This window comes from Streptomyces saintjeani, assembly GCF_055409605.1.
On record NZ_CP189624.1, the window covers coordinates 9,309,513 to 9,366,985 of the forward strand.

Consider the following 57,473-nt stretch of genomic DNA (forward strand, 5'->3'; position numbering starts at 1 on the left):
GGGGCGACGCAGTTGGTGGTGCAGGACGCGGCCGACACGATCCGGTCGTGCTCACGGTCGTAGGCGCCGTCGTTGACGCCCATCACGATCGTCGCGTCCACGCCCTTGCCCGGTGCGGACAGCAGCACACCGCGGGCGCCCGCCTTCAGGTGCAGGGCGGCGCTGTCGCGGTCACGGAAGCGGCCGGTGGACTCGACGACGAGCTCCACGCCCAGCTCCGCCCAGCGCAGCGCGGCCGGGTCGCGTTCGGCGGTGACGGCGATCCGGCGGCCGTCCACGGTGATCGACCGCTCGTCGTGGCCGACCTCCCGGCCGAGGCGCCCGAACGTCGAGTCGTACTCCAGCAGATGGGCGAGGGTGGCGGCGGGGGCGATGTCGTTGACGGCGATCACCTCGACGTCCTCGCCGCGCTCCAGCGCCGCGCGCAGGTAGGTGCGGCCGATCCGGCCGAAGCCGTTGATGCCGACGCGTACGGTCATGACGGTGAACTCCTTGTCGTGTCAGGGGTGTTCAGGCGGTCCAGGTCCAGTCCGCGATCTCCGGCAGGTCCGTGCCGTGCTCGCGGATCCACGCCCCATGGCGGGTGCGGGCGTCGGCCATCGTCTGGCGGAGCGCCGCCGCGCGGACCGCGAGGCCGGGGACGCGGTCGATGACGTCCATGACCAGGCGGTAGCGGTCGAGATCGTTGCGGACCACCATGTCGAAGGGGGTGGTCGTGGTGCCGGACTCCTTGTAGCCGCGCACATGGAGGTGGGCGTGGCCGGTGCGGCGGTAGGCGAGACGGTGGATGAGCCACGGGTAGCCGTGGTAGGCGAAGATCACCGGCTTGTCGGCGGTGAACAGGCCGTCGTACTCGAAGTCGCTCATCCCGTGCGGGTGTTCCTCGCGGGGGAGCAGCCGGGTCATGTCGACGACGTTGACGACGCGCACCGCGAGGGAGGGCAGGTGGCGGCGGAGCAACTGGGCGGCGGCCAGCACCTCCTGGGTCGGTACGTCGCCCGCGCAGGCGAGGACGACGTCCGGTTCGCCGCCGTTCTCCGTGCCCGCCCACTCCCAGATCCCGGCGCCGCGCGCGCAGTGGGCGCGGGCCTGGTCCAGGGAGAGCCAGTCGAAGCAGGGCTGCTTGCCGGCCACGATCACGTTGACGTAGTCGCGGCTGCGCAGGACGTGATCGGCCACGGAGAGCAGGGTGTTGGCGTCCGGCGGCAGGTAGACCCGCACGACCTCGGGGCTCTTGTTCAGGACGTGGTCGACGAAACCGGGGTCCTGGTGGGAGAAGCCGTTGTGGTCCTGGCGCCACACGTGCGACGTCAGCAGGTAGTTGAGGGAGGCGATGGGCGCCCGCCAGGGCAGCTCCCGTGACGTGCGCAGCCACTTGATGTGCTGGTTGACCATCGAGTCGACGATGTGCACGAACGCCTCGTAGCAGGAGAACAGCCCGTGCCGCCCGGTCAGCAGATACCCCTCCAGCCAGCCCTGGCAGAGGTGTTCGGAGAGGATCTCCAGCACCCGCCCGTGCCGGTCGAGGTGCTCGTCGACCGGCAGGTGCTCGGCCTGCCACGCCTTGCCGCTCGCGCCGAAGACGGCCTGGAGCCGGTTGGAGGCGGTCTCGTCGGGCCCCACGATCCTGAAGTCCCGCCGCAGCCGCGTGTCGTGCATGATCCGTGCGAGGAAGTCGCCCAGCACACGGGTGGGTTCGTGCAGGGACGTGCCCGGCTTGTCGACGGGCACGGCGAACTCGTCCAGATCGCCCAGGGGGAGTTCCCGTACGAGGAGACCGCCGTTGGCGTACGGGGTGGCACCGAGGCGCTTCGTGCCCTCGGGGACGCAGGCGAGGACGTCGGCGCTCGGGCGCCCGTCGGGGCCGAACAGTTCCTGGGGCCGGTAGGAGCGCAACCACGCCTCCAACTGCCGCAGGTGCTCCGGGTTTTCCCGCACCCCGGAGAGCGGGACCTGGTGCGCGCGCCAAGTGCCCTCGACGGGTTCTCCGTCCACCTCGGCCGGTCCCGTCCAGCCCTTCGGCGTGCGCAGCACGATCATCGGCCAGTGGACGCGCTCGGCGACCCCGTCCTCGCGGGCGGTGCTCTGCATGATGCCGATCAGGTCGAGGGCCCGGTCCATGGCCTCGGCGAGCGCGCGGTGCACCTGCGCCGGGTCGTCGCCCGACACGTACAGCGGCTCGTGGCCGTACCCGCGCAGCAGCTCGTCGAGTTCGGACTCCGGGATCCGGGACAGCACCGTCGGATTGGCGATCTTGTAGCCGTTGAGGTGCAGGACCGGCAGGACCGCGCCGTCGTGCACCGGGTCGAGGAACTTGTTCGCGTGCCAGGACGCGGCCAGCGGACCCGTCTCCGCCTCGCCGTCGCCGATCACGCAGGCGACCAGCAGACCGGGGTTGTCGAAGGCGGCGCCGTACGCGTGCGCGAGGGAGTAGCCCAGCTCGCCGCCCTCGTGGATCGACCCCGGGGTCTCCGGCGCGACGTGGCTCGGGACCCCGCCGGGGAAGGAGAACTGCCGGAACAGCCGCTCCATCCCGGCCGCGTCACGCGACACGTCCGGATAGGTCTCGGTGTAGCTGCCCTCCAGCCAGGACCCCGCCAGCACCGCCGGACCGCCGTGCCCCGGACCCCACACGCACAGCGCGTCCAGGCCGCGCGCCTTGATGACGCGGTTGAGGTGCGTGTACACGAGGGTGAGACCGGGCGAGGTACCCCAGTGGCCCAGCAGCCGGGGCTTGATGTGCTCGGGCTGGAGCGGCTCGGTGAGCAGGGGGTTGGCCATGAGGTAGATCTGGCCCACCGCCAGGTAGTTGGCGGCCCGCCAGTGGGCGTCCAGGGCGCGCAGTTCGTCGTCGTGCAGCATGGGAAGTCTCCTCACAGGGTCAACGGCACAGGGGGTCAACGGCGCCGCTCGGGTATGACGGCGACCGGGCATGCGGCGTCGTGCAGGACCCGGTGGGTCACCAGGCCGAGACGCCCGGCGCGGGACCGGGTACCCACGACCAGCAGGTCAGCCGCGAAAGACGCGGACACCAGGAGCCGGCGGGCATGCCCTTCGGCGGTGTGGCGCCGTATCCGCAGCCGCTCGGGGGCGTGCCGCAGCGCCCGCTCCAGCGCGGCCGAGGCCCGCTGCTCGTGGTTCTCGCCCGCCGGGGCCCGCCAGGTCCGTACGGCCTCCAGCTCCGCGTCCCGCACCACGGCCTCACGCACCGCGAACCGCACGGCGGCGGGCCCGCCGACACCGACCACGACCCTGCCGTGCGCCGCGCCGTCGTGATGACCGCGTACGACGACGACGGGGCACTCGGCACGGGCGGCCACGGTCAGACTCACCGAGCCGCGCAGCAGCTCGGTCAGTCCGGCGCGGCCCCGGCTGCCGAGCACCAGGGCGCCGGCGCCCCGCGCGGCACGCAGCAGCGCGGGTCCGGGGTCCTCGGCGGCCACCTCGGTGGAGATCTTCACCTCGGGGGCGCGGCGCTGGGCGCGGCGGGCCGCGGACTCCAGGAGCCGGCGGTCGTGGCTCCACCCGTCCTCGGCGTCGTGCCGCCACGTCGAGGCGTGCACCAGGTGCAGGCGTGCGCCCCGCAGGGCCGCCTCGTCGGCCGCCCACTCCATGGCGCGCAGACTCGGTTCGGAGCCGTCGACACCGACGACGACCGGCTCCCGCAGGGTGCTCGTCGCCTCGCACCAGGGCCGTCGGGCCGCTGCCTTCATGGTGTTTCCTCTCTCGGGGTCAGCCGTGGGACACGACGGCGACGGGGGCGGGGGAGTGGTGCAGGACGGCGTGGGTGACGTGACCGATGTGGGTGCCGAACGGACTGCGGCGGCCCCGGCGGCCCACGACGACCAGGGACGCCTCGCGGGCGGCGGCCACCAGGTGCGCGGTGGCGCTGCCGTACCGGGACTCCTCGACGGCCTCGACGTCCGGGAACTTCTGCCGCCAGGGCCGCACCGCGTCGGCCAGCGCCTCCGCGTCGTCCAGCGCGAGAGCCTCGTGCAGCGGCGGGCTGTCGGGGGTGCCGTACGCGATGTACGGCGACGGGTTCCAGGCGTGCACCACGCGCAGCGGCACGGCGCGGCGGGCGGCGGCGTCGAAGGCGAAGTCCATGAGGGTGCTGTCCGGGTGGTCGGTGTCCAGGCCCAGGACGACGGGGCGGTCGGGGTCCTGCCGGTCGGACCTGACGAAGACCACCGGACGTTGGGCGTGGGCCAGCACGGACAGGCCGACGGAGCCGAGCAGGAAGCCGCTGACGCTGCCGAGTCCGCGCGAGCCGAGGACCAGGAGCTCGGCGTCCTTCGAGGCACGGGACAGGACGTCGGCGGGCGAGCCGGAGAGGTGTTCGCCGGTCACCTCGACGCCGGGGTGGCGCTGTCGCAGGCCGGCGGCGGCTTCGCGGGGGATGCGGTCGGTCCAGTGCTGGTGGGTCTCGGGGCCCAGGAGCGGGGCCTGGGCCATGGGGGCGGGGACCGGTTCCCAGACCTGGAGGAGTCTCAGCGGCAGGCCGAGAGACCGGGCTTCGCGGGCGGCCCATTCGGCGGCGGCGAGGCTTTCGGGGGAACCGTCGAGGCCGACGGTGACGGTACGGATCATGACGTTCGCCTCCTTGCGGGCGTGGCGGGCGCGGTGGGCCGAGGGAGCGGGCCCACCGCGTGTCCGGGGTGGTCAGCGCAGCCAGGCGTGGTCGCGGACGACCGGGAGGCGGGCCCACGCGCGTCCGAGGCCGAGGGCGTCACCGGCGGCGAAGGCCGCGAGGGCGATCAGGACGATCGCGTAGACGAGGTGGTAGTCGGCGAACGGGTTCGTCGACATGCTGGCCGTGCCGTCGGAGAGGTGCTTCGCGGGCGGCCACTCGGCGATCCACATGAACGCCATCAGCGCGGTCCCCGCGACAGCGGCGATCCGCAGGGCGACACCGGCGCTCAGCGCGAGGCCGATCCCGAGGAGGGCCAGCATGAACAGCCAGTCCGCCCAGGCGTCCCCGGCCCAGGAGTGGAACGTCGACTCCATCGGGCCCGCCGCGACATGCGACAGGAACCCCTTCGTCGGCGAGCCCCCGTCGATCCAGCCCTTGCCGGACGCGGTGGCGTAACCGAAGCCGAACGTCTTGTCCAGGAACGCCCACAGGAACACGAACCCGGTGACCAGCCGCAACGACGCGAACGCGTACGCCGATGCGCTGTGCGTGGCCTCGCCCACGGACAGGCGGGCCCGGAAAGAGGGCAGACGGTGAGGGTGCTCGTGCACGGCCATGGCGATTCATGTCCCTTCGGATCCGGTCGTTGCCTGACACCCCTCACTCTCGCGAGGCGCGCCGTACACCGCCGGATGCCGAAGGTCGGTCCCCGCAGGGCCGAACGGCCCTCTTCGCGCGGCCGTTCGGGGACGGTGCCGTTCGGTACGGCGGTGGACCGAACGGCCCATGGCCGCGTCGGGAGCGGCGGGCGCACGCTGGCAGCAGACCGTCGTAAGTCCCCGCCCCCGGAGGACCCGTCATGAACACCACACCGACCCCCAGCATGCTGCGCGCCCTCCCGGCGGAACACCGGCAGCGGCTGATGCGCTTCGCCAGCGAGGTGTCCTTCGCGCCGGGCACCCGGCTCTTCGAGGAGGGCGGGAAGGCGGACCGGTTCTGGGTGATCCGCACGGGCCGTATCGAACTCGACATGCATGTGCCGGGCCGCCGCGCGGCCGTCATCGAGAGCCTGGGGCACGACGAACTCGTCGGCTGGTCCTGGCTGTTGGGCCCGCACGCCTGGCACCTCGGCGCGCAGGCGACGACGCCGGTACGCGCGTACGAGTTCGACGGCGCGGCCGTCCGCCTGCTGTGTGCCGACGACCCGGCGCTCGGCAACTCCGTCGCCCTGTGGGTGGGAGGCATCGTGGCCCACCGCCTGCGGTCCGCCCGCACCCGGCTGCTCGACCTGTACGCGCCGTACGGCGCCGGCACCCGTATCTGAGGGGGACTCGATGGACGGCACACCGCACGTCGTCAGCGACGTCATGACGCACACCGTCGTCAGCGTCGGACGCGACGCGCCCTTCAAGGACATCGTGCGGCTGATGCGGGAGTGGCGGGTCAGCGCCCTGCCCGTGGTGGAGGGCGAGGACCGGGTCGTCGGCGTCGTCTCCGAGGCGGACCTGCTGTGCAAGGAGGAGTTCCGGGACGACGACCCCGACCGGTACACACAGCTGCGGCGCCTCAGGGACCTGGAGAAGGCGGGCGGCGTACGGGCGCGGGACCTGATGACCTCTCCGGCGCTCAGCGTCCGTGCCGACACCACGCTCGCCCAGGCAGCCCGCGTCATGGCGCGGGCGAGCGTCAAGCGCCTCCCGGTCGTGGACGCCTTCGGCCGACTGAAGGGCATCGTCAGCCGCGCCGACCTGCTGAAGGTCTTCCTGCGCGAGGACGACAGCATCGCCGAGGAGGTCCGGCGCGAGATCGTCGCCCGCCTCTTCCCGCCGCCGGCCTCCGAGCTGCGGGCCGACGTCCACGACGGTGTGGTGACCCTGGCCGGACGGATCCGCGACACCTCCCTCGTGCCCGTGGCGGCGCGGCTGGTCCGCGCGGTCGAGGGGGTCGTGGACGTGGTGTTCGAGCTCGCGCCCGGGGAGAATAGGGCCGGTCGGCCCTAGTGTGCTGCGGTCCGGCCGGTGACGATCGTCCTGGGCAGCACATTCCCTCAGCGAGAGGTCGCCATGGCGCAGGCGCGTACGTTCACCGAACAGGACCCGATCCGCGTGTTCCTGCTCGACGACCACGAGGTCGTACGCCGCGGTCTGAGCGACCTGCTCGACGCCGAGCCGGACATCACGGTCGTCGGGGACGCGGGGACGGTCGAGCACGCGCTCGCGCGGGGACCGGCGCTGCGGCCCGACGTCGCCGTCCTCGACGTACGCCTCCCCGATGGCGACGGCATCACCGTCTGCCGCGAACTGCGCGACCGGATGCCCACGCTGGCCTGCCTGATGCTGACGTCGTTCGACGACGAGGACGCCCTCCTCGACGCCATCATGGCCGGGGCCTCCGGCTATGTCCTCAAGCAGATCAAGGGCTCCGACCTGGTCTCGGCGGTCCGCACGGTCGCCACCGGCCAGTCCATGCTCGACCCCGCGACCACGGCCCGCCTGATGCGCTCCCTGCGCGCCGATCCCACCGACACCCCGGCCGTCCCCGACGAGCTCGCCGGCCTGTCCCCGCGCGAGCGCGACATCCTCGCCCTCATCGGCGAGGGCCTCACGAACCGGGAGATCGGCAAGAAGCTGTACCTCTCCGAGAAGACCGTCAAGAACCACATCTCGCGCCTGCTGGCCAAGCTCGGGGTCCAACGGCGGGTCCAGGCGGCGGTGATGGCCTCGCACCTGGAGCCGCCGGAGCCGCAGGAGCGCCGCAGCAGGTAGGAGACGCCGGACCGTCCCACGGGCCGACGCCGTCGTGCCACGAGGGGAAGTGACAGCCATGACGGCACACGCATCGCCGGGCGGCCCCGGAGACCTGGGACACCGCCTCGCCTGGCGCCGGACCGAACTCGGCCTCAGCCGCCAGGAGATCGCCGTACGGGCCGGCATGGCGCCCGGCTACCTCGGCTACCTGGAGGAGCAGGCCGGGACCGCCCCCGGGGCCGGCGTGCTGCGCAGGCTCGCCGACGCCCTGGAGACCACCGTCGCGGCCCTCACCGGCGCAGCCGCCGAACGTCCCGCCGGTCTCGGCCGGGCCCGCCGCACCCACCTCGTGGAGCTGACGCCGGCCGAGTGCCGCGTCCTGCTCGCCACGCACGGCGTGGGACGCCTCGCCGTACCCACCGCCGAGGGCCCCCTCGTCGTGCCCGTCAACTACGGCGTCGTCGCCGGCACGGTCGTCTACCGCACCGCCCCCGGCACCGTTCCCGCCCAGGCAGACGGCTGCCGGGTGGCCCTGGAGGCCGACCGGATCGACGAGGCGTTCAGCCGGGGCTGGAGCGTCCTCGTCCGCGGGTACGCGCGACAGGTCACCGACCCCGCCGAAGCACTCCGGCTGGCGGAGGCGGCCTACAGCGAACCGTGGGCGGGTGGCCCGCGCGAGCTGTGGCTGCGCGTCGAACCCCTCGCCCTCACCGGCCGCCGCATCGTGGGCTGACGGGGCCGACCGGCCCGCCACAAGGGGCCGTCCGGCGCGCCGGAGGGTTCCTGAGGCCCCTGCCCCTCGCGCCCGTACGGGACCAGCATCGCTTCGGAGCGGCGGTACCGACCACCGCGGGGAAGGGGAACGGGCCATGACTCGCCAGAACGTCGTCGTCGGCGTGGACGGTTCACCGGGCGCCGTACGCGCGCTGGACCGCGCCGCCGAGGAAGCCGTACGCCGCGGCATCGCGCTGCGCGTCGTGTACGCCGTGCACGACCGGGACGAGGCCGGGCCGATCCTGGCCTCGGCCGCCGCCCGTACCCGCCTGCGGTTGCCGGCGCTGCCGGTCGTCGCCGACGCCGTCGAGGGCGGAGCCGTGGAGGTGCTCGCCCGCGAGAGCGGGAACGCGACCCTCACGGTGGTCGGCACCCGGGGCCTGGGACCCGTCGCCGGTCTCCTCGCCGGGTCCGTGAGCCACGGGCTCGCCGCCCGGACGCGCGGACCGCTGCTCGTCGTACGCGACGACCGTCCCCGCGACCCCGCGTCCGACGGGCGTCCGGTGGTGCTCGGTCTGCGGGGCGACGCCGACGACGAGGCGGCCGTGTACGCCTTCCAGGAGGCCGAGCGCCGCCATGCGCCCCTGCGTGTCCTGCACGCCATGGCCCACCGGCACCTCGCTCCCGAGATGCCCTCACCGATCCCCGCGACCAGCCCCGGCCAGCGGCGCCGGGCACAGGACGAGCGCGCCGAGCGCGCCGTGCCCCGGTTCGGCGTCGCCCGGCTGCGGGAGGGGCACCCCCGTGTAGCGGTCGAGATCCGCGCCGTGGACACCGACCCCACGCACGCTCTCCTGGAGGCCGGTCGGGAGGCATCCGTCGTCGTCATCGGCGCCCACCGCCACTTTGGGCCGGTCCTGCACACCCTGCTGTCACGCTCCCACTGTCCCGTGGTGCTGGTGCCCACCGGCGCGTGAGCGGGGACCTTCATCCCCTGGAGGTGTCGCCGGGCCCGCACGAGGCTGACGTGATCACCACAGGACGCCGCACAGGAGGTGTGCCACTACGACGAGGTGGCCGGTCTGCTCGCCGAAGGATGGGCCGGCGCGGCCTTCGCCCGTTACCCGGGCCCGCTGCTGCCGCGCTCCGAGGCGCCCCTCGTCGTCGCCCACCGGACGTCCCTGGAACAGCAGTTGCGCGGCGCCGTCCTGGCCGGCGGCGCCGTGCCGCTGCGCCGCTGGGTCACCTCCGAACGGGGCACCGACGACGCGTCCGCGTGGACCGCCCTCGCCCGCCTCCTGCCCGGCGGTTCACCAAAGCTCTGACCTGGCCTTATGGCCGGATCGGGGCCCTTTCTCGCGCCGCGGTGCATCCCGCTTCTACCTGCGAGTTCCCGGAAGTTCCCGGAGAAGTGTGCACGCGTTGTGCACTGGGCCGGAGCGGCGTCGGGCCGTGCGCGACGGACGAAGAGCCCGATTCTCTGGTCACTCTGGGGGATGGTTGCGATGGCTGACCCGATCGCCACCCGTCAACGGGCGGGGCTCGCTGTCGATGTGTGGGTGCGGCCCTTGTGCGCCTTGACGGTGGCGGGCGTGGCCGCGTCGTCCACCAGAGGGAGTTCGCGCTTCAAGGGGGAGCGGACAGGGTCAGCGCCTCGTTGTGGCCGCTGTCCGTGGACGGCCTCCTGCTCCTGGCGACCGTCGACCTGCTGAAGCCTTCCGACGGGCACACCCGTCGGGCGCGCGGCGCGATGTGGTCGGCCTTTCTGCCGGGCATTGCGGTGTCCCTCGCGGCGAACATCGCGGCAGCACCGACTCTGACGTGGAAGCCGGTGCTGGTTGCCGGCTGGGCGCCCGTCGCGCTGCTGCTCTCGGTCGAACTCCTGGTGCACCATCACCCGAAGACGACTGAAGAGGCACCGGGCAACAAGTACTACAGCCGGAGATCTTGAGGGTCGCTGATCGGTGGGGTCGGTGGGTGGGTGGCCCAGGCTCGTAGGTGTTGCGGGAGGGGGTCGCCGCGGTGCCGGTAGTGGCTGATGGTGCGCGGGTCTGGTGGAGGCGGCGCCAGAAGTCGCAGGCCAGGACGGTTTCGACGGGATGGTGGGGGTTGAGGCGAGTGGCGGCGAGGCAGTGCCGGATGCTCTGCCGGGAGGGCCGCAGGAGTGGCCCGGGGATCAGTCGGTGCTCTCGCTCTCGCCGTTGACCAGGGCTTTTCCCGGGGCAGCCGGGCTCGCGGCCGAGGGGCTGGTCTCAGGTTCGGGATCGGTGATTGCGGCGTGCTGGACGGTGAGGAACGCGGTGGCGAGCATGCAGGCGGTGATGTGCCGGTGCCACGGGGTCCACTTGCGGACCTGGTACTGGTCGAAGCCCACGAGCTGCTTGCTGATCTCGTTGTCTTCCTCGATCCGCCACCGTCCCCCGGCCCGCGTGACGATCTCTGTCAGGGTGGTGCCGAGCGGGGCGTGGACCAGGAAACAGGCGATCCCCCGGTGGAGTCCGCCGTCCTTGCCACGCCGGTTGGGGTGCGGAGATCTGCGCAGGACCGGCCAGTGTGCGTAGCCACCGGCCGGGGCTTCGCCGGCTACGGCCACGTCGAAGACGGTGAAGTCGTAGAGGCGCTCCCCCTTCGCGCCGTCGCCCAGGGAGCGGCGTTCCCACTGGTCACGGACCTTGGCGTAGTGCAGTAGGTCCTCCGCTCCTTTCACCGCGGGCCGGCGGGGCTTGCCGGGCGGGCCGGCCGGCGGCAGGTCGGCGGCGGGGACGGCCAGGACATAGGGAAGGGACCGGCGGTGGCAGAAGCCGCGCAGGCCAGGATCGCGTCCGTAACCGGCGTCCGCCAGGACCCGGCCGAACGGGATGCCGGCGGCGAGCGCGTCCTTCAGCATCGCCACGGCCAGTTCCGGTTTGGTGGCGAAGGCGACATCGTCGGGGATGCCGGCCTCACGGCACCGCCCGCGATCTGCGGTCCAGTCCTCGGGCAGGTAGAGGCGGCGGTCGATGAAGGCGTGCCCGCGCTCGGCAGCGTAGGTGAGCATGACCATGGTCTGGCAGTTGCGGACGTCACCGGTCAGCCCGCAGTGCCGGAAGGCCACCCCGACGGACTTGATGCCCTTCTTCTGCGCCTGGGTATCGTCGATGACCAGCGACGCCTCCGGTTCACCGAGGTGTTTCACCAGATAGCTGCGGACCTCGTCCCGTAGCCGGCCGGCATCCCAGACCGAGCCGTTCAACAACCACTGCATCCGGTCCGGTGTCACGTGCCCGGCCCGCTCCGCCAGCGCCCACCCGTTCTTCTTCGGCAGCCCCGCCGGCAGCCTCTCGACGTACTGCGTGAACACCACACGCGGCTCGGGCCGATTGAACAAGAACCCCAACGAACCGGTCAGCCCGGACAGTTCCCCGTCCCACCCGGCTATCCGCTCAGCCGTCACACCCGTCATCATGCCCGGTCAACGAGTATGGCGAGACACGGTCACAAGATCTCCGGCTGTAGTACCTGTTGGTTCCGTATCCTGCCGCACTCGACCTGCCCCATGCCTTGGTCGAGTGGGTCACCATGCTCATCGTCACCTGTGAAGGTGACCGGCGGTGCAAACTACCGCCGCACCGCCGTGCGCTGGTCGCACTCGTGTACCTGCGCCGTCACGAGACTCTCGCCCGGATCGCCAGAGCCTTCGGGATATCCGCCGGCACCACCCACACTTATGTGGCCGCGGTCACCGGTCTGCTCGCCGAGCAGGCGCCGGGCCTGTTGAAGGCGCTGTGCGTGCACGACCCGGACTTCGTCCTCTTGGACGGCACCCTCGCAGAGTGCGACCGCGTCCACGGCGGCAGGGCGGACTGCTCCTCGAAACATGAACGGCACGGGGTGAACGTGCAGGTCGTCACCGACCAGGCCGGGGAGATTCTCTGGCCGTCGCCGGCACTGCCGGGCCGGACCCACGACCTGACAGCCGCCCGCACCCACAAGATCCTCCGGATCTGCGAGCGCCAGGGCGCGATCCTCGCCGACATGGCCTACACCGGAGGAGGCGACTGGGTCACCACGGCCAAACGCCGCCCGCCAGGCGGCGAACTCACACCCACCGAACGGACCAGGAACCGGGCCCTGTCCGCGGCCCGGGCACCCGTCGAACGAGCCATGGCACGACTGAAGTCCTGGTAGATCTTCCACAGATCCCGTATCAGCCCCAACCGCATGACCGTCATCACCAAAGCCGTCCTCACCCTGGAGAAGCAACGCTGAAAACGCTCAATAATGCGGGATGAACCCCTTCATCCGGCTTTAATCGAATATTAGAGCCTCCCGCTGGAGAGACTGGCGGGAGGCTCTGTCGAAGATTTGGTGTTTTAGGTCGCGGTCACTCGTGTCAGATTCTTTCCTGCCGCTTCCCCTTGAAGGCGTGTCGAATTCGACAGCACTTTTCTTGACAGCTCTTCGTTCAGAAGCAGTGATTCGATATTTCCTGGAATTTTCGTACCGTCGTACAGGGTGAAGGAATTCCAGTCGTCGGCGTCGGTGACTCCCTGGTAGTCGCACACGAGCGCGAGGGTGGGTGTCGGCACCTCAAGCACGGTCGACATGACGGCAGATTTGAATGTCCGGGCCTCTTCGGCGTTCAAGCCGTCCAGCCAGAATGTCTGGACTTCGCAGCCGAACGGTTCGTACGCGTACGAGTCGACGACATTGACGTCGGCCGAGAGCCACCAGTTGACGCTGACGGAGGGAAGTCTGAGCCCGATGACCAGGTCGAGTGCCTCGAAATCGAGGGGAACGTCATCGCCGTCGACGTTGACCACGCTCATGGCCTTGGTGGCAGGGTGCGCCAGAGTGACACCATGTCGACCGAAAACGGCCACCTGGTCGGAAAGGGCCGACTCGGCGCCCCTCTCTCGGTACCAGCGAATGAATCTGTCTCCCATTTTCACCCCTTCGATGGTCAGGAGCCCCACCAGAAAGACTGGTGGGGCTCCGTCGGTCACATATCGCTTTGGGGCAGCAGTCCCTGGAATCGGCTTCGGGAAAGCCGCTCCACAGCTCGGGTGATCTCGGCACGATTCACGCTGGGGACGACCAGGAGGTTGGCCGTGGCGAAGCAGCCGTCCAATCGGACCTCTTCGGCTATGTCCTGCCCCAGGCGAAAGGGGTCGTAGACGGTCAGCTCGAAGGTGGCATCAGATGAGACCACTTTCACGCCCACCAGGTAGCCTTTGGCTTCCGTTTCGTTCTCGTATCCCGAAAAATGGTCGGGGAACTGAAGCTCGCACGAAAGTCCCTCTTTGTGCTTTTCGGATGTAAGCTCTGTCACGTCACCATCCTCGCTGCCCAGACGGTTTCATTCCGTGCAGCGCCAATCCCAGAGAGAGTCGCGACGGAAGTGCTCCAAAACTTCTTCGTATGTGATCAGCTCGCCGAAATTTGTGTCCAGCAGTCCCGAGGCTCCGAGAAGTATCTCGCCCAGGAGGTCGCGAATGCAGGAAACTCCAGAATATTCGAGTGAAATCCCTTGGAAGTCTCCGATCTTGTGACGGATGTCATTCAATTCCGCTTCGTCGAATTCAGCCAAGACATCGCCGGATGCGTCCACGTCGAAGCTGCACGTTCCTCTGTCGAGTCGATCAAGGAGTGCTCCCTTGCTGTAAGTACCAGCTTGCTGAAGCCGAGCCGCGATCTTTTGGTGATCACCCGGAGGGCTGAGGAGGACGATGGTGGGACGCATGGTTGTTCCTGTCTCGATGGGCGCCTGGTTCCGGATCTGAGCTATGGTGCCAGGATTTTCAGCAGCTCTTCCTTGTCGCGTGTCACTATGATGCCAGCCTGTTCAAGGCTCTTGATCACACTTCCGCGACCCTGCGGAAGGTAGACGATCACCGGGTAGTCCGTCAGCTCCTGAGTTTTCAATGCTTGCTTCAAAGCACCCTTGCCGGAGCCCGACTTGACCTGGACCACCGCATTCTGAGTCACGATATCGAAATCGGTGAGCACTTTACCGTCCGCTCCGACGACATCCACGCCTTGGGCCCGAACGTGCCCGGGGTACCGGGCGTTGATCTCGTCGACCAGTTCAGGAACCAAGGGATCGTCGCCTTTTCCGATGACATGCCCGGGGTCGTCTCCTTCCTGGGCATCGCGCAGGGCTTGACCGAAGCCGTTGCTGAAGCGGTCGATGCCGTCGGCGGTGCCGTAGGCCCCTCCGACTATCAGTGTCGAGCCGGCGGCGATGGCCGGGGCGCCAGCCAGGCAGCCGATTCCGGTGAGGCAGATTGCGCCGCCTGCAAAGTCGGTGGTGGCGCCGCTACCGATGCTGACGACGCCAGCTCCCGTTTCGAACAGTCCCCCCACAACATCCGGGTTGGTGAGAATGGCCTGACCGTAGTCGCTTACTGTGTCGGCGGCGTCCTTGAGCCAATCCGGTATCCAACTGTCGTCATCGTCCTGTTGCGTACGTTTCGCCTTCATGGCCTCGTACCGCTGCCACAGCAACGTCCATGCTTGCTGCCGCTTGACGACCTCCGTCTGGTGCGCCTCTGCGGCATCCTTGGCCGCTGCCCCTGAATCCTTGCCCGCTGCTGTGGCTGAGGCACGGGCGTTTTGGGACGCCGTCCAAGCGGCGTCGGCAGAGCCACGGGCGGCCTCGGCGGAGTACTGAGCGGACGTGGCGGAGGTGACGGCTGATGCTGCCGCGTTCTCGGCGTTCAGCTGGGCGGTGCGGGCAGTGTTGGCCGAGGCGGCGGCGTCCTTGGCGGACTGGTCGGCCTGGGTGGCGTAGCCGGCAGCCTGGGTGGCGTACTTCTGGGCGTCCTTGGCGGATTGGTCGGCTTGCTTCGCGTATCCGGCGGCTTCGGTCGAGGCATGGCCGGCGATGGCTGCGGCGTGGCCCGCCTCGGCCGCGTTCTTCTGCGCGGTCGCGGCTGTGCCTGCCGCCTGGGCGATCAACCGCTGGATCTGGGCCTCGTGAACGGCAGCGAGCTGGTCCTGGCGCTGCGCCTTGTACTGGCCGACGGTGATGAAGACGTGAAGCAGGCCGGAGGGGCCTTCGAGGGCGATGTGTGCCGCGGCCTTCAGCTCCGGGCCGGTGCTCTGGTTGCCGGGGTCCGCGAGCTGGGCGGCGCGGACACGTTCGTCCTGGGTACGGGCCTGCGTGTCACCCGTGGTGAGGAACTGACGCAACGCGTCGGGGGTGGCGGTGTCCAGGGCGGTACGGCCGGCCTGCTGCTCGATCGGACCGGCGTTCGCGACGGTCTGCGCGACGGCGACGCGCATGCCCTGCTTCATGGCCTCGTACTGGCCTGTCGCGAGGAACGCGCTCACTGTCGGATTGTCGCCCTCCAGGGCCTTGGCGGCGGCGGCGCGGATGTCCGCGGAGCCGGCGAGCAGCGAGAGGTGTTCGACGTCCTGGCGGTCGTCCTGGCCGGCGGCGTCCGTGCGGCCGGTGCTGATGTACGTGGTGATGTCGGCGTCGGAGCCGGCCAGGGCCACGAGGGCGGCGGACTGGCTCCACGGGCGGCCGGTCGTGGCGGTCGCCAGGGCCACCTTCCGGGCCTCGGGTGCGATCTTCGCCGGGTCCGCGCCGGGCTGGGCGGCCTGGCCGGCGAGTTTGTCCGCCTGGGCCTGGAGGTCCTTGGCCTGCTGGGCGGCGGCTTGCTGCGCCGCGGTGCGCTGGTCCTCCTGGGCCTTGAGGTCTTCGGCCCGGGCGATGGACTCGTTGGTCCGCGCGGTCAGCTGCTCGGTGTCGATCCGGACGGCGAGGCCGTGGATCTTCTGGGCCTGGGAGACGGCAGCGCTCGCGGCGTCCGCCGCCTTCTTCGCCTCCTTGGCATGAGCTGCGGACTGCTGGGCCGCGGTCGCCGCCTGTCCGGCGTGGGCCGCGGCGTCGTCGGCCGCCTTGGCGGCGTTCTCCGCGTGGGTGGCCGCGCCGTTCGCGGCGTCGCGGGCGTCCGCGGCGTCGGACGCCGCCTCGTTGGCCAAGGAGACGGCCGTGTCCGCCGCACGGGCCGCCTCGCGGGCGTGACGGTGCGCGGCAGCGGCGGCGTTCTGTGCCTGGGCGGAGTGGACTCCGGCCTGGTCGGCGAGGGTGTTCGCCTGGTCGGCCGCGTCGGCTGCGGCGTCGGCGTCGCTGCCTGCGCCGCTCGCGTCCTTCGCGGCGTCGGCGGCCGAAGCCGCGGCGGCGTGAGCCGAGTCGGCGGCCGTGGCGGCGGCACGGGCACCTGCGGCGGCGTCCCGGGCGTCCTGGGCCGCCTTGCGGGCGGTGGCTGCCTGGCCGGCGTTGACGGCCGCGTTCGCGGCGGCGTCCCGGGCGCGGGAGGCGGCCTCGGCGGCGCCGGACGCCGCTGAGGCCGCCGCTGAGGCGGCGTTCGCGGCGACGTGGGCGGCGTCGGTGGCGGCCTGAGCGGCGGTGATGGCCGTCTGTGCCGCGTCGGCGGCCTGCTGGGCCGCTGACGCGGCTCGGGCCGCAGCGGCAGCTGCGTGCTGGGTGTCCTTCTGCGCCGCCCGGGTCTGTGCGGCGGCCGTCTGTGCGGCTGCTTTGGCGAGCTTGGCCGCCTTCACCGCGCGGGCGGAGGCGTCCTTGGCGGCCCGGGTCTGCTGCCCGGCCAGCTTGCCTGCCTTCGCCGCCTGGTCGGCGAGCTGGGCGATCGTGGTGTGTTCCTGGTCATGGGCGCGGGCCACGTACTGGCCGACCTGGAGGAACTCGTGGATGTCGTCCGGTGAGCCGTCCAGCGCGAGCCTGCCCGCCGCCACCACGTTCGCGCCGGCCCCGTTGAGGATCTGTGCGACCTGGACACGCTCGTCCTGCTCACGCCGGTCGAACTGCCCGTCGGAGAGGAAGTCCCGGATCTTGTCGGGTGAGCCGCTGTCGAGCGCGGCCTGGCCCGCCTTCTGGACTTCGGGGCCGCCTGCGTCGATGATCTGCGCGATACGCACCCGCTGGTCCTGGAGCAGCGGAGCCTTCCATCCGTCCTCCAGGAACGCCTTCAGGGTGTCCGGCGAGTTGCTGTCGAGGGCCTTGGCGGCGGCGTCCTGGAGGCTGAGGCCGCCGATGCTCGCGACCTGGGCGGTCGCGACGCGGTCGTCCTGGAACTGGAGATCGGAAGCCTGGGCCAGGAATGTCCTGACGTCGTCGTCGCCTCCGATGAGGGCCACCTCCGCGGCGGCCTTCACGCCCGGACCGCCCGACTCCCACAGGCGTACGACCTTGGCCCGGTCGGTGTCCGGAAGAGGGCTGCTGTCACCGCTGCCCGGTGCGGGGCCGTCGGCTCTGGCGGGGCTGGGGGCGGGTCCCAGCAGACCCAGCACGAGTGCGCCGGGCAGCAGGCCCAGACACAGCGCGCGCAACGCACGCCGATGGCCTGCCGCCACGGCTCCCCGTGAGCGTCGTGGATGTATCACTGCCAACTCTCTTCATGAGGTGGGGGAATGCTTGGAGATGCGCACCGGCCGGGTTCGCGAGCGTGGTCAGCGCTCGCGGACATGGCACGGTGGGATGTTCGAGAGGAGAGGCCGTCGGCAGGGCCGTCTCCTCGAAAGCTGTACGGGTGATGTCAGCCGGTGGTAAGGGGTGTCTCGGTGTGGAGGCCGCTCGCGTCGACACCGGGGAAGAGGCTGAGACGGCCGTCGCTCCAGCGGACGAGAAGATCGTCGGCGCTGGTGTTGGTGGTGAAAGCACCCGCGGTGACGAGAACGGCGTCCTTCCAAGGGGAGTTCGCGGGACGCAGCCGGATCTCGTGAGGAAGACCGCCGGAGGTGAGCCCGGGGTAGAGGGTGGTCTCGCCGTCGCTCCAGCGCACGATCACGTCGTCGGTGGCACTGCCGCTGAAGGAACCCGAGGTGAGCTGGCCGGCATGGGGCCAGACCGCGTTCTTGGGAGTGATCTGGGTCTGCTTGCGCAGGCCGTTCGCGGTGAGGTGGGTGAAGAGGGAGACGTGGCCGTCTTCGAAGGTGACGAGGAGGTCGTCCCGGTCGGTACCGGCAGTGAAGTGCCCCCCGGCCATCAGCCGGGCCTGGTCGCGCCACAGAGCGCTCCCAGGCGCGGCGAGCTGCTTCTCCCCGTGGAAACCCTTGGCATCGACGTTCGTGTAGAGGGTCATCTCGCCGTCGATCCAGCGCACAGCCAGCCCTTCGGCCGTCCCGCCCGTGTCGACCGCGGTCATCGAGACGGCCTTGGCCCAGATGCTCTTGCTCGCCGCGAGCCGGTACTCCGCGGCGAAAGGATGCGCGGGATCGTTGCTGCTCCCGCCCTGGTACAGGGTGACCTCGCCGTCGTCCCACCGCACGATCAGGTCCATGTGACGGGAGCCGCCGGGAGCGCCGCCGGTGAAGTATCCCGCTGTCATGCCCACCGCGTGCTTCCACGGCGCACCCGCGAAAGCGGGGTGGTAGACGATCTGCTGTACCCAGCCGGCAAGGTCGTCCACCCGGGCCGCCACGGCCCCGGTACGGGTCTCGGCCGGATCGGTACCCAGGCAACCTCCTTGCCAGGAGAGGCTGCTGACCGCACTGACCGCCGTGTGGCCGCCCGCACTGCTCACGATCGGGCCGCCGGTGTCACCCTTGCAGATCACGCCGCCGTCCGGTTTGCCCGCCAAGCCCACCGTGGTGGCCGCGACGTTCTCCACGCTGAACGCGGCGGCATGCACCTGGCCGGGCACCCACTCGTCGTGCGTGCGGCCGAATCCCGCGGCCTGGACCTCGTCTCCGGCAACCGGCGCGGTGCCGGTCACCGGGAGGGGGGTGACACCGGTGACCGGTGCGGCGAGCTGGGCCATCACCACGTCACGGTCGGCGCGGGGCACCAGGGTCACCACTTGCTGGGTGCTGCCGCCGATGGTGGCGGTGGTCTTCGCCTTCGGGGCACCGGCGGTGAGTGTGGCGCCGGAGGCGTCGGTGAAACAGCTCGCGGCGGTCAGCAGCCACTGGGGGGCGACAAGGGTGGCGGAGCAGCCGCGCCCGCCGCCGATGTCGAGCCGTGCGGTCGCGACCGACACGGTGTCAGGGGCCGCAGGGCCCGAAACGGCTCCTGCGGGAGTGCAGGCCAGGACGGTGGCCAGGGAGGTGACGGCGAGAAGGCCGCCGGTCCACGCGGCGCGGGGACGAGAGCCGGGCATGAGATTCCTCGGAAAAGATGCGGAAGCGAAGGGGGACACGGGCAGGTGACAGCGGGTCAGCCGGTGACCCGCAGGGTCAGCAGCACGGCGGGTGTACCGCCGGCCACCCCCTCACCCACGCTCTGGAAGCTGTTCTTGGCCACGGCCACGGTCTTGGTCGGCGCCGAGGGATCGTCCTGGGGCTTGAGGTCGGCGCTGATGGGGTGATCAGCGGTCTCCAGCGCGAAGATGCGCGGGAGTTCGAGATCGAGGTAGCCGCTCTTCGCGGTGACCGTGAAGCAGTACGTGCCCTGGGAGTTTCCATCGGAGCCCTGCACGGTCTGGACCCTGATCTGTGAGCTTGCGCTGTCGCAATCGGCGAGGGTGATGTGCCCGTCGCCCCTGATCAACTTGATGCCCTTCTCCCGCTGGATCTGGTCCGCGTTCGGATAGGCGAAGTCCTCCACCGCGGATGGCGGGGTGGCCTCGGTGGTCCCCCCTGTCGGTTGCGGGTCGGCACTCGCAAGCACCGGAACACCGACAAGTGCCACGAGGGCGGCGATCCCCGCGAGCGGAAGCGTCCTGCGCAGTCCAGGAGTCACCCGAGTTCCTTTCGGGCATGGGTGACGGCACATCTACGGCCCCCCATACACAGATGTAAAGCAAAAAGTGGTCGAAGGAGACGCTAGAACATCCTTGCGAGGTGAAGAAACATGACGACAATCACGGTAAGTTCATGGAAAGCACAGATAAATCTCATACTTGAGCCGAGGCGTTGTGGCACAAGGTCCGAAGTGGCGGCGCCCGTACTGCTGACGGTGGTTCACCTCACGCCAATTTACTATTTTCACGGCTTAAGCCGACCAGAATCGAAGGTTGGGTGGATAGCGTCGCGGCGTTTGCCGTCCAGTGTCCTCGTCGAAATGAGAAGACGGTCCCGTTGCGTTTCGGAGATGGCTGCCGGCTCTGGTGCTCGGGCTGAGTGCGGGCACGCTGAGTGCCGGGACGGCGTCCGCCGCCTCCGGACCGAGCCTGCGCGGGGAAGAGCGGTATTGGACGGCGGACCGAATTGTGGACGCCGTTCCCGCCGAGGCGGCGGCATCGCACGCCGTTCCGCACACCCTCGACGGTAGGACCGCCAGCCCGACAGACCCCCGTCTCTGCGGCGCCTTCCGGTTGGAGGTCCACTATTTGCGGCCACGTCGAGAGATCGAAATCCAAGTGACCATTCCTGCCGCGACAGCGGAAGAGCTGAGCCGGATGGCGACCGACGTGACCGCCCTGCTCACTGTCATCGGCACGGACGTTGACCAGCCATGTTTTGGGCGCCCCCGGCAGGACTCGAACCCGTGGCCAAGTGCTTAGCCTCGATCTTTCGCGGGGGTCCGCCGACGGAGGCGGTGGGCTCTTTCGCTTTCCGGAGCTGATGGTGGGCAGGCCGGCGGCCCGGCTGTCGCGTCGGGTGTGCGCCGGGTTCCACTGCCGGGGGCGGGTGATGCTGTCGCAGGGACGGTGGGTTGCTGGTCAGCCGGGGTCGGGCAGGAGCGCGAGCCGTTCAAGGGCTGCGGTGATCTCGCCGGTCCAGGGCCAGTGCCGGGCGAGGCGAAGGATCCTGCGCCGACCGGTGGTGACGAGCTGGCCGGCCGCGGAGAACAGGCGGAACCGCAGGCGACGCGGTTCCCAGAGCCTCGCCCGGCCTGTGAGGGCGAGCATGGGCATCCAGGCCAGCAGGTCGAGCGCGATCTGGACGATCTCCAGCCAGACCCGGTTCTGGGCGGTGTCGTGCAGGGGCAGGTTGCGCAGGCCGGTGGCCCGGGCGCCCCGGATCCGGTCCTCGGCCCGTGCCCGGAGCCGGTGACGGAGTTCGAGCTCGGCGCTCGGCCGGCCGGTGGTGTTGGTCGCGAAGCACGTGATGCGCATGCCGTCCGCGTCCGTGATCCTCAACTGGGCGCCAGGATGGGGCCGTTCCTTTCGGACGATGAGCCGCATGCCCTTGGGCCAGCCGTCCAGGAGCTTGCCGGTGAGCTCGGCGATCCAGGCCCCGTCCCGGGCCTCACCGTCGGCCTCGACGGCCGGGGTCCAGGCTGAGGCGGGGACCTTCAGTACGTGTTCGTGGATCGCTTCGGTGACCGTCATGCCGACCGAGTAGGACAGCCATCGTCCTCGTTTCGCGAGCCAGGACACGAAGTCGTGGGTGCCGCCGGCGGAGTCCGTGCGGATCAGCGTCTGCCGCCCTCGCCGGTAGTGCTTGGGCAGCTGGGCCAGGGCGAGTTGGGCGGCGGTGATGTGGTCGGCGGCGGTGTTGGAGCCCGCGTTCCCCGGTCGCAGGAGCGCAGCGACGGGCTCTCCGGTTCCGCCCGGGCCATGGTCGACGAAGGCCGTCAGGGGGTGATGGCCGTAGGTCTTCTTCCAGGTCGCGGCCGCGTCCTGCCTGTCGGAGTGCGCGATCACGAGGACGCCGTCGAGGTCGACGGTGACCTGTCCATCGGTGTCCGGGGCGTTCTTGCCCGCCAACAACCAGACGCGGCCCCGGACTTCGGCCCGCGCGGACCGCATGGCCTGCAGGGCTTTCTCGCCGGAGGCGGCGAGAGTGTCGATCAGGCGGGAGACGGTCGGGTCGGAGGCGACCGGGCCGAAGACGGCTGGCTCACACCGCAGCATCGCGACGTCCGCGAGGCAGTCCCCGCCCAGTGCAACCGCCATGGCGACGTCCAGGAGGATCTTGCCTGGATCGTGGACGGCCCGCGGCTTCCGCCACGGAGCCAGAGCCTGGGATACGGCCTGGCCAAGGCCCGCTTTGCGGACCGTTTCGACGAGCAGGACCGACCCGGCCTGGGTGACGACCTGGCGGCCGTCGTCCTGGACGTGGACACGGGGGTAGGACCCGATAGGGTGCTTCACCTGGGAAGTGCCTCCGGCGGTGGCAGGAACAAGGACCTAGACAATCCTCATTCTTGCTGGTCAGAGGCACTTTCTGCTTTCCTGACCGCCTGCCGGACAGCACGCTTCATGAAAGCCCGAGGTTAGACCGTGTCCTACGTGGTGAGGCGGACGAACCGTTTGTAGCAGCAGAGGGCGGCGGCGAGACCGAGAAATGCCAGGTAGTTGCGGGGGCAGGGTCATTGCGTGATCGAGATCTGTCTGGGTTCGTCACGTGAGGCCGATGGCTCGTAGGGGCCGGTGGTAGTCGCGGCCGGTGTGACGTAGGGCGGCGGCGATGTTGGTCTGGCCGTCCTGGCGGAAGACGCTGATGGCGAGGTTGCGCAGGGAGGCCATGGCGCGAGGCAGGGTGCCGGTGCGGACCTTGGAGTCGTCCTCGCGGAACGTGCGGTCCCGCACGTGGTGCAGGAGGTTCTCGATACCCCAGTGGCCTCTGATCCAGGTGGCGAGCTCGGTGCAGTTGGCGTCGAAGACGCTCAGGCTGGTGATCAGGTAGACGCGCTCGATGGTCAGCTTCCCGGTGCTCAAGTCGCGTCGCCACCGTACGACTTGGATCGCCTGGCGGGCTCCGGGGTAGTCGAGGTGGCTGAACGCGGCGGCCTTGAGCCGGCGGATTTCGTCGCGGTGGTGGGCGTGGTCGCGAGTGCAGTGCCCGAGCGGGATGTCCCGCCAGGGCAGTGTCCTGATCTGGGAGTACAGGCCCGGATGGTTCTTCTTCACGACGGCCACGTAGTGCGCGCCGCGACTGGTCAGATAGGTCCCGTGGTCGTGCTGGGTGTGCAGAGCGTCGGCGGTCACCACCGTTTTCTCCAGCTCGAGACCGTCCGACAACGGCGCGAAGGAGGGGATCTCGTTGCTCTTGGAAACGACCTGTCGCTGGGCCAGGACCACGCCGTGGTGGTCCATCGCCGCCAGCAGTTGAATCGCCGTGGCCATTGCGGTTCGCGATCCGCGGACCACCTTGCCATCAACCGCGATCACCCGTCGCACCGGCCCTTTCTCTGCCTCCGGCTTGATCGGGGGCGGTGTTCTGGCCTGCAGATACGCGCTGATTGCCGCGTCCAGCTCGTCACCGTCCACACGTTGCAGCAGGCGCCGCACGGTTGCGGCGTGCGGCACCGGCCGCAGGCCGGTGAGTGGATCGACAGCGAAGCCGAGGACGCCCAACACATGCTGCGGGGCATCGGTGATCCACTCGCTGATCGCGATGAGCGAGCGAGCCCCGGTCAGCACCGCCGAGACGGCTGCGCACAGCAGCGCGAGGGCCGGATACCGCAGTCCTCGCGCATCGCGAGGATCGGCGACCAGGATCAGGAAACGCCGCAGGTCAGCAACATCGCTTGAGGTGAGGGGATCGGTTGGGGAACCCGGTTGCCCCAGTGCGGGAGGGATGGGCAATGATGTTCGCGCAGGCACGGTCTCGCTCGGTTCTCATGGGTCTCGACAACCACATGATCACCAGCACCGTGCCTGCTCTGCTCTCCTGGGCCCCTTGCCGCACAACGGACATGACGCCACGTCACTCATGAGACCGGCGAACCGGACCAATCCCAATCACGCAATGCCCCTGGTTGCGGGGGTGACGCTCGTAGCGGGGACTGAGTCTGCGGTAGCCGGACAGCCGCGACATCGTGCGCTCGATCACCCACCTGCGGCGCCCCAACCGTTCGCCGGACTCGATGCCTTTGCGCGCGATCCGGACTCCGATGCGTTTGCCCCGCAGCCATTTCCGCAGGCTGGCGTGGTCGTAGGCTTTGTCTGCGTGGAGGCGCTGGGGTTTGAAGTACCGGCCGCGGTGAGGGTCGTGTTTCGTTCGGTGACCCTCGATCATGGGCTTCAGCCCTTCGCTGTCGTGGGTGTTACCAGCTGAGATGCCGACGAGGAGGGTCAGTCCGTTCGCATCCGACAGGACGTGCATCCTGGAGCCCGGCCTGCCTCGGTCCACGGGGCTGGGACCTGTGTGTTCGCCCCCTTTTTTTAGCCCTGACGTGGGCGGTGTCGAGGACGACGCGGGTGACGTCGATGAGCCCGGCGTCGTCGAGCCGGTGCAGCACGACTTCGTGGAGGCGGCCCCAGACGCCGGCTCTCGACCAGATCAGGAACCGGCGGTGGGCGGTCGACTTCGATATCCCGAAGCAGGGCGGCAGAGTGCGCCAGGCGCAGCCGCTGACCAGCACGTAGGCGATCGCGGCGAACAGCGTCTCATCAGGTGTGTCCTGTGTCCCGCCGCCCTGCGGACGCACCCTCGACGGCGGGATCAGCGGCTTCGCGATCTCCCACAGTCCGTCCGGAACAATCCAACTCCACGTACCCCGCCCCATGAACAGACCAACGTCCGCCTCACCACGTAGGACACGGTCTTAGAAGGTGCCTGGCGAGGACGCGTCTACTATGCCTTTGACCTGCACTTACGTGATTCCCTGACCGGCTGTCAGGGAATTTTTCGGCGGTTTCGGGAAGGTTTCCGCTGGCCTTGAACGGTGTCGGGTGTGCAGGTTCGTGAAGGTTCTCAAGTGGGGTGGGGTCCCCTCGGGTGAGCGGCCACTGCGAAGGTGTTGGCCGCCCGGCGCAGGCGTGAGCCATTGGGTGACCCTCATATTTGCGTAATGGCGCAACAAGGGGCACACTCGTGAGGTCGGGTTCCGCGTGAGCCGAGAGCGCCTGCCGGGGCACAGCCACCTCACGGATCGGAGGCAGCCATGGGTGCCGAACCTCCCAGTCCGCGCTGCCTTCCGGGCACTCGCTGACTTTCGTACCTCCGGGCCCCGGCCCTGATTCCCCGCGCCGGACGTGGCCCGCTCCCGATGAGGAGGCGGTGGCTTCCCAGGCGCACACCCCCCTTCTTCTCTCACCTGTCTTTCCCATGCTGCGTGGGTGAGCCCTGCCCTGCTGTCGGCGCGTCTGCCTCGGCGGGGTGATGCCGGCGTGCCCAGAGTGTGGGCGGAGGTCTTCCGTGATGTCGTTCCGTACGGACACCAAGCCTGCCGAGTCGGCGGTGCGCACGCCCCTGGTCGCGCGACTGCCGGGGCGTCTGTCGCATTTCTCCTGGGTGGACGCGGCGGTCGCCGCTGCCGTGCTCGTCCTGCTCTACGTGGTGCTGCGGGTGGGTCAGGGCGCCACCGTCGCCTTCAGTACCCATCAGAACGTGCACGTCGACACCGATCCGTCCCAGCTGCCGTACGACGCCGCGCGGTCACTGCTGCGGATGTTCGTGGCGCTGGCCCTGTCGGTCGCGTTCACGTTCTGCTACGCCTACTCGGCTGCCAAGAGCCGTCGGCTGGAGCGGATCCTGATCCCCGCGCTGGACATCCTGCAGTCGGTGCCGGTGCTGGGCTTCCTGACCGTGGCGGTGACGGGGTTCATCGCGCTGTTCCCCGGATCGATGCTGGGCCTGGAGTGTGCGTCGATCTTCGCGATCTTCACCTCGCAGGCGTGGAACATGACGTTCGGCTTCTACTACTCCCTCACCTCCCTGCCACGCGAACTCGACGAGCTGTCACGGTCGTTCGGCTTCACCCGGTGGATGCGGTTCTGGAGGGTCGAGGTCCCGGCCGGGACGATCGGCTTGGTCTGGAACGGCATGATGAGCTTCGGCGGCGGCTGGTTCTTCCTGGTCGCGTCCGAGGCGATCAGCGTCAACAACCAGCAGTACGCCCTGCCCGGAGTCGGCTCCTACGCCGGTGCTGCGATCACCGACGGCGACCTCGGCAAGGTCGGCTGGGCCATCCTGACCATGGCCGTGATGGTGATGGGCGTGAACTTTCTGTTCTGGCGGCCCCTGACGGCCTGGGCGGAGAAGTTCAAGAACGAGCAGTCCGAGGCGAGCGAGGTGCAGCGGTCGTACGTCCTGGACTTCCTGCGGCGTTCGCACTGGCCGCGGTTGCTCGGCCGGATGCTGCGCCCGGTCGGGCGGGGGCTGAACCGGGCGGGGCGCGTCCTGGGCCGGGACGACCGGCCGCTGGTGGTGGATCCCGCGCGGCAGCGCACCGGTGACGTCGTCTTCACCGTCGTCGCGGGCGGGCTGATCCTGTGGGGGCTGTTCGACCTCGGCCGCTTTCTCGACGACCGTACCGGCCTCGGCGTCTTCGGTGAGCCGCTGTTGCTGGGCCTGGCCACCCTCGCCCGGGTCCTGGTCCTGGTCGCGCTGGCGACGGTGATCTGGGTGCCGATCGGGGTGAGAATCGGCTTCTCGCCGAGGCTGACCCGTATCGCCCAGCCCGTGGTCCAGGTACTGGCCTCCTTCCCGGCCAACTTCCTTTTCCCGCTGGCGGTGTGGTTCTTCCTGAAGACCGGCCTGTCGATCAATATCGGCGGCACGTTGCTGATGGCGCTCGGCGCCCAGTGGTACATCCTCTTCAACACCATCGCCGGGGCGATGGCCATTCCGACCGACCTGCGCGAGGCCATGGACGACCTCGGAGTCGTCGGTTGGCAGCGGTGGCGGCGACTGATCATCCCGGGCATCTTTCCCTCGTACGTCACCGGAGGTATCACGGCCTCGGGCGGTGCCTGGAACGCCTCGATCGTCTCCGAGGTCGTCACCTTCGGCGGCACGACGCTCACCGCTACGGGCCTGGGCGCGTACATCGCGAAGGCCACCGAGAGCGGCGACTACCCGCACCTCATCGCGGGTGTGGCGGTGATGAGTGTCTACGTCGTCGGGCTGAACCGGCTGCTGTGGCGCCGTCTGTACCGGCTGGCCGAGGCCCGCTACTCCCTCTGAACTTCCCTGTCTTTCAAGCGACTTGGAGCACATCATGGTGCTGAACTCCCTCGGCGGCCTGCGCGCCGACCGCAATATCTCGACCTTCGACAGGACCTGTTCCGCGGACGGCGACATCCTGCTGGAGACCGTCGGCCTGACCAAGTCCTACGCGGGCGCCGACGGCGAGCTGCCCGTCCTGTCCGGTATCGACCTCCAGGTCCACGCCGGTGAAGTCGTCGCCCTGCTGGGCAAGTCGGGCTCGGGCAAGTCGACGCTGCTGCGCTGCCTGGCCGGGCTGGTGCCGGTCAGTTCCGGCACCGTCGCCTACAAGGGCGCCCCCCTGACCGGCGCCAACCCGGGTACGGCCATGGTGTTTCAGACCTTCGCGCTGCTGCCGTGGCTGACCGTGCAGCAGAACGTCGAACTCGGCCTGGAGGCCAAGGGAGTCGGTGCCGTCGAGCGGGCGGACGCGGCCCGGCAGGCCATCGACCTGATCGGTCTGGACGGCTTCGAGTCCGCCTACCCCAAGGAGTTGTCCGGCGGTATGCGCCAGCGCGTCGGCTTCGCACGGGCATTGGTCGTGGAGCCGGACGTCCTGATGATGGACGAGCCGTTCTCCGCCCTCGACGTGCTCACGGCCGAGAACCTGCGCGGCGAACTGATGGAGCTGTGGGAGTCCGGGCAGTTCCCCATCCGGGCGATCGTGCTGGTCACGCACAACATCGAGGAAGCCGTGCTGATGGCCGACCGGATCGTCGTTCTCGGCTCCCGCCCCTACGGCACCGTCCGCGAGGTCTTCGAGGTCGGCCTGGAGCGCCCCCGGGACCGGAATTCGGCCGCCTTCGAGGACCTCATCGACCGCGTGTACCGGACGATGACCGGTCGGCAGAAAGAAGGCCGCACCCCCGGCCGGGCCGAGCCGGTGGACGCCGTGGAGCTGGAGAAGCGCACCCCGGCCAACACCCCGCTGCCCACCGCGAGCGTGGACGGCCTGTCCGGTCTGGCGGAGATGATCGCCCACCGCGACGGACGCGCCGACCTCGCCGACCTGGTCGACGACCTCGGCCTGGAGGTCGACGACGTGCTGCCCCTCGTCGACGCCCTCGACCTGCTCGGCTTCGCCGTCGTGCACGGCGACGACCTGCTGCTCACCGACACCGGAGCCGCTTTCGCCGGCGCCGACGTACAGAAGTCCAAGACCATCTTCGCCCAGGCGGCATCGGGCGCCCCGCTGGTCAGGCTGATCACCAGTAGCCTGCGCCAGAACCCCGACGGAACCCTGCGCTCCGGGTTCTTCCGCGACGTGCTGGCCCACCACTTCACCAGCGAGCAGGTCACCCGCCAGCTGGAGACAGCCACCGACTGGGGCCGCTACGGCGAGCTGTACTCCTATGACGCCGAGCCTCAGGAGTACCGCCTCGACGAAGGCGACACCGACACCGACACCGATGCCGATGCCGACGCAGTACGAGAGGGACAGGTCCGATGAACACGCTGCACTTCGCCACCGGTCTCTGCACGGGGCTGGCCGCGGGCGCGCTGATCGGCATCGAGCGGCAGTGGCGCCAGCGGATGGCCGGGCTGCGCACCAACACCCTGGTGGCCACCGGCTCCGCCCTGTTCGTGCTGCTGTCCAGCTCCTTCGGCACGGGCGATCCCAGCCGGGTCGCCGCCCAGGTGGTCTCCGGCATCGGCTTCCTCGGCGCCGGCGTCATCATGCGCGACGGCCTCAACGTCTCCGGGATCAACACCGCTGCCACCCTGTGGTGTTCGGCCGCCGTGGGTTCCCTCGCCGGAGCCGGCCTGCCCGGGTACGCACTCGTCGGCGCGGCGGCGGTCGTCGCCGTCAACACCGCCGTACGCGGACTCGCCCAGCGCCTGGACCGTCAGCCAGGCTCGGGCGACGAGGTCCCGACCCCGTACTGCGTGGAAGCGGTGGTCGCCGCCCGCGACGAAGCCCACGTCCGCACCCTGCTCGTACAGTCCCTGGCCGGTTCCGCCAGCCGCCTGCACGCGGTCGCCGCCACCGCCGACGGCGAGGACGGGCAGGTGCGGATACGCGCGGAGATCACCTCCGACGGAGCCGACAGCACACCGGTGGAGAGCGCGGTCGCCCGCATCAGCATGGAACCGGCCGTCGTCTCCGCCGCCTGGCGGCGGACGGCCGCATGACGAGCGGAAACTCAGGTCTCCGCAACCGGGCGGTGCCGTGCCCGCGCCGCGGCCGGGTGCTCCTGCGCGACCGTCGCGGGCACCTCCGCCTCCGCCGCGTCCTCCGGGGCCTCGGCGGCGTCGCCGGCCAGTACCGCGCTCTCCAGCAATGCCCGCACCTGATGGCCGGCGGCCCGGTAGTAGATCCGCGTGCCCTCACGGCGGGCGGCGACCAGCCCGGCCGCCCGCAGCTTCGCCAGGTGCTGGGAGGTGGCCGCGACGTGCGCGCCGATCAGCTCCGCCAGCCGGCTGACCGGCAGCTCTCGCTCGCTCAGCGCCCACAGCAGGCGGTAGCGCGACGGATCGGCGACCGCCTTGAGCACCGCCACCGAGCGCTCTGCCCGCTCCTCGTCCCATGACGCTACTTGCGCTTCCATGCAAATATGCTAACCGGTGACCCGGACCACGTCCGCGCACCGCAAGGAGGTGAGCCATGACGGCCCACAACACGCCCCGACCGCAGGTCCCCGTCGTCGACTGCGCCCTGTACGAGTACGGGCGCCGCCGGCCAGGCCAGCTGCCGCTGGACGAGGCCATGCACGCCGCCCGCACCACCCCCGGCGCCTTCACCTGGATCGGACTGCACACCCCCACCGCCGACCAACTCCACTCCGTCGCCCGCGCGTTCGCCCTCCACCCGCTCGCGGTCGAGGACGCTTTGGAAGCCCACCAGCGGCCCAAGCTGGAGCAGTACGACAACACCCTCTTCCTCGTCCTGCGCACCACTGTCTACCTCGAACACGACCAGCCGACCCCCACCGCCGACCTCGTCGGCACCGGCGAGATCATGGCCTTCGTCGGCCGCGACTTCGTCATCGTCGTCCGCCATGATCCCTCCGAGCCGCTCACCGGAGTCCGCAGGCGTCTGGAAGCCGACCCCGAGCGTCTCGCCCACGGCCCGGTCGCCGTCCTGCACGCCATCGTCGACGCGGTCGTCGACCAGTACCTGGACGTCGTCACGGCCCTGGAGGCCGACGCCGACGAGATCGAGAACGACACCTTCTCCCCGGACACCGGCCACGACATCGGCTGCATCTACCAGCTCAAACGGGAACTCGTCGAACTCAAGCGAACCGTTGCACCACTGGCCCGGCCGCTGCGTGACCTTGCCGAACGCCGCGTCCCCGGCGTGGACCGGGAACTCGCCGCCTACTTCCGCGACGCCGCCGACCACCTCGCCCAGGTCGCGGAACGCGTCACCGTCCTGACCGAACTCGTCGACAACGCCCTGACCATGGCCCTCGCCCGGACCAGCCTCCAGCAGAACCACGACATGCGCCGCATCAGCGCCGCCGCCGCCCTGATCGCCATCCCCATCGCCATTGCAGGCGTCTACGGCATGAACTTCGACCACATGCCCGAACTGCGCCAGCTGTTCGGCTACCCGCTGATGCTCGGCGGCACCGCCGTCATTGTCACCGTCGTCTACCTGGTCTTCCGCAAGAGGCGCTGGCTCTGACATCCGTCTTGTCGCCATTTGGCACACTGTCCGGATCCGACGGTCCGGTGAAGGAGAATTCCGTATGTCCATGGTCGGCAACCTGCGCAAAGTCGCGAACCTGGCGCGGCGCACCCGCCATCGCCGTGTGGACCTCAGTCACCCGGCCCGCTCCCCGCTCGGCGCGTCCGTGGTCAACTGCGTCGTCTACCGCGACGGAGTCCGCACACCGTCGACGGGCGGCTCGGTGGCGGAAGCCGTCCGGCACGCCCGCAAGCACCGCGGCGGATTCGTCTGGCTGGGCCTGCACGAACCCGGCGAGGAGGAGTTCGCCGGGGTCGCCGACCTGTTCGGGCTGCACCCGCTCGCCGTCGAGGACGCCGTCCACGCCCACCAGCGCCCCAAGATCGAGCAGTACGGCGAGGTCCTGTTCTCCGTCTTCAAGACCGTCACCTACGTCGAACACACCGAACTGACCGCGACCAGCGAGGTCGTCGACACCGGCGAGATCATGGTTTTCACCGGCCCCGACTTCGTCGTCACCGTCCGCCACGGCCGTCATGGCTCCCTCGGCCCCCTGCGCGAGAACCTCGAAGCCCACCCGGACCTGCTGGCCAAGGGCCCCTCCGCCGTCCTGCACGCCATCGCCGACCACGTCGTCGACGACTACGTCACCGTCACCGACGCCGTCCAGAACGACATCGACCAGGTCGAGACCGACGTCTTCTCCCCCCACAGTCCGCGGAGCGCAGACGCAGGCCGCACCTACCAGCTCAAGCGCGAACTCCTGGAACTGAAGCGGGCCGTGGTCCCGCTCGCCCGCCCCCTCGACCGGATCGCCACCGAGCCCCGCGCCTGCGTCGACAAGGAGATACAGGCGTACTTCCGCGACGTCGCCGACCACCTCACCCGTGTCACCGAGCAGATCAACGCCTTCGACGCCCTGCTCGACTCCATCCTCCAGGCCCACCTCGCGCAGGTGACCGTCGCCCAGAACGAGGACATGCGCAAGATCACCGCTTGGGCCGCGATCATCGCCGTACCCACCATGGTCTGCGGGGTCTACGGCATGAACTTCGACCACATGCCCGAACTGCGCTGGACCTTCGGCTACCCCCTCGTCCTCTCCGTCATCGCCACCGCCTGCTTCCTCCTCCACCGCAACTTCAAGCGCAACGGCTGGCTGTAGCCGCTCACGGTCACCGCAATGTGCCGTTGTCGGGTTGCTGACCGCTGTCTCCAGCATCGATGTGTCGGCCCGGTTCGGTCGCGTGCTCGCCGCCCCGATCCGCTGCCGCGTCCTGCTTGCCCTGCGCGACGCGTCGGCCTACCCCGCCGATGAGGTCGAACAGCTCCTCGTCGTCCTGTTCCTGGTTCGCCAAGGCGCTTTTCTCCATGTGTCGGGTGGTGGACCCCGTCCCTGCCGTGGCCTGTTCTTCTGAGGGCGGAGGAGCCTCTGGCCGATGGAGCGAGGGTGTGCGCCCGCTCGCTCATCGTCAGGGCGGAGGCTCTTCTCGTCTCTCCCCTCGTGCTCCTGCGCGGACCGAGTGCCTCGTTGAAGAGGCGTGTCCAGCAGGGCGATGAGCAGGAACGAATTCGCGCCGACCGTGCAGCAGCACGGAGAGACCGTTCGGGACGAAGCGACGCACCCCTACGAGCGATTGACCTGGTGCATCTGTAGTGTCCGCCTCGATACACACGGCCTGCGGCACCGCGGTCCGCGAGGAGGAGGAACACCATGGCCGATTCTCGGCACGGACCCGCAGCGGACGAAGTGTCCGCGGCGGAGCCGCCGGAGGCTCGTCGTGCGAGCGCGCGGGACACGGTGCGGCTCGCCGTGGTGATCGGTGCTCTCGGCGTGGTCTTCGGTGACATCGGGACCAGTCCGATCTACACCCTCCAGACCGTGTTCGACCCGAGTGACCCGCACCCGGTCCCGGTCAGCACACAGAACGTGTACGGCGTGGTGTCGCTGGTGTTCTGGTCGGTTGTCGTCATCGTCACGGTCACGTACGTGCTGCTGGCGATGCGCGCCGACAACGAGGGCGAGGGCGGCATCATGGCGTTGATCACGCTGCTGCGCCGCTGGAGCTCCCAGCGGGGACGGCGAGCCGCCACCGTACTGGCCGCGCTGGGCATCTTCGGCGCGTCGCTGTTCTTCGGCGACAGCATGATCACCCCGGCGATCTCGGTGCTGTCCGCGGTCGAGGGACTCAAGGTCGTCGAGCCGTCGCTGGACAGCGCGGTGGTGCCGATCACGGCGGTGATCATCGTGTCCCTGTTCCTGGTGCAGCGCCGGGGAACGGCGGCGGTCGGCCGGGTGTTCGGGCCGGTCATGATCGTCTGGTTCGTGGCCATCGGGGCGTGTGGCGTCGCCGGTATCGCCGATCACCCGGACATCCTCAGGGCGCTGTGGCCGAGCTATGCCCTGGGCTTTCTGTTCGGCCACTTCGGCACCGCCTTCTTCGCGCTGGCCGCCGTGGTGCTCGCGGTCACCGGCGCCGAGGCCCTCTACGCGGACATGGGGCACTTCGGCCGCCGGGCCATCACCCGCGCCTGGATGCTCCTCGTCTTCCCCGCCTGCGTCCTGAGCTACCTCGGCCAGGGCGCGCTGATCCTCGACGATACGGACAACATCAGCAGCCCGTTCTTCCTGCTCGTGCCCGAATGGGGGCGGTGGCCGATGGTCCTGCTGGCGACGGCGGCCACGGTGATCGCCTCCCAGGCGGTGATCACCGGGGCGTACTCGGTCGCTTCCCAGGCGGCCCGGCTCGGCTATCTGCCGAGGCTGCGGATCGCGCACACCTCCGAGTCCACCGTCGGCCAGATCTACGTCCCCTGGATCAACTGGCTGCTGATGGTCTCGGTCCTGACCCTGGTCTTCGCCTTCCGCAGCTCCGCGGCGCTGGCCTTCGCGTTCGGCATGGCGGTGACCGGCACCATCACCATCACGACGCTGCTGTTCCTCTACGTCGCGCGCGCGAAATGGGGCACGCCCCGATGGCTGCTCGGCATCGGCGGGGGCGCGCTCCTCTTCGTGGACCTGCTGTTCGTGGGGGCCAACCTGACCAAGCTCGTCCACGGTGCTTGGCTGCCGCTGCTGATCGGTCTCACGGCGTTCACGGTCATGACGACCTGGCAGCGTGGCCGCGACATCGTCACCGCGGAACGTGCCCGCCACGAAGGTTCCCTGGACGAGTTCATCGAGCAACTCCGGAGCGGGGAGATTCCCGGACGACAGGTCCCGGGCACGGCCGTCTTCCTCAACCGGGGCAAGCAGACGGCGCCGCTGGCCATGCGGGCCAACGCGGAACACAACCACGTGCGGCACGAGCACGTCGTGATCCTCTCCATCGAGACCGAGCCCGTGCCCCGCGTCCCGGCCGCCCGGCGGATCATCGTCGACAGCCTCGGCCATGCGGACGACGGGATCATCCATGTCACCGCCCGGTTCGGGTACATGGATACGCCGGATGTGCCCGCCACGCTGGCGCTGCTGGACCCGGCCGAGACCGAGGGACCGTTGCAGCTCGACCAGGCGTCCTACTTCCTGTCGAAGATCGAGCTCCGGCGCGGCAAGGCACCGACGATGGCGCCCTGGCGCAAAAGGCTGTTCATCGCCACGTCCCACATCACGGCTGACGCCGCCGAACACTTCAGCCTGCCCCGCGACCGTACGGTCATCATGGGCTCACACATCGAGGTGTAGGCGCGACTGTCGCCCGGGGCACCTGTCATGAACGACGGGGCTGCCGGACCGGAGGCGCATACCCACGCGCGCAGGTCGTCCGCGAGCAGGAGACCCTGCGCCCGTACTCGTGGAGCAGCCGGGCCTCGATGTCACAGGAGTCCCGACTCCCGCAGCACGGCCTGTGCCGTCTCGTCGTCGATGCGACGGCACAGGCGGTCGATGACGTCCGCTCCGTAGCGCAGCGTTCCGTGCTCCAGGGAGCGCCGGACGCCCGTGTCGAGTTCGTGCCAGATCAGGGGGTTGGCGGCGAGGATCCGGGAGTCGAGCTCCAGGCTGTGGCCGTGGGCGTCCCGTAGGACCAGGTGCGAGGAGACACTGCCGCACTGCCGTACGGCCGTCAGCGTGTCCGTGCGGATGACGAGGCTGCGCGAGAGGGTGCGTACGGCCAGCCAGCCAGGGCCCGCGCTCACCCGTGGCGGCAGCAGGACGGCGAACACCGCGGCGGACAGAACCGACCAGAGCAGGGCACGAAGTGGCGTCAGGGTTCCCCCGTCCCAGTCGACCAGGAGGCTCATGGTGCAGAACACCAGGCCGCAGCCCACCGCGAACCGGGCGCTGCCGGGCCAGTGGCGGTCGAATGCCGGGGCAGCCGGTGTGCTCCGTTCCATGTCTCCGACGTTAGGCGGGCGCAGGAGTCCGGCGGCCGTTGCTTACGGAGTCCTAGCGCCGGGGGAGTGAATGTTGACGGGATTCTGACGCGGTTGCCGCAGTCGTCAGCCGGTGTGGACGCGGGGGCGGCGGGCGCGGTCCGGTTCCGCCTCGCGCAGGACCTCCCGGGTGACGGGGGCTACCTCGCCCTGGCCGAAGAGGAAGAAGCGTAGGAAGTCGGCGAAGGGGCTGCCCTCGGTCCACTCGAAGTAGATGTGGGGGATGCGGCCTGTCGTGTCGCGCACGTGCGGGAGCAGGGCGGCGAGGGCGTCGGGGACGGAGGAGGACTCCAGGGTCAGGACGCGGTAGCGGTTGTGGAGCACCTCGCCGTGTACCGTCAGGCCCGCCTCGAACCCGGAGGGGTCGGTGACCGTCACCTCGACGAAGACGAAGTCCTCCTGTTCCGGCATGTCGTTGTCGGTCCTGATCTGCTCGATCTTGTCGCGGTACTCGGCCTTGTCGCGCTGGTCGGGTTCGTTGGCGATGAACCGTATTTTGCGGCTGGCCACGTCCCGGATGAATCGTTCCGCCATCGGGTCGAGGGTCAGGCTGGTGACGCGGAGCTCAAAGGCGCGGGCCAGCCGGGACAGCGGCGAGACCAGGATGATGCCCGCGATGAAGCAGGCGCCGATCTTGACGCCGTCGGGGCGCTCGATGACGTTGACGACGGTGACGTAGAGGAACACCGCCGAGATGACGGCGAAGCGTGGTCCGGCTCGGAGTTCGGGCCATCACGCGGACGGCTGCACCAGCGTGTGCAGAGAGTGACGTTCGGGCCCACGGGAGTGCGCTCCGGCGGCGTCGAGACTCTGTTGAGAGCGGCCGGGTGCGTGCGTCATTTCGTGCGTACGGCTGAGCGGAGCCCGACATCCCCTGGGCGGGCTCCGCTCAGCGGTCTGCGCGAGTCCGGGCTCGGCGGGTCGATGCGGTGGCCTGCCGCGCCGTGCGTATGCAGGTGTCGAGGATCTCGACCGCGGTGTCGACGTCCCTGTCGCCGTGGCCCGCATGCGGAAGCGAGCCGCGTCGGAGGCGACCGCGGGCTGCTCGACGAGACCGGAGGCCGTACGGCCGGTGGGGGGTGTCGCCGATGAGGACCGGGACGGCCGGGCGGACCACGTCGCCCATGACCTCCAGGCCGCGGGCCGTCAGAGCCGGGTGGCGACGGCCGTGACCGCCGCCGGGCCCCCTCCGGGGAGGTCACGATGCCCAGGGGAGCGAGGGCCCCGGTCTGTACGGGGGTGATGGCGCTGGAGAGGTCTGCGGGCCGCCGGACATCCGCACGTACTCCCGCGCGGACGCCGAGGGCGTGGCCAGGAAGCCGCCGGTGGTGGCGAACGTCTTGGAGAACGCGCCTACGACGAAGTCGACCTGGCCGAGGACGCCGTGCACCTCCAGCCGGCCGCCGCCCGAGTCGTCCATAGCGCCGAGTCGTGGGCGACGTCGACCATCAGCTGGGCACCGTACTCGCGGCAGATGCCCAGCAGTTCGGCGAGCTGAGGGGTGTCGGAGTCCATGGAGAACACACCCTCGGTGACGACGAGGACGGCGTTCTTGGCGTCGGTCGCGCGGATGCCCTTCGGATGGCGTCGTACGGCATCGTTGTCGAGGTGCCGGAAGAACTCCACGGTGGCTCCACCGGCGGCGCCTTGGCGCAGCGAGTCGTGGGAGAGGCTGTCGAGCAGGACGTGGCCGCGGCGGTGCATCAGCGCCCGGATGGTCCCGAAGCCGGACGCCCATCCGGTCGGAACAGTGCCACGTGCTCGGTGCGCAGGGCCTGGTGCGACGCGTCGAGAACGGCTGGGTGGCCGGTCGGCGAGAGGCAGTCCTGGCCGCCGAAGCCGGGTCCCTCGGTGGTCACACCGGTGTCGGAGACGACGGTGGCACGGGTGGTCAGATCGGGTCCGGACACCATGCGGAAGCGCATGACGTCCTTCTCGCGGGCATCGGCCTGTCGGCCGTCCGGCCCGGCCAGGGTGGGGGCGATGGTGGCGGGCACAGTGGTGGTCATGTTCTGAGTCCTCTCCTGAGACGGGGAGTCGTGGGCGCGCCCGGCGGATCTCGCCGGGGCAGTGAGCCTGCGGCGACCCTGCGGCGCCGGACCCGGAGACCGACTGACGCGAGGCTGACGTGGGGGGAGCCCCGGCATGCTCATCGAGGCATCCCGGAGCTCGGACACGGGTGTCGACTCTCCTTCCGGTACGGGTGGGTGTTTCAGGCAGCGCTGCGGCTGACCAGCAGGTCCGCGAGCTTGTTCAGGCGCTTGACGGTACGGTCCCCGGTCGCGGCCGGGGCGGGTGCGACGCGCGTGTCACGGTCGTAGTAGGCGCCGTTGACGATCTCCACGGCCGGGTCGCACAGCCGGACCACGTTCGCCGCGCCCTCGGCGGGCGACATGCCCTTGTGGGCGTACAGCGGCAGCAACGCCGTGTCACAGACGCCGGGGTGCACGGAGACGGCGGTGACTCGCGGGTCGGCCGCGAACACGGTGAGGGCGAGCTGGGACTGGGCGTAGGCGGCGACGCGGGTATAGCGGCGGGTGCGGTTGGGGTCGGACCACTGGATGGACCCGGTGCGGTGCAGGGCCGACGACACGTTGACCACGCGACCGCCAGGATCGCTGGTGAGCGCCGGTTCGAGCAGGCAGGTGAGCAGATAGTGGGCGAGGAAGTTGACCTGGAAGGCGACTTCGTTGCCGTCGGCGGTCACGGTGTGGCGCTCGGGCGCGGCCATGCCGGCGTTGTTGACGAGCACGTCCAGGTGCGGGTGCTCGGCGGCGACCTTGCGGGCGAGGGTCTCTACCTCGCCGAGGTGGGCGAAGTCGGCGGCGTACGTGTGCAGTTGGCCGGCCTCGACGTCCGTGGTGGCGATGAGCCGGTCAGCGGCTGTACGGGCCTGCTCAGCGGTACGGCCGTGCAGCAGTACGGTGGCGCCGCGCTCGGCGAGCTGCCGGGCGGTCTCCTGACCGATGCCGGAAGCAGCGCCTGTGACGAGCACGGTACGGGAGGAAAGCATGGAGTAGGACATGATCCGATCCGGGGTCGACGGCACGCGGACGAGGCCCCGGCCAGGGGCGGCGGGCGTGCGGGTGGAGGAACGAGGCGGGGCGCCGGACGGGAGTCACGGCGCCCCGGAGGATGCGGAACGCGTCAGTGGGACACGGACGCGGGCATTCCCGCACAGCGCGGCGCAGGACTGGACGGCCGAGCGGGACTCGGCGGCCGGTCGAAGCGGAGCCAGGCGCTGTTCACGTCAACCATGGAAGCCGTACCGCAGAGCGGTGGCAAGCCTGGCGCCCGGTCCCTGACGCCCCTCTGACGTGGGCATACGTGTCCTTGACAGCTCGGCCCGAGCAGCGCAGGGCGGCAGGGTGCGGGGTGAATTCAGCCGAGGCCCGGCACCCCCGAGACCAGCAGGTCGATCAGCTTGCCGCCGAGGAAGGGCACCGTCAGCCCGCCCAGGCCGTACAGCGGCAGATTGCGGCGCAGCAGGTCGTGCGCCGACGCGGGCGTACAGCGCACGCCTCGCAGTGCGAGCGGGATCAGGGCCACGACGATCAGGGCGTTGAAGATGATCGTTCAGGTGCTCCAGTCCCGGGTGATGAGGAGTTGCTTGCCGATCTCGACGAGCTCGACGAGCTTGGTCGGGTTCGAGTCGAGGTCGACCATGTTCCTGGCCTCTTTGGCGGCCGAGATGCCCGTGTTCATGGCAACGCCGACGTCGGCCAGGTAGTCGTCCACGCCCGCTTCCTCGGCGATGGCGCGGGCCGTGAGCGGGTTGTCACCGGTGACCATGACCGTGCGGATGTCCATGCGGCGCAGTTCGTCGAAGCGTTCGCGGATGTGGTCCTTGACCACGTCCCTGAGGTGGATCAGGCCGAGGACACGTGCTCCGTCCCAGTCGTGCACGGCCACCAGCAGCGGCGAACCGCCGGATGCGGCCACCGAATCGGCGAAATGCCGTGCCTCGGGCGGGACTTCGCCACCGTACATCCGCACTCATTCGATCACCTCCTGGGCGGCTCCCTTGCGGGTGGCGCACACGGCCCCGCTGTCCCAGCGTGGGCCGCTCTGCGCCGCCACTACCGGGCCACCGCGCCCGCGCGGCCACGGTCCTGCTCGCTGCCGCCCTCGCTCTGTTGCTGACGCTCGCCGGAGTCGCGGCCATGAGTACCTGGAGCAGCGTGGCAGACCGCGACGTGCCCCGGACCACCAGCGTGGCCGACCTCGATCTCGCCCTGAACGACATGGACGCACAGGCCGCCAACATCCTGCCGGCCGACGGTGACGCGGGCAAAGGGCGCCTGCGGACGCCGTACGAGAAGGCTGTCTCCTTCTACGGTGACGCCCGCCGCGAGATGGGGCACGACCTGCGTACTCTCGCCGTCGCCGCTCAGGGAGACGACGGGCACCACGGTGGCAGGGACGTCGGTCTCCTCCGACGACGAGGCGTTCGGCGCGCGGTCCAGCGCCGCCCGATCCACTCTTTCCGCCCGGTTCACGGCCGTGGTCATCCTCGGAGCCCAGCTGCTGACCTCGACGGCCGTCCAGCCGCGGGGTGCCCGGCGCGACGCCTTCGACTCGGTCGTCGCCCTCTCCCGCGCACGGGCCGTCGCCCACGACGCCAATGCCGACGAGAGCCGGTACGCGGCCTCCTTTCTCGCCAAGTCGCAGCAGCGGTACGGTCTGAAGGGCGCCACGCTGTCCACGTACGACTCCGAACCCGCCACCACATGGCAGGCGTACGGGTCCGATCACGACGACCTGCGCTTCACCGGAGAGTTCCGGCGCGAGCTCGACAACATCACCTTTCCCGGTGAACGGGCCGCTGCCGAGAAGACTGTGGAGACCTGCGCCGTCCACCGGCGCGACTTCGACCGACATCAACCGTGCCCACTTCACGGCCTCGGTCGACACGGGCCGCTCGGCGGTCACCGGCCTGCTCCTCAGGGCGGGCGGGCTGTTGCCTGTCAGGGCTGCTCTTACCCTCCTCGGACTACGGCCCCGGCCGGCCGGGTTCCGTCAGGGGGTATGCGGGCTCGGCAGCACCCCGAAGGAGCGCAGGGCGTACCGACGTGCGGCTCCACCGCTGGGCACGACCGGCCACGACGGCGTCACACCGCAGCTCTCCCCGCGCAGCGCTACGCGTCCGCCAGCCGGGTCTCCTCCAGGTCCAGGGAGCGCTGCAGCCGGCGGCGGGTGGTGTCGCTGATGGCGTGGTCGTCGTAGAGACGCTGCAGTTCGCCCGTCTCGACGGCGATCAGGTCGCGGCGCAGCTGGCGGTAGACCAGGTCGGCGGACTCGGTCGCGGTCCCGTCGTTGTCCTGCGGGGCGAGGCGGTCGCGGGCGTCGTCGAGGCGGGCTGCGAGGCCACGGCGGAGCCGGTCGAGGACGACGTCCGGTACGACCTCCAGCTCCGCCAGTTCCTCCAGCCGGGCCAGGCCGGCGTGGGCGAGGCGGGAGCGGGCCTCCGCCTCCTCGCGCGCGGTGTGGGCGGGCTCCAGGGCGATGCCGGAGCGGCGGACGACCGGGGCGAGTGTGAAGCCCTGAACGACGAGGGTGACGACCACGACCGAGGTGGTCAGGACGAGGACGAGCGGCCGGTCCGCGAGTGCGCTGCCGTTCTCCGCGATCTCAGGGATGGACAGGGCGGCGGCCAGCGGCATCACCCCTCGGGTGCCCGCCCAGGTCAGGACCACGGGGATCCGCCAGTTCATACGGGTGATGCCGCCTTTGCGCTGCACGACCGCCGACAGCGGGGCCAGCCACAGCATGCGTACGGCGACCAGTGTGGCGGCGACGGCCAGGGCGTACAGCGGCCAGGTCCGGTCTCCGTCGTCCAGAGCCCGCACCTGCGCGGGCAGGGCCAGCCCGATGAGGCTGAAGACCACGCTCTCCAGCAGGAACACCACCGTGCCGTACACGGCGTGCAGCTGGAGCCGGATGCGTGCGGTGGTGAGACGGTCGCCCCGGCCGCCCAGGACCACACCGGCCACCACGCACGACGTCACTCCCGAGGTGTGCGCCGCCTCCGCCAGCAGGTAGGCAGCGTACGGGGTGACCAGGGCGATCACCGTCTCCAGTACCGGTTCCTCGGTGCGGCGGCGGATCAGGGCGACCACGCCCGCGACCGCCGCGCCGATCAGCGTGCCGCCGCCGGCCAGCAGCAGGAACTCGCCGCCCGCCGCGCCCCAGCCGGAGGCCGCGGACGCCACGGCGATGCCCGCCGCCACCCGGACCAGTACCAGGGAGGTCGCGTCGTTGAAGAGGCTCTCCGCCTGCACGAGGACCTGGACCTTGGGCGGCAGGGCGAGTCGTCTGCCCAGCGCGGTGACGGCGACCGGGTCCGTGCTGGCCAGGATCGCGCCCAGTACGAACGCCATCTGCCACGACAGCGGCGTCACCAGCGCCGCGACCGCGCCGACCGCCGCGGCGGACGCCAGGACCAGGCCGATGGCGAGGATCCCGACCGGCTTCCACACCGCGCGCAGCTCCCGCCAGGGCATCTCCTCGGCCGAGGCGTAGAGCAGGGGCGGGAGCACGACGAGGCCGATGATGTCGGGGCTGATCTCGATCTGAGGGGTGCCCGGCAGCAGCGCCACGCCGAGGCCGGCGACCACGAGCAGGGAGGGCGCGGGGATGCGCCACCGGCGGGCGAAGGTGGAGACCACCGTCGCGAGGACCACGAGGGCGAGAACCGTCCCTACGCCGCGCATGCCTTCTCCCTGGACCCTGAACGGGAGACACCGTGACTCCCCGCCGACCAGACTTCCCGGCACACCGCCTTCACCCTATCGGGCCCCCGCACGTCAAGACAGTGTCAAGGTCCTCATGACCAGCGACAAGGAAGCGCTAACGACACCCTCTTCCGGCCCGCGAAGGCGCTTGTGTAGGGGGAGGATCCCTTCTGCGCAAGGGAGTTGAACCAGTGAGCGGAGTGCGTCGGCGGCGATGAGTGACGTACGGCCCGGACGACTGAAGGTCTATCTCGGGGCAGCCCCCGGAGTCGGCAAGACCTACCGCATGCTCGACGAGGGGCGGCGCCGCGCCGCCCGCGGGGCGGACGTGGTGGTGGGCTTCGCCGAGTGCCACGGCCGGCCCCGCACGGAGGCGATGCTCGACGGCCTGGAGGTCGTCCCCCGTGCCCGCTGCTCCTACCGTGGCGGACAGTTCCAGGAGATGGACGTCGACGCGGTACTGGCCCGCCGCCCGCAGGTCGCGATCGTCGACGAGTTCGCCCACAGCAACGTCCCCGGAGAGGGCCGCAACCCCAAGCGCTGGCAGGACATCCAGACACTGCTCGACGCGGGCATCGACGTCGTCACCGCGCTGAACATCCAGCACCTGACCTCCCTCAACGACGTGGTCGAGAAGATCACCGGGGTGCCGCAGCACGAGACGGTACCCGACGAGGTCGTACGCCGGGCCGACCAGGTCGAGTTGGTGGACATGCCCCCGGAGGGCCTGCGGCGCCGTATGGCCCACGGCAACGTCTACGCCCCCGAGAAGGTCGACGCGGCCCTCGCGAACTACTTCCGGCCCGGCAACCTCACCGCGTTGCGGCAGCTGGCCCTGCTGTGGGTGGCCGACCGGGTCGACGAGGCGCTCCAGGAGTACCGCTTCCAGCACGGCATCGGCGGGGTGTGGGAGACCCGCGAGCGGGTTGTGGTGGCCCTGACCGGCGGCCCGGAGGGCGACACACTGATCCGGCGGGCCGCGCGCATCGCCGACCGGGCGGCCGGGGGCGATCTCCTCGCCGTGCACGTGGCGCGCAGCGACGGTCTCGCGGCCGGGGTGTCGCACGCCTCGCTGGCCCGGCAGCGGCGGCTGGTGGAGGACCTCGGCGGCAGCTACCACTCGGTCGTCGGCGACCACGTCGCCACCGCGCTGGTGGAGTTCGCCCGCGCCGAGAGCGCCACCCAGCTCGTCCTCGGCACCAGCCGCCGGGGCCGCCTGGAGCGTTTCCTGACGGGCCTCGGCACGGGCGAGACCGTGACGGAACTGTCCGGCGACATCGACGTCCACCGGGTCACGCACGAGCGGGCCGGGCGCGGGACCCTGCTCCCGTCCCGGCGGCGCACCCTGTCGACGGGCCGGCTGATCGCGGGTCCGGTGGCCGGGCTGGTGCTGCCGGTGCTGCTCACGGTCGTCCTCGCACAGGTACGGGGGACGGTGAACCTGACCAGCGAGGCGCTGCTGTTCCTGCTGGCCGTGGTGGGGGTCGCCTGCATAGGCGGGGTCGCCTCCGCGGTGATCGCGTCGGTGACGGCGTCGCTGCTGCTCAACTACTGGTTCATTCCGCCCATCGGGCAGTTCACGCTGGACGATCCCAACGCGTTGCTGGCCCTGGGCGTGTTCGCGGTCGTGGCGGCCACTGTCGCCGCTGTCGTCGACCGCTCCCTGCGCCTGTCCCGCCGGTCGGCCAGGGCCACCGCCGAGGCCGAGACCATGTCGTCCCTGGCCGGCAGCATCGTGCGCGGTGGCGCGACCATTCCGGCGCTGCTGGAGCGCACGCGGGAGACCTTCGGCATGGAGTCGGCGGAGCTGGTGGACGAGCCGCCCGACGCCGACGGCGTCACCGCCGTTCCGGCAGGTTCCGGCGCGTATCTCGTCCTGGGCGGCCGTACCCTCTCGTCCTCCGAGCGGCGGGTGCTGGCCGCGTTCGCCGCGCACGTCGGATCCGCGGTGGAACGGGCGCGGCTCGCCGAGGCCGCCGCCGAGATCGAACCGGTCAGGGCAGCCGACCGGATGCGTACGGCGCTGCTGCGGGCCGTCGGCCACGACCTGCGCACCCCGCTCGCCGCGGGCTGGGCCGCGGTCACCTCGCTGCGCAGCCGGGACGTCGAGTTCTCGCCGGAGGACCGTGACGAACTCCTCGCCACCGCCGACGAATCCATGGCCAGGCTCAGCCGACTGGTGGAGAACCTCCTCGACCTCAGCAGGCTGGAGGCCGGCGCCCTCACCCTGAACCTGCGCGCGACCACGCTGGAGGAGGTGCTCCCCATGGCGCTCGCGGACACCCCAGGCGTCGAGGTGGCGGACCTGGAGGAGATTCCGGCGATGTGGGCCGATCCGCCGCTGCTGGAGCGGGTGATCGCCAACCTGGTCGGCAACGCCGCCCGCCACACGCCCGGGGGACAGAAGGTGCTGGTGACCGCCAGTGCCTTGGCAGGCCGGGTGGAGCTGCGGGTCGTGGACCGGGGGCCCGGTCTTCCCGCCGACGGACGGGAGAGGCTTTTCGAGCCGTTCCAGCGGCTCGGTGACACCGACAACACCACCGGCCTCGGCCTCGGGCTGGCGCTCGCCCGCGGCCTGACCGAGGCGATGAACGGGACGCTCGCCCCCGAGGACACCCCCGGCGGCGGTCTGACCATGGTCGTGTCGCTGCCGTTCGCGGACCGGACCGTGACGGCGGAGTGAGTACGGCCAGGTGTCCATGGCAACGGCCGCACCCGGGCCACTTCATGCTCGATCCGGGTCCGGCCATCCGGGCAGACCCGGAGCTCACTCCAGGCCGGAGACCCTGAATACGGCGCGGGCGGTCCCGCGGTCGACGCGCCGGGAGATGCGGCAGCAGAAGCCGCTGGGAGGCGCCGTCCAAGCAGCGGACGGCGTGAGGACAACCAACCCTCGCCGGCTCCGTGGCGTGCCATGCCGACGACGACAGGGAGGGGGAGGGCTGGTGACAGCCGGTTTGATGCGGTCCTGACGTATCTCCAGCGGTCTTCGATGTCCTGACCGTGACTGATATCCGTTGCCGGGATCACACGGCCGTCAAGGTCCCGTCAAAGTCGGCTGCCTGGGCGCGAAGATGCCGCTAGGAGCAGTCGGAGGCGACGGGAACGGGACACAACCTGGAGTGCACCGCGCACTCCTCGGTCCCCGTGCGCGGCCTGAAGAAGGAGCGCACACCCATGTCCGTCCTGACCACCGAGCCGAACGCCGTCCCCGCCGGCGAGGAGCCGCCTGATACCGGCGAACGCCATCGGCTGACCGCCGTCACCGGCCTGGCAGCCCTCTCGCTGGACGCGATGGCTTCGGTGGCGTACGGCCCGGAGGCGATCGTCCTCGTGCTGGCCGCCGCCGGTGCGCACGGGCTCGGCTTCACGCTGCCGGTGACGCTGGCGATCGCCGGTCTGCTGGCGGTGCTGGTCGCGTCGTACCGCCAAGTGATCGCGGCCTTCCCGGACGGTGGCGGGTCCTACGCGGTCGCCAAGACGCATCTGGGCGCCCGCACCAGCCTGGTCGCGGCGGCCTCGCTGGTCCTGGACTACGTCCTCAACGTCGCGGTGGCCGTCACCGCCGGTGTGGCCGCCCTGACCTCGGCCTTCCCGGCCCTCTACGACGACCGGCTGTGGCTGTGCCTGGCCGTTCTCGCCCTGGTCACGGGCGTGAATCTGCGGGGCATCGTGGAGTCGGCAAGGGTGTTCATCGTGCCGACGGTTGTCTTCGTCGGCTCGATCTTCGTGCTGATCGTCGTCGGGCTGTTCCGGTCCGAGCCGGTGAGCACGGCGACGGCGGCCGGTCATGCCTCGGCGCTCGCCGACAACGCCTCGACCGTGGGGGCGCTGCTCCTGCTGAAAGCTTTCGCCTCCGGCTGCGCCGCGCTGACCGGCGTGGAGGCCATCGCCAACGCCGTGCCCTCCTTCCGCGTCCCGCGCGCGAAGCGGGCGCAGCGCGCGGAGGTCGCTCTCGGCGCCGTCCTCGGCGTGATGCTCATCGGGTTGTCGGTGCTCATCGGCCGCTTCCATCTCCAGCCGGTCGAGGGCGTCACTGTTCTCGCCCAGCTCGCGGACGCCTCCCTCGGCCACAACTGGGCTTTCTACGTCATCCAGTTCGCGACGATGATCCTGCTCGCCCTGTCGGCGAACACGTCCTTCGGCGGGCTTCCGGTGCTGCTGAAACTGCTCGCACGCGACAACTATGCGCCGCACGTCTTCGCCCTCAAGGCCGACCGCCAGGTCCACCGGCACGGCGTCCTGGCGCTGGCCGCTGTCTCCGCCGCGCTGCTGGTGTTCTCCGGCGGCGACACCAACACCCTGGTCCCGCTCTTCGCGATCGGCGTGTTCGTCGGGTTCACGATCGCCCAGGTGGGCATGGTCCGGCACTGGCGTCGGGAGCGGGGGAGCGGATGGCAGGGCAAGACGGCGCTCAACGGCTTCGGTGCGCTGCTCACCGGTGTCGCGACCGTCGTCGTCACGGTGGAGAAGTTCATGGAGGGCGCGTGGCTGATCGTGATCGCCCTGCCGCTGCTCGTGGTCGCCTTGGAGACCGTGCACCGCGCCTACGGCCGGATCGGCGAACGACTCGGCCTCGGGCGCATACCCGAGGCCCCGCACCGCGAGCGCTCGCTGGTGATCGTGCCCGTCTCGTCGCTGTCCAGGCTGACCTCCGAGGCGCTCACGGCTGCCTCCTCCCTCGGCGACGAGGTCCGCGCGGTCACCGTCTGCTACCCGGATCCCGAGGACCGGGCAGCACTGCACGTCCTGGAACGGTCCTGGGCCGAGTGGGACCCGGGTGTGCCCCTCGTCCGCCTGACCAGTGAGCGGCGCAGTCTGGGCCGCCCCATAGCCGCCTACGTCCGTGAGGTGGCCGCCACCGAGCCGGGCACCCGCGTCACCGTCCTGATCCCGGAGACGGAACCGCAACGGCTGTGGCAGCGGCTGCTGCAGAACCAGCGGGGCGGAGTCGTCGCGCACGCCGTGCGGCGGGAGACGGACGCGGTGATCTGTCGACTGCGCTTCCGGCTGCTGTGAGCCGGATCACCGGCCGCCACCACGGTACGGATCGCCGCCGTAAGAGTCCCGTCAAAGCCGTGGGCGCCGCCGTAAGAGGGCCGTCAAGGTGCGGTCCGATCCGGCCAAAGAGACGCTTTCCTCTAATCGTCCCTGTTCGCAGAACCTCACTCCAGGAGTTCTCGATGGCCGACCTGGCCTTCGTCGTCACCACGATCGCGGTGTTCGCGCTGGTGGCTCTCGCCGCCAAGGGGGTGACGAAGCTGTGACCGCCGAGAACGTCGTCGGCCTGATCGTGGCCGTCGCCCTGCTGGGCTATCTCGTCCTCGCCCTGATCTTCCCGGAGAGGTTCTGAGAACGTCATGGGTCCCGTGCTTGCCGGCATCCTCCAGTTGCTCGCCCTGATCGTGGCCTTGGGTCTCGCCTACGTCCCGCTCGGCGACTACATGGCCAAGGTCTACTCCTCCGACCGTCACTGGCGTGTCGAGAAGTGGATCTACAAGGGCATCGGTGCCAACCCGGACACGGAGATGCGCTGGCCCGCGTACCTGCGCGGTGTCCTTGCCTTCTCCGCCGTGGGCGTCCTGTTCCTCTACCTGCTCCAGCGGCTCCAGGGCGTCCTGCCCGGCTCGCTGGGCTTCTCCGCGATCGACCCGGACCAGGCGTTCAACACCGCTGTGTCCTTCGTGACCAACACCAACTGGCAGTCCTACTACGGCGAGCAGGCCATGGGCCACGTCGTGCAGACCGCCGGTCTGGCCGTGCAGAACTTCGTCTCCGCCGCTGTCGGTATCGCCGTCGCGGTGGCTCTCGTACGCGGGTTCGCCCGTTCGCGCACCGGTGAGCTGGGTAACTTCTGGTCCGACCTGGTGCGTGGTGTCGTACGCATTCTGCTGCCGTTCTCCGTCGTCGCCGCGGTCGTGCTGGTCGCGTGCGGCGTGATCCAGAACTTCTCCGGCATTCACGAGGTCGGGCAGTTTTTCAATGGGCACAGCATGGGCGGGTCGCAGCAGTGGAACGGGGGCGCGGTCGCCTCGCAGGAGGCCATCAAGGAGCTCGGCACCAACGGCGGCGGCTACTTCAACGCCAACTCCGCGCACCCCTTCGAGAACCCCACGCCGTTCACCAACCTGTTCGAGATCTTCCTGCTGCTGGTGATCCCGTTCGCGCTGACCCGCACGTTCGGCCGGATGGTCGGCAGCCTCAGGCAGGGCTACGCGATCCTCGCCACCATGGCGACCATCTGGGTCGGCTTCGTCGCGCTGATGATGTGGACGGAGTTCGCCCACCACGGCCCGGCGTTCGACATCGCCGGCGGGGCGATGGAGGGCAAGGAACAGCGCATCGGAGTCGGCGCCTCGTCGATCTTCGCGGTGTCGACGACCCTGACCTCGACGGGGGCGGTGGACTCCTTCCACTCCTCGTTCACCGGGCTCGGCGGCGGGATCACGATCCTGGGCATGCAACTGGGCGAGATCGCGCCGGGTGGTACGGGTTCCGGCCTCTACGGCATGTTGATCATGGCGGTCATCGCGGTGTTCATCGCGGGGCTCATGGTCGGCCGTACGCCCGAGTACCTGGGCAAGAAGATCGGCACCCGTGAGATCAAGTTCGCGGCCTGCTACATCCTGATCACCCCGGCCCTGGTGCTCGTCTTCACGGCGGCGGCGATGGCGTTGCCGACGCCCGGCAACTCGATGACCAACAGCGGGGCGCACGGCTTCTCCGAGATCCTGTACGCGTATTCGTCGGCCGCCAACAACAACGGTTCGGCCTTCGCCGGGCTGAACGCGGACACCCAGTGGTTCAACACGACCCTGGGCCTGGCGATGGCCCTGGGCCGCTTCCTGCCGATGGTGTTCGTCCTCGCGCTGGCCGGTTCGCTGGCCGAGCAGCAGCCTGTACCGGCGACCGCGGGCACCCTGCGGACCGAGAAGCCGCTGTTCACCGGTCTGTTGGTGGGCGCGATCCTCGTCATCACCGGTCTGACCTACTTCCCGGCGCTCGCGCTGGGACCGCTGGCCGAGGGGCTGGCGTCATGACCACCCGCGCAGAGAAGCAAGAGGACACGATGTCCACAGCCACCCCGACCCGGGCGCCGCACAGCGATGTGCCGACCGGCCACAAGGACGAAGGCAAGGTCGGCGCGGGTGTCTTCGACCCCAAGCAGCTGGTCAAGTCGCTGCCGGACGCCTGCCGCAAGCTCGACCCGCGGGTGATGGTCAAGTCCCCCGTGATGTTCGTGGTCCTCGTCGGCTCGGTCCTGACGACGGTCTTCTCCTTCAAGGACCCGGGCGACTGGTTCGGCTGGACCATCAGCGCCTGGCTCTGGCTGACCGTGATCTTCGCCAACCTGGCGGAGGCGGTCGCCGAAGGCCGGGGCAAGGCCCAGGCCGACACCTTGCGCAAGGCCAAGACCGACACGGTCGCGCGGCGTCTGACTTCGGACGGGAAGTCCGAGGAGCAGGTGCCCGGCACCGAGCTGCGCATCGGCGATCTGGTGGTGTGCGAGGCCGGTGACGTCATTCCGGGTGACGGTGACGTCGTCGAGGGTGTGGCGTCCGTCGACGAGTCGGCCATCACCGGGGAGTCCGCTCCCGTGATCCGCGAGTCCGGTGGTGACCGCAGCGCGGTGACCGGCGGTACGAAGGTGCTGTCCGACCGGATCGTCATCAAGATCACGACGAAGCCCGGCGAGACCTTCATCGACCGCATGATCGCCCTGGTCGAGGGCGCGGCCCGGCAGAAGACGCCGAACGAGATCGCGCTGAACATCCTGCTCGCCTCGCTGACCATCGTCTTCCTGCTCGCGGTGGCCACTCTGCCGCCGTTCGCGGACTACGCGGGCTCGCACCTCTCCATGGTCGTGCTGGTGGCGCTGCTGGTGTGCCTCATCCCGACCACGATCGGCGCGCTGCTCTCCGCGATCGGCATCGCGGGCATGGACCGGCTCGTCCAGCGCAACGTACTCGCCATGTCCGGCAGGGCGGTCGAGGCCGCCGGGGACGTCTCCACCCTGCTGCTCGACAAGACGGGCACGATCACGCTCGGCAACCGGCAGGCGTCGGAGTTCGTGCCGGTGAGCGGCACCACCGAGGCGGAGGTCGCGGACGCTGCCCAGCTGTCCTCGCTGGCCGACGAGACACCCGAGGGCCGCTCGATCGTCGTACTCGCCAAAGAGAAGTACGGGCTGCGCGAGCGTCACCAGGGCGAGCTGGCCGGCGCCGAGTGGATCGCCTTCACCGCCCAGACCCGTATGTCGGGCGTGGACGTCGACGGCAGGAAGATCCGCAAGGGCGCGGCCGGATCGGTCGTCGCCTGGGTCCGGGAACAGGGCGGTGAGGTGTCCGAGGACGCCGGCGCGCTCACCGACCGGATCTCCGAGGCGGGCGGCACCCCGCTGCTCGTGGCCGTCGAAGACGCCGACGGGGCACGGGTGTTGGGTGTCATCCACCTCAAGGACGTCGTCAAGGAGGGCATGCGGGAGCGGTTCGACGAGCTGCGCCGGATGGGCATCAAGACGGTCATGATCACGGGCGACAACCCGCTGACCGCCAGAGCCATCGCCGAGGAGGCGGGCGTCGACGACTTCCTCGCGGAGGCCACCCCCGAGGACAAGATGGCCCTCATCAAGCGCGAGCAGGCGGGCGGCAAGCTGGTCGCGATGACCGGCGACGGCACGAACGACGCACCGGCCCTGGCCCAGGCCGACGTCGGCGTCGCCATGAACACGGGCACGTCGGCCGCGAAGGAGGCCGGCAACATGGTCGACCTCGACTCGAACCCGACGAAGCTGATCGAGATCGTCGAGATCGGCAAGCAACTCCTCATCACCCGGGGCGCGTTGACGACGTTCTCGATCGCCAACGACGTCGCGAAGTACTTCGCGATCATCCCGGCGCTGTTCGCGGCCGTCTACCCGGGCCTGGACAAGCTCAACATCATGGACCTGGCCTCGCCGGACTCCGCGATCCTGTCCGCCGTCATCTTCAACGCGCTGATCATCATCGCGCTGGTCCCGCTGTCCTTGCGAGGCGTGCAGTACAAGCCGGTCAGCGCCGACAAGATGCTGCGCCGCAACCTCACCGTCTACGGCATCGGCGGGCTGATCGCCCCCTTCATCGGCATCAAGATCATCGACCTGCTCATCTCCCTCATCCCCGGAATCGGCTGATCCCATGAACAACTCGGTTACGAACACGGCCCGGTTGCTCTGGGCGGGCCTGCGTGCCCTCCTCGTGCTGACCCTGGTCACGGGTGTCGTCTATCCGCTGGTGGTCACCGGCATCGCGCAGGGGCTGTTCAACGACAAGGCGAACGGCTCGGAGATCAAGTCGGACGGCAAGGTCGTCGGCTCGTCCCTCATCGGGCAGTCGTACAACCTGCCGCTGAAGAAGGGCGAGCAGACCCCGGCCCCCGACCTGAAGTGGTTCCAGGGCCGCCCGCAGAACGGCCTCGGCACCAACAGCGTCAACACCCAGTACAAGCTGATCCTCTCCGGCGCGACCAACCGCTCCGGCGACAACAAGGATCTCATCGACTGGGTGACCGCCGCCAAGGCCGCCGTCGTCAAGGACAACTCGGTCGCCGGCTACACGGTCAAGCCCTCCGAGGTGCCCGCCGACGCGGTCACGTCCTCCGGCTCCGGCCTCGACCCGGACATCTCCCCGGCGTACGCCCACCTCCAGGTCCACCGGATCGCCGAGCAGAACGGACTGACCGTCACCCAGGTGCAGAAGCTGGTCGACGACCACACCGACGGCCGCACCCTCGGCTTCATCGGCGAGCCGCGTGTGAACGTCCTCGAACTCAACATCGGGCTCAAGGCACTCGTGGCGAAGCAGAGCTGATGCCGTTACGCGATGATCCGTGCGGGAGTCGGCGGCCGGGAAAACGTCCTGGCTCCGCCGACTCCGCCATGACGCCGGTTGGTGCTCCTGGATCCCGTGACGCTCCCGGACTTCGTGACCGCCCGTACGAAACGAAAGGCGTACACCCATGACCAGGGTGTTGATGGTGGAGGACGACCCGCAGCTGGTACGGGCCCTTGTGATCAACCTGCAGGCACGCCAGTACGGGGTCGACACGGCGCCCGACGGCACCACGGCCCTCCGGCTGGCGGCCACACGTCAGCCCGACGTGGTGATGCTCGACCTGGGCCTGCCCGACATGGACGGCGTCGAGGTCATCAAGGCACTGCGCGGCTGGACCCGCGTACCGATCCTGGTGCTGTCCGCCCGGCAGGCGTCGGAAGGGAAGGTCGCCGCCCTCGACGCCGGCGCCGACGACTACATCACCAAGCCCTTCAGCATGGACGAACTTCTGGCCCGGCTGCGGGCAGCCGTCCGGCGCACAGAGGACGCACCGCTCGTTCCCGGGACGTCACTGGTGGAGACCGACGAGTTCACCGTCGACCTGCTCGCCAAGAAGGTCGTGCGGAGCGGGCGGGACGTGAGGCTGACCCCGACCGAATGGCACCTGTTGGAGATCCTGATCACCAACCCCGGCCGGCTGGTCAGCCAGAAGTACCTGCTCCAGGAGGTCTGGGGAGTCACGAACGGCAACAAGACCAACTACCTGCGGGTCTACATGGCCCAGCTCCGCCGCAAACTGGAGAAGCACCCCTCCCACCCCCGTTATCTGATCACCGAGCCCGGCATGGGCTACCGCTACGAGGGATGACATGGCACGCGGCAAGCTCCGGATCTACCTCGGCGCGGCACCAGGCGTCGGCAAGACCTACGCGATGCTCTCCGAGGCGCACCGACGCGTCGAGCGGGGCACCGACTGCACGGTGGCCTTCGTCGAGCACCACCACCGGCCACGCACCGAGGTGATGCTGCACGGACTGGAACAGATCTCGCGCAAGGAGATCGAGTACCGGGGCGCCACCTTCACCGAGATGGACGTCGACGCGGTACTGGCACGCCGTCCACAGGTGGCGCTGGTGGACGAACTCGCGCACACGAACATCCCCGGCTCCCGCAACGACAAGCGCTGGCAGGACGTGGAGGAACTCCTCAAGGCCGGGATCGACGTCGTCTCCACCGTCAACATCCAGCACCTGGAGTCGCTGGGCGACGTCGTCGAGTCGATCACGGGCGTACGGCAGCGGGAGACCGTGCCGGACGAGGTCGTACGGCGGGCCGACCAGATCGAGCTGGTCGACATGTCGCCGCAGGCGCTGCGGCGGCGGATGGCGCACGGCAACATCTACAAGTCCGACAAGGTCGACGCGGCTCTGTCCAACTACTTCCGGCCGGGCAACCTGACCGCTCTGCGTGAACTGGCACTGCTGTGGGTGGCGGACCGCGTCGACCAGTACCTGACCGAGTACCGCAGCGAGCACCAGGTGTCGACGATCTGGGGCTCTCGGGAGCGGATCGTCGTGGGCCTGACCGGCGGGCCGGAAGGGCGGACGCTGATCCGCCGAGCCGCGCGCCTGGCGGAGAAGGGCGCCGGCGGTGAGGTGATGGCCGTCTACATCTCCCGCAGCGACGGCCTCACCGCCGCCTCGCCGAAGGAACTGGCCGTGCAGCGCTCCCTGGTGGAGGACCTGGGCGGCACCTTCCACCATGTCGTCGGCGAAGACGTCTCGGTGGCTCTGCTGGATTTCTCCCGCGGGGTCAACGCGACCCAGATCGTGATGGGTGTCTCCCGGCGCAGGAGCTGGCAGTACGTCTTCGGGCCCGGCGTCGGCGCCACGGTGGCCCGCGAGTCCGGCCCCGACCTCGACGTCCACCTGATCACACACGACGAGGCGGGCAAGGGGCGCGGGCTCCCGGTGGCCCGGGGAGCGCGGCTCGGCCGGTCGCGGATCATCTGGGGCTGGCTCGTCGGCGTGCTCGGCCCCGTCCTGCTCACCCTCCTGCTGACCACCGCCACCCCGGATGTGGGTCTCGCCAACGACATGCTGCTGTTCCTCGCCCTGACGGTGGCGGCGGCACTCCTCGGAGGACTCTTCCCGGCGCTGGCCTCGGCGGTCGTGGGCTCTGTGCTGCTCAACTGGTACTTCACCCCGCCCATACACACCCTGACGATCGCCGACCCGAAGAACATCGTCGCCATCGCCATCTTCGTGGGGGTCGCCGTGTCGGTGGCGTCCGTGGTGGACCTGGCCGCCCGGCGGACCCACCAGGCGGCCAGGCTCCGTGCGGAGTCCGAGATCCTGTCCTTCCTCGCGGGCAGCGTGCTGCGTGGCGAGAACAGCCTGGAGGCGCTGCTGGAGCGGGTGCGGGAGACCTTCGGCATGGAGTCGGCGGCGCTGCTGGAGCGGGCCGGTGAACTCGGTTCCTGGACCTGCGCGGGCAGCGTGGGGCCCCGGCCCGCTGAGAACCCCGACAACGCGGACGTCGACGTGCCGATCGGCGACCATGTCTCCCTGGCCCTGTCGGGACGGGTCCTGCCGGCCGCCGACCGCCGCGTGCTCGCCGCGTTCGCCGCCCAGGCCGTCGTCGTCCTGGACCGGAGCCGACTCCAGCACGAGGCCGACCAGGCCAAGGAACTGGCCGAGGGCAACCGCATCCGCACGGCGCTGCTGGCCGCCGTCAGCCATGACCTCCGTACCCCGCTGGCCGGGATCAAGGCTGCCGTCACCTCCCTGCGCTCCGACGACGTCGACTGGTCGCAGGAGGACCGGGCGGATCTGCTGGAGGCCATAGAGGAGGGCGCCGACCGCCTCGACCAACTCGTGGGCAACCTGCTGGACATGTCCCGCCTGCAGACCGGCACGGTCACCCCCATCATCCGTGAGACCGACCTCGACGAGGTGGTGCCGATGGCGCTCGGCGGAGTACCGGAGGACAGCGTCGAGCTGGACGTCCCGGAGACGCTGCCCATGGTCCACGTGGACCGGGGGTTGCTGGAGCGGGCCGTCGCCAACGTCGTGGAGAACGCCGTCAAGTACAGCCCGGGGGAGGAGAAGGTGCTGGTGTCGGCGAGTGCCATCGCGGACCGGGTCGAGGTGCGGGTGGTGGACCGCGGGCCGGGAGTCCCCGACGAGGCCAAGGACCGCATCTTCGAACCCTTCCAGCGCCATGGCGACTCCCCTCGCGGTGCCGGGGTCGGCCTGGGACTGGCGGTGGCACGTGGCTTCGCCGAGGCCATGGGCGGCACTCTGGCCGCCGAGGACACACCGGGCGGCGGCCTCACGATGGTGCTCAGCGTGCCGACGGCACCGGAGCGCCGGCCCGAGCAACCGGAGCAGCCGGATCTCCCGGCCGCGGCCACGTCCTGAAGGACGATGCCCGATACCGGATGCCTGTGGGCCTCAGGCATCGGGCGGCACGCTCTCGAACTCCTTCTCGACGTGCCCGGTGTCCAGCCGCAGCCGCCAGACGTTCCTGCGGTGCGCGGCAGCCAGTTCGGCCTCCAACGGCGACCGTGGCACGGCGAGAACGGGACACGTGGCGTACGCGAGGCAGTAGCGGCTGACCGAAGGCCACAGGGCGCGGTGCAGACGGCCGCGATGCCCGGCGCCGACGACGAGGAGGTCGCCCTCGCGGCCCGCGATCCCGACCAGCGCCCGGCCAGGGGCACCCCGGGCCACGAGGGCGTATGTCGGAAGTCCCGTGCCCGAACTGCCGAACACGTCACGGAGCGCCACGACCAGCCTCTCCCGCGCCGACCGCTCACACTCCTCGATCAAGCAGGACGCGGCCGGCGAACGCCGTGCGGCGAGACCTCCGCCGGGCGGCTCCCAGGCCAGCACCGGCCACAGCTCGGCACCCCTGCGCCGGGCTTCGTCGGCGGCCCGGCGCAGGGCGGTGAGACTGCCCGGAGAGCCGCTCACTCCGACCACGACACGAGCGGCCGAACACGCGTCGGACCCGGACATCACGTCACCCTTCGCCACACGTCGGCGGTCGAACCCCGCCGACGATCCTCATCGGTACGGCATCCATCCCACTCCGTAACGGATGGTCCGAACAGTCCGCGGGCTACTTCTTGGCGCTCCTCTGACGGCTCCGGCCCGGGCCGCTCACCAGGCACGTCAGCATCCCGTCAACGTCGCCCCGATCGCCGTCAGCATCCCGTCAGGAGGGTCCGCTCGTCGGAGTGGCGGGGATAGCGTCGTCGGTGAGCCCCGGACCGCCTCCCCGCGTCCGGGGCGCTTCAGCTCCTTCCGGAGGTATCCCATGGAAGAACTCCAGTACGGCGAAGACCCCGAGCCCGCCGATCGGTTCCCGGCCGGACCCCTTTTCGTTCCGGTCCGGCCGGGCCCCTCACGGTGTGCGGCCCGGCTCTTCCGCACACCTCTCGGTGATCGCACGGCTGTCGGCTTCACCTCCTTGCGGAAGCTGACCGCGACGCTCGGTCCCGACCAGGCGTGGATCCGTCTCGCCGAGTCCGCGCTGCGCGCACTGACCGCACCGCTCGGCGTCACCACCGTCACCGTCGACCCCCAGTTCACCGCATCGGCGCCCGCACCGGTCGACTCCGCCGTCCCCGAGCTGACCCCGAACGCCCCGGCCCTGCGGATCGGCTGAGAGGAGAACAGGTGATGACAACCCTTCACGAACCCACGGTCCCTTCCACCTCCGCCGAACTGTCCGTGTGGCCGGCCTCGACCGCCGAGCCCCGTCCGGGCGACCTGGCCGTGGGCGGCGTACCGCTCGCGGAGACCGCCGACCGTTTCGGCACCCCCGTCTACGTCCTGGACGAGAACGAGGTCCGCGACCGCTGCCGCACCTACCGGCACGCCTTCCCCGATGCCGAAGTCCTCTACGCGGCCAAGGCGTTCCCGTGCCGGGCGATGACCCGCTGGATGGACGAGGAGGGCCTCGGCCTCGACGTCTGCTCCGCCGGCGAACTGGAGCTCGCGGTCACCACGGGCTTCCCTCCTGAGCGGATCACACTGCACGGCAATGCCAAGGCACCCCGCGACCTGGCCGCCGCTCTGCGTCTGGGCGTCGGCCGCATCGTCATCGACAACCCCTCGGAGATCGCCCGGCTGGCCGCCGCTGTCGGGCCGGACGGGCGCCAGAGGGTGATGGTCAGGGTCGTACCCGGCATCAGAGCCGGCGGTCACGAGAAGATCCGCACCGGTACGGACGACCAGAGGTTCGGCCTGTCCGTCTCCGACGGCTACGCCCAGCACGCCAACGCCCGGATACTCGACCAGCCGCAGCTCGAACTCACCGGCCTGCACTGTCACTTGGGCTCTCAGACAACCAGCGTCAAGCCCTACCTCGTCGCCGTACGCCGCATGGTGGGGCTGATGACCCGCCTGCACGAGCAGCACGGTCTGGTCCTGCCCGAAATCGACCTCGCCGACCGCATCGGCCTGGAGATGATCTCCTTCCACTACTTCACCCCCACCGGGCTCGGCAGGACCGCCCCGCACCTCCACTTCCGCCCGCCGTATGGATGGAGCTGTGCCAGGACATCCGCCGGCACGCCGTCGGCCTGCGTGTCCGCGTCTTCTACCCACCCGCCTTCGCGACCCCCGACCAGCTCCCGCAGATCAACGCCCAGGGCTACCGCGGATGCACCGCCCGCAACCTCGAACGCCTCGCGATCTTCCCCGACAACCGCGTCTACATCTGCTCGGCGTTCTTCGACACCGACCTGCACTGCGGGACGTGGCACAACGGCGCGATCCGCCCCCGTCTCCACCAGGGCCGCAGCGAACTGACCCTCGTCAGCAACACCGCACCCGGCTGCCGGAGCTGCACCCACGCGAGCGTCTGCGGAGGAGGCTGCGCCGCTTATGACCACCTCCAGCGCACCCTCGTCAGCACCGAATGCGATCAGCGGACCATTCCCATCTGCCCCCTGTGGTCGATGTCCGCGACCCCCACCGCCACCGCACACCGCCTCGTCGACCTGCGCTGACGACACAACCGACGAGCGGACCCGGCCCAGGCGGG

The 57,473-nt window shown here is 70.1% G+C and carries 47 protein-coding genes and 5 pseudogenes (1 of these 52 only partly in view); 26 read left to right on the plus strand and 26 right to left on the minus strand.

The window, feature by feature from the left end:
* From gap to ACQCO7_RS41790, 5 genes are all read right to left on the minus strand, one after another.
* Positions 1-479 carry the 5' portion of a type I glyceraldehyde-3-phosphate dehydrogenase gene (gene gap / locus ACQCO7_RS41770; RefSeq protein ID WP_464076732.1) on the minus strand. It extends 517 nt beyond the left edge of the window, so 479 of the gene's 996 nt are visible here — the first part of the coding sequence; its start codon is at positions 477-479; the stop codon falls past the left edge of the window.
* Between the two features lie 31 nt (positions 480-510).
* Positions 511-2,862 (minus strand): phosphoketolase family protein, encoded by a 2,352-nt coding sequence (locus tag ACQCO7_RS41775; RefSeq protein WP_464076733.1) that lies wholly within the window; start codon positions 2,860-2,862, stop codon positions 511-513.
* Positions 2,863-2,897: 35 nt separating this feature from the next.
* Positions 2,898-3,713: a universal stress protein gene (locus tag ACQCO7_RS41780; RefSeq protein ID WP_464076734.1), complete on the minus strand. Its 816-nt coding sequence runs from the start codon at positions 3,711-3,713 to the stop codon at positions 2,898-2,900.
* 19 nt (positions 3,714-3,732) lie between these two features.
* Entirely contained in the window at positions 3,733-4,590 is an 858-nt protein-coding gene (locus ACQCO7_RS41785; protein WP_464076735.1) for a universal stress protein, read from the minus strand.
* Between the two features lie 72 nt (positions 4,591-4,662).
* A complete protein-coding gene (locus tag ACQCO7_RS41790; RefSeq protein WP_464076736.1) occupies positions 4,663-5,250 on the minus strand; it encodes a hypothetical protein in 588 nt (195 codons plus the stop codon).
* Between the two features lie 242 nt (positions 5,251-5,492).
* Between ACQCO7_RS41790 and ACQCO7_RS41795 the strand changes: the two genes are divergently transcribed.
* The 7 genes from ACQCO7_RS41795 (at position 5,493) to ACQCO7_RS41825 (ending at position 10,045) form a co-directional block, all read left to right on the plus strand.
* A complete protein-coding gene (locus tag ACQCO7_RS41795; protein ID WP_464076737.1) occupies positions 5,493-5,957 on the plus strand; it encodes a Crp/Fnr family transcriptional regulator in 465 nt (154 codons plus the stop codon).
* Positions 5,958-5,967: 10 nt separating this feature from the next.
* A complete protein-coding gene (locus tag ACQCO7_RS41800; protein WP_464076738.1) occupies positions 5,968-6,633 on the plus strand; it encodes a CBS domain-containing protein in 666 nt (221 codons plus the stop codon).
* Between the two features lie 63 nt (positions 6,634-6,696).
* Positions 6,697-7,398, plus strand: a complete 702-nt coding sequence (locus ACQCO7_RS41805; RefSeq protein WP_464077427.1) for a response regulator — start codon at positions 6,697-6,699, stop codon at positions 7,396-7,398.
* Positions 7,399-7,456: 58 nt separating this feature from the next.
* Positions 7,457-8,113: a helix-turn-helix domain-containing protein gene (locus ACQCO7_RS41810; RefSeq protein WP_464076739.1), complete on the plus strand. Its 657-nt coding sequence runs from the start codon at positions 7,457-7,459 to the stop codon at positions 8,111-8,113.
* Between the two features lie 136 nt (positions 8,114-8,249).
* The gene (locus tag ACQCO7_RS41815) at positions 8,250-9,071 is read left to right on the plus strand and encodes a universal stress protein (RefSeq protein WP_464076740.1); all 822 of its coding nucleotides are present in this window, start codon (positions 8,250-8,252) and stop codon (positions 9,069-9,071) included.
* A 78-nt stretch (positions 9,072-9,149) separates the two neighbouring features.
* Positions 9,150-9,419: a hypothetical protein gene (locus ACQCO7_RS41820; protein ID WP_464076741.1), complete on the plus strand. Its 270-nt coding sequence runs from the start codon at positions 9,150-9,152 to the stop codon at positions 9,417-9,419.
* Between the two features lie 245 nt (positions 9,420-9,664).
* A complete protein-coding gene (locus tag ACQCO7_RS41825; protein ID WP_464076742.1) occupies positions 9,665-10,045 on the plus strand; it encodes a DUF2637 domain-containing protein in 381 nt (126 codons plus the stop codon).
* A gap of 225 nt (positions 10,046-10,270) precedes the next feature.
* Here the strand turns inward: ACQCO7_RS41825 and ACQCO7_RS41830 are convergent, their stop codons facing one another.
* A complete protein-coding gene (locus ACQCO7_RS41830; protein ID WP_464076743.1) occupies positions 10,271-11,527 on the minus strand; it encodes an IS701 family transposase in 1,257 nt (418 codons plus the stop codon).
* A gap of 68 nt (positions 11,528-11,595) precedes the next feature.
* On the opposite strand from ACQCO7_RS41830, the pseudogene ACQCO7_RS41835 reads away from it, so the two are divergent.
* Positions 11,596-12,342 (plus strand): annotated as a pseudogene (locus ACQCO7_RS41835) (transposase).
* 104 nt (positions 12,343-12,446) lie between these two features.
* Here the strand turns inward: ACQCO7_RS41835 and ACQCO7_RS41840 are convergent.
* The 9 genes and pseudogenes from ACQCO7_RS41840 to ACQCO7_RS41880 all read right to left on the minus strand — a co-directional run.
* Entirely contained in the window at positions 12,447-13,049 is a 603-nt protein-coding gene (locus ACQCO7_RS41840) for a hypothetical protein (protein ID WP_464076744.1), read from the minus strand.
* Positions 13,050-13,075: 26 nt separating this feature from the next.
* Entirely contained in the window at positions 13,076-13,405 is a 330-nt protein-coding gene (locus ACQCO7_RS41845) for a hypothetical protein (RefSeq protein ID WP_464076745.1), read from the minus strand.
* 27 nt (positions 13,406-13,432) lie between these two features.
* Positions 13,433-13,816 carry a hypothetical protein gene (locus tag ACQCO7_RS41850; protein ID WP_464076746.1) on the minus strand — a complete coding sequence of 128 codons (384 nt, stop codon included), beginning with the start codon at positions 13,814-13,816 and terminating at the stop codon, positions 13,433-13,435.
* 41 nt (positions 13,817-13,857) lie between these two features.
* Positions 13,858-17,454, minus strand: a complete 3,597-nt coding sequence (locus ACQCO7_RS41855; protein WP_464076747.1) for an ALF repeat-containing protein — start codon at positions 17,452-17,454, stop codon at positions 13,858-13,860.
* A gap of 182 nt (positions 17,455-17,636) precedes the next feature.
* Positions 17,637-19,199, minus strand: a complete 1,563-nt coding sequence (locus ACQCO7_RS41860; protein ID WP_464076748.1) for a trypsin-like serine protease — start codon at positions 19,197-19,199, stop codon at positions 17,637-17,639.
* A gap of 56 nt (positions 19,200-19,255) precedes the next feature.
* Positions 19,256-19,780: an LBP/BPI/CETP family protein gene (locus tag ACQCO7_RS41865; RefSeq protein WP_464076749.1), complete on the minus strand. Its 525-nt coding sequence runs from the start codon at positions 19,778-19,780 to the stop codon at positions 19,256-19,258.
* Positions 19,781-20,702: 922 nt separating this feature from the next.
* Positions 20,703-22,079, minus strand: a complete 1,377-nt coding sequence (locus ACQCO7_RS41870; RefSeq protein WP_464076750.1) for an IS1380 family transposase — start codon at positions 22,077-22,079, stop codon at positions 20,703-20,705.
* A gap of 249 nt (positions 22,080-22,328) precedes the next feature.
* Positions 22,329-23,534, minus strand: coding sequence for an ISAs1 family transposase (locus ACQCO7_RS41875; protein WP_464076517.1), 1,206 nt, complete (start codon positions 23,532-23,534; stop codon positions 22,329-22,331).
* 154 nt (positions 23,535-23,688) lie between these two features.
* Positions 23,689-24,439 (minus strand): annotated as a pseudogene (locus ACQCO7_RS41880) (IS5 family transposase); the annotation flags it as partial.
* A 635-nt stretch (positions 24,440-25,074) separates the two neighbouring features.
* Between ACQCO7_RS41880 and ACQCO7_RS41885 the strand changes: the two are divergent.
* Genes ACQCO7_RS41885 through ACQCO7_RS41895 form a run of 3 tightly spaced genes read left to right on the plus strand, consistent with a single transcriptional unit; the run spans position 25,075 to position 28,995 of the window.
* Complete coding sequence (locus tag ACQCO7_RS41885) at positions 25,075-26,841, plus strand: ABC transporter permease (RefSeq protein ID WP_464076751.1); 1,767 nt, start codon at positions 25,075-25,077, stop codon at positions 26,839-26,841.
* A gap of 34 nt (positions 26,842-26,875) precedes the next feature.
* Positions 26,876-28,312: an ABC transporter ATP-binding protein gene (locus tag ACQCO7_RS41890; RefSeq protein ID WP_464076752.1), complete on the plus strand. Its 1,437-nt coding sequence runs from the start codon at positions 26,876-26,878 to the stop codon at positions 28,310-28,312.
* Positions 28,309-28,995 (plus strand): MgtC/SapB family protein, encoded by a 687-nt coding sequence (locus tag ACQCO7_RS41895; RefSeq protein ID WP_464076753.1) that lies wholly within the window; start codon positions 28,309-28,311, stop codon positions 28,993-28,995. Before ACQCO7_RS41890 ends, ACQCO7_RS41895 begins: the two co-directional genes overlap by 4 nt.
* An 11-nt stretch (positions 28,996-29,006) precedes the next feature.
* On the opposite strand, the gene ACQCO7_RS41900 is transcribed toward ACQCO7_RS41895, so the two are convergent.
* Entirely contained in the window at positions 29,007-29,411 is a 405-nt protein-coding gene (locus tag ACQCO7_RS41900) for an ArsR/SmtB family transcription factor (RefSeq protein ID WP_464076754.1), read from the minus strand.
* 56 nt (positions 29,412-29,467) lie between these two features.
* Here ACQCO7_RS41900 and ACQCO7_RS41905 point away from each other — a divergent pair, with 56 nt between their 5' ends.
* The 4 genes and pseudogenes from ACQCO7_RS41905 (at position 29,468) to ACQCO7_RS41920 (ending at position 34,181) form a co-directional block, all read left to right on the plus strand.
* Positions 29,468-30,493, plus strand: a complete 1,026-nt coding sequence (locus tag ACQCO7_RS41905) for a magnesium and cobalt transport protein CorA (protein ID WP_464076755.1) — start codon at positions 29,468-29,470, stop codon at positions 30,491-30,493.
* Between the two features lie 64 nt (positions 30,494-30,557).
* Positions 30,558-31,661 carry a magnesium and cobalt transport protein CorA gene (locus ACQCO7_RS41910; RefSeq protein ID WP_464076756.1) on the plus strand — a complete coding sequence of 368 codons (1,104 nt, stop codon included), beginning with the start codon at positions 30,558-30,560 and terminating at the stop codon, positions 31,659-31,661.
* Positions 31,662-31,695: 34 nt separating this feature from the next.
* Positions 31,696-31,827 (plus strand): annotated as a pseudogene (locus ACQCO7_RS41915) (transcriptional regulator); the annotation flags it as partial.
* A 383-nt stretch (positions 31,828-32,210) separates the two neighbouring features.
* Positions 32,211-34,181 carry a potassium transporter Kup gene (locus tag ACQCO7_RS41920; RefSeq protein WP_464076757.1) on the plus strand — a complete coding sequence of 657 codons (1,971 nt, stop codon included), beginning with the start codon at positions 32,211-32,213 and terminating at the stop codon, positions 34,179-34,181.
* A gap of 131 nt (positions 34,182-34,312) precedes the next feature.
* On the opposite strand, the gene ACQCO7_RS41925 is transcribed toward ACQCO7_RS41920, so the two are convergent.
* From ACQCO7_RS41925 to ACQCO7_RS41965, 9 genes and pseudogenes are all read right to left on the minus strand, one after another.
* Positions 34,313-34,831 carry a hypothetical protein gene (locus ACQCO7_RS41925; RefSeq protein ID WP_464076758.1) on the minus strand — a complete coding sequence of 173 codons (519 nt, stop codon included), beginning with the start codon at positions 34,829-34,831 and terminating at the stop codon, positions 34,313-34,315.
* Between the two features lie 105 nt (positions 34,832-34,936).
* Positions 34,937-35,575 (minus strand): annotated as a pseudogene (locus ACQCO7_RS41930) (amino acid transporter); the annotation flags it as partial.
* Between the two features lie 493 nt (positions 35,576-36,068).
* Complete coding sequence (locus tag ACQCO7_RS41935; protein ID WP_464077455.1) at positions 36,069-36,290, minus strand: hypothetical protein; 222 nt, start codon at positions 36,288-36,290, stop codon at positions 36,069-36,071.
* On the minus strand, positions 36,224-36,574 hold the full coding sequence (locus tag ACQCO7_RS41940; RefSeq protein WP_464076759.1) for an aminotransferase class I/II-fold pyridoxal phosphate-dependent enzyme: 351 nt from the start codon (positions 36,572-36,574) through the stop codon (positions 36,224-36,226). Before ACQCO7_RS41940 ends, ACQCO7_RS41935 begins: the two co-directional genes overlap by 67 nt.
* Entirely contained in the window at positions 36,574-36,879 is a 306-nt protein-coding gene (locus ACQCO7_RS41945; protein WP_464076760.1) for a hypothetical protein, read from the minus strand. Before ACQCO7_RS41945 ends, ACQCO7_RS41940 begins: the two co-directional genes overlap by 1 nt.
* Before the next feature lie 203 nt (positions 36,880-37,082).
* The gene (locus tag ACQCO7_RS41950) at positions 37,083-37,895 is read right to left on the minus strand and encodes an SDR family NAD(P)-dependent oxidoreductase (protein WP_464076761.1); all 813 of its coding nucleotides are present in this window, start codon (positions 37,893-37,895) and stop codon (positions 37,083-37,085) included.
* Between the two features lie 356 nt (positions 37,896-38,251).
* Positions 38,252-38,899: pseudogene (locus ACQCO7_RS41955) on the minus strand (HAD family hydrolase); the annotation flags it as partial.
* Between the two features lie 50 nt (positions 38,900-38,949).
* Complete coding sequence (locus ACQCO7_RS41960) at positions 38,950-39,567, minus strand: hypothetical protein (RefSeq protein WP_464076762.1); 618 nt, start codon at positions 39,565-39,567, stop codon at positions 38,950-38,952.
* A 441-nt stretch (positions 39,568-40,008) separates the two neighbouring features.
* On the minus strand, positions 40,009-41,583 hold the full coding sequence (locus tag ACQCO7_RS41965; RefSeq protein ID WP_464076763.1) for a Na+/H+ antiporter: 1,575 nt from the start codon (positions 41,581-41,583) through the stop codon (positions 40,009-40,011).
* Between the two features lie 235 nt (positions 41,584-41,818).
* Between ACQCO7_RS41965 and ACQCO7_RS41970 the strand changes: the two genes are divergently transcribed.
* The 8 genes from ACQCO7_RS41970 to ACQCO7_RS42005 all read left to right on the plus strand — a co-directional run bounded on the left by ACQCO7_RS41970 (position 41,819) and on the right by ACQCO7_RS42005 (position 54,838).
* The gene (locus ACQCO7_RS41970) at positions 41,819-44,287 is read left to right on the plus strand and encodes a sensor histidine kinase (protein ID WP_464076764.1); all 2,469 of its coding nucleotides are present in this window, start codon (positions 41,819-41,821) and stop codon (positions 44,285-44,287) included.
* Between the two features lie 494 nt (positions 44,288-44,781).
* Entirely contained in the window at positions 44,782-46,623 is a 1,842-nt protein-coding gene (locus tag ACQCO7_RS41975; protein WP_464076765.1) for an APC family permease, read from the plus strand.
* Positions 46,624-46,867: 244 nt separating this feature from the next.
* Positions 46,868-46,957, plus strand: a complete 90-nt coding sequence (kdpF, locus tag ACQCO7_RS41980; RefSeq protein WP_018566520.1) for a K(+)-transporting ATPase subunit F — start codon at positions 46,868-46,870, stop codon at positions 46,955-46,957.
* Positions 46,958-46,964: 7 nt separating this feature from the next.
* Complete coding sequence (kdpA, locus tag ACQCO7_RS41985) at positions 46,965-48,644, plus strand: potassium-transporting ATPase subunit KdpA (protein ID WP_464076766.1); 1,680 nt, start codon at positions 46,965-46,967, stop codon at positions 48,642-48,644.
* A 29-nt stretch (positions 48,645-48,673) separates the two neighbouring features.
* Positions 48,674-50,776 carry a potassium-transporting ATPase subunit KdpB gene (gene kdpB, locus ACQCO7_RS41990; protein WP_464077428.1) on the plus strand — a complete coding sequence of 701 codons (2,103 nt, stop codon included), beginning with the start codon at positions 48,674-48,676 and terminating at the stop codon, positions 50,774-50,776.
* Between the two features lie 4 nt (positions 50,777-50,780).
* Positions 50,781-51,452 carry a potassium-transporting ATPase subunit C gene (locus ACQCO7_RS41995; RefSeq protein ID WP_464076767.1) on the plus strand — a complete coding sequence of 224 codons (672 nt, stop codon included), beginning with the start codon at positions 50,781-50,783 and terminating at the stop codon, positions 51,450-51,452.
* A gap of 148 nt (positions 51,453-51,600) precedes the next feature.
* On the plus strand, positions 51,601-52,284 hold the full coding sequence (locus tag ACQCO7_RS42000; RefSeq protein WP_464076768.1) for a response regulator: 684 nt from the start codon (positions 51,601-51,603) through the stop codon (positions 52,282-52,284).
* Position 52,285: 1 nt separating this feature from the next.
* Positions 52,286-54,838, plus strand: coding sequence for a sensor histidine kinase (locus tag ACQCO7_RS42005; RefSeq protein ID WP_464076769.1), 2,553 nt, complete (start codon positions 52,286-52,288; stop codon positions 54,836-54,838).
* Between the two features lie 33 nt (positions 54,839-54,871).
* On the opposite strand, the gene ACQCO7_RS42010 is transcribed toward ACQCO7_RS42005, so the two are convergent.
* Positions 54,872-55,438, minus strand: coding sequence for a universal stress protein (locus ACQCO7_RS42010; RefSeq protein WP_464076770.1), 567 nt, complete (start codon positions 55,436-55,438; stop codon positions 54,872-54,874).
* A 301-nt stretch (positions 55,439-55,739) separates the two neighbouring features.
* Here ACQCO7_RS42010 and ACQCO7_RS42015 point away from each other — a divergent pair, with 301 nt between their 5' ends.
* Genes ACQCO7_RS42015 through ACQCO7_RS42025 form a run of 3 tightly spaced genes read left to right on the plus strand, consistent with a single transcriptional unit; the run spans position 55,740 to position 57,438 of the window.
* The gene (locus ACQCO7_RS42015; protein ID WP_464076771.1) at positions 55,740-56,090 is read left to right on the plus strand and encodes an SAV_915 family protein; all 351 of its coding nucleotides are present in this window, start codon (positions 55,740-55,742) and stop codon (positions 56,088-56,090) included.
* Between the two features lie 14 nt (positions 56,091-56,104).
* The gene (locus tag ACQCO7_RS42020) at positions 56,105-57,238 is read left to right on the plus strand and encodes a diaminopimelate decarboxylase family protein (RefSeq protein WP_464076772.1); all 1,134 of its coding nucleotides are present in this window, start codon (positions 56,105-56,107) and stop codon (positions 57,236-57,238) included.
* Positions 57,145-57,438, plus strand: a complete 294-nt coding sequence (locus ACQCO7_RS42025) for a hypothetical protein (protein WP_464077429.1) — start codon at positions 57,145-57,147, stop codon at positions 57,436-57,438. The genes ACQCO7_RS42020 and ACQCO7_RS42025 overlap by 94 nt, the downstream gene beginning before the upstream one ends.
* Positions 57,439-57,473 lie beyond the last annotated feature (35 nt).

Coding starts and splice junctions, on each gene's coding strand:
- ACQCO7_RS41775 (WP_464076733.1), bottom strand. CDS start 2,862: ATGCTGCACGACGACGAACTGCGCGCCCTGGACGCCCACTGGCGGGCC.
- ACQCO7_RS41780 (WP_464076734.1), bottom strand. CDS start 3,713: ATGAAGGCAGCGGCCCGACGGCCCTGGTGCGAGGCGACGAGCACCCTG.
- ACQCO7_RS41785 (WP_464076735.1), bottom strand. CDS start 4,590: ATGATCCGTACCGTCACCGTCGGCCTCGACGGTTCCCCCGAAAGCCTC.
- ACQCO7_RS41790 (WP_464076736.1), bottom strand. CDS start 5,250: ATGGCCGTGCACGAGCACCCTCACCGTCTGCCCTCTTTCCGGGCCCGC.
- ACQCO7_RS41795 (WP_464076737.1), top strand. CDS start 5,493: ATGAACACCACACCGACCCCCAGCATGCTGCGCGCCCTCCCGGCGGAA.
- ACQCO7_RS41800 (WP_464076738.1), top strand. CDS start 5,968: ATGGACGGCACACCGCACGTCGTCAGCGACGTCATGACGCACACCGTC.
- ACQCO7_RS41805 (WP_464077427.1), top strand. CDS start 6,697: ATGGCGCAGGCGCGTACGTTCACCGAACAGGACCCGATCCGCGTGTTC.
- ACQCO7_RS41810 (WP_464076739.1), top strand. CDS start 7,457: ATGACGGCACACGCATCGCCGGGCGGCCCCGGAGACCTGGGACACCGC.
- ACQCO7_RS41815 (WP_464076740.1), top strand. CDS start 8,250: ATGACTCGCCAGAACGTCGTCGTCGGCGTGGACGGTTCACCGGGCGCC.
- ACQCO7_RS41850 (WP_464076746.1), bottom strand. CDS start 13,816: ATGCGTCCCACCATCGTCCTCCTCAGCCCTCCGGGTGATCACCAAAAG.
- ACQCO7_RS41860 (WP_464076748.1), bottom strand. CDS start 19,199: ATGCCCGGCTCTCGTCCCCGCGCCGCGTGGACCGGCGGCCTTCTCGCC.
- ACQCO7_RS41885 (WP_464076751.1), top strand. CDS start 25,075: ATGTCGTTCCGTACGGACACCAAGCCTGCCGAGTCGGCGGTGCGCACG.
- ACQCO7_RS41890 (WP_464076752.1), top strand. CDS start 26,876: ATGGTGCTGAACTCCCTCGGCGGCCTGCGCGCCGACCGCAATATCTCG.
- ACQCO7_RS41895 (WP_464076753.1), top strand. CDS start 28,309: ATGAACACGCTGCACTTCGCCACCGGTCTCTGCACGGGGCTGGCCGCG.
- ACQCO7_RS41900 (WP_464076754.1), bottom strand. CDS start 29,411: ATGGAAGCGCAAGTAGCGTCATGGGACGAGGAGCGGGCAGAGCGCTCG.
- ACQCO7_RS41905 (WP_464076755.1), top strand. CDS start 29,468: ATGACGGCCCACAACACGCCCCGACCGCAGGTCCCCGTCGTCGACTGC.
- ACQCO7_RS41910 (WP_464076756.1), top strand. CDS start 30,558: ATGTCCATGGTCGGCAACCTGCGCAAAGTCGCGAACCTGGCGCGGCGC.
- ACQCO7_RS41920 (WP_464076757.1), top strand. CDS start 32,211: ATGGCCGATTCTCGGCACGGACCCGCAGCGGACGAAGTGTCCGCGGCG.
- ACQCO7_RS41925 (WP_464076758.1), bottom strand. CDS start 34,831: ATGGAACGGAGCACACCGGCTGCCCCGGCATTCGACCGCCACTGGCCC.
- ACQCO7_RS41935 (WP_464077455.1), bottom strand. CDS start 36,290: ATGGACGACTCGGGCGGCGGCCGGCTGGAGGTGCACGGCGTCCTCGGC.
- ACQCO7_RS41940 (WP_464076759.1), bottom strand. CDS start 36,574: ATGCACCGCCGCGGCCACGTCCTGCTCGACAGCCTCTCCCACGACTCG.
- ACQCO7_RS41945 (WP_464076760.1), bottom strand. CDS start 36,879: ATGACCACCACTGTGCCCGCCACCATCGCCCCCACCCTGGCCGGGCCG.
- ACQCO7_RS41950 (WP_464076761.1), bottom strand. CDS start 37,895: ATGTCCTACTCCATGCTTTCCTCCCGTACCGTGCTCGTCACAGGCGCT.
- ACQCO7_RS41965 (WP_464076763.1), bottom strand. CDS start 41,583: ATGCGCGGCGTAGGGACGGTTCTCGCCCTCGTGGTCCTCGCGACGGTG.
- ACQCO7_RS41970 (WP_464076764.1), top strand. CDS start 41,819: ATGAGTGACGTACGGCCCGGACGACTGAAGGTCTATCTCGGGGCAGCC.
- ACQCO7_RS41975 (WP_464076765.1), top strand. CDS start 44,782: ATGTCCGTCCTGACCACCGAGCCGAACGCCGTCCCCGCCGGCGAGGAG.
- kdpA (WP_464076766.1), top strand. CDS start 46,965: ATGGGTCCCGTGCTTGCCGGCATCCTCCAGTTGCTCGCCCTGATCGTG.
- kdpB (WP_464077428.1), top strand. CDS start 48,674: ATGTCCACAGCCACCCCGACCCGGGCGCCGCACAGCGATGTGCCGACC.
- ACQCO7_RS41995 (WP_464076767.1), top strand. CDS start 50,781: ATGAACAACTCGGTTACGAACACGGCCCGGTTGCTCTGGGCGGGCCTG.
- ACQCO7_RS42000 (WP_464076768.1), top strand. CDS start 51,601: ATGACCAGGGTGTTGATGGTGGAGGACGACCCGCAGCTGGTACGGGCC.
- ACQCO7_RS42005 (WP_464076769.1), top strand. CDS start 52,286: ATGGCACGCGGCAAGCTCCGGATCTACCTCGGCGCGGCACCAGGCGTC.
- ACQCO7_RS42010 (WP_464076770.1), bottom strand. CDS start 55,438: ATGTCCGGGTCCGACGCGTGTTCGGCCGCTCGTGTCGTGGTCGGAGTG.
- ACQCO7_RS42015 (WP_464076771.1), top strand. CDS start 55,740: ATGGAAGAACTCCAGTACGGCGAAGACCCCGAGCCCGCCGATCGGTTC.
- ACQCO7_RS42020 (WP_464076772.1), top strand. CDS start 56,105: ATGACAACCCTTCACGAACCCACGGTCCCTTCCACCTCCGCCGAACTG.